At 47.8% G+C, this 57,671-nt stretch carries 48 protein-coding genes and 2 CRISPR repeat arrays (2 of these 50 cut by a window edge); of the genes, 46 read left to right on the top strand and 2 right to left on the bottom strand.

Going from position 1 to position 57,671, the window contains the following annotated elements:
* The 34 genes from mraZ to H8S80_RS20445 form a co-directional block, all read left to right on the top strand.
* On the top strand, positions 1-205 hold the 3' end of the coding sequence (mraZ, locus tag H8S80_RS20610) for a division/cell wall cluster transcriptional repressor MraZ (RefSeq protein ID WP_002603390.1). It extends 221 nt beyond the left edge of the window; only the last 205 of its 426 coding nucleotides appear in the window; its start codon lies off the left edge, out of view; the stop codon is at positions 203-205.
* On the top strand, positions 202-1,140 hold the full coding sequence (gene rsmH / locus H8S80_RS20605) for a 16S rRNA (cytosine(1402)-N(4))-methyltransferase RsmH (protein ID WP_002603391.1): 939 nt from the start codon (positions 202-204) through the stop codon (positions 1,138-1,140). The genes mraZ and rsmH overlap by 4 nt, the downstream gene beginning before the upstream one ends.
* Before the next feature lie 17 nt (positions 1,141-1,157).
* Complete coding sequence (locus tag H8S80_RS20600; RefSeq protein ID WP_002603392.1) at positions 1,158-1,643, top strand: FtsB/FtsL family cell division protein; 486 nt, start codon at positions 1,158-1,160, stop codon at positions 1,641-1,643.
* A complete protein-coding gene (locus H8S80_RS20595) occupies positions 1,621-3,879 on the top strand; it encodes a peptidoglycan D,D-transpeptidase FtsI family protein (protein ID WP_117630916.1) in 2,259 nt (752 codons plus the stop codon). The genes H8S80_RS20600 and H8S80_RS20595 overlap by 23 nt, the downstream gene beginning before the upstream one ends.
* Before the next feature lie 49 nt (positions 3,880-3,928).
* The gene (locus tag H8S80_RS20590; protein WP_002603394.1) at positions 3,929-5,686 is read left to right on the top strand and encodes a peptidoglycan D,D-transpeptidase FtsI family protein; all 1,758 of its coding nucleotides are present in this window, start codon (positions 3,929-3,931) and stop codon (positions 5,684-5,686) included.
* 112 nt (positions 5,687-5,798) lie between these two features.
* On the top strand, positions 5,799-6,767 hold the full coding sequence (mraY, locus tag H8S80_RS20585) for a phospho-N-acetylmuramoyl-pentapeptide-transferase (RefSeq protein ID WP_002603395.1): 969 nt from the start codon (positions 5,799-5,801) through the stop codon (positions 6,765-6,767).
* 16 nt (positions 6,768-6,783) lie between these two features.
* Positions 6,784-8,130: a UDP-N-acetylmuramoyl-L-alanine--D-glutamate ligase gene (gene murD, locus H8S80_RS20580; RefSeq protein ID WP_117630915.1), complete on the top strand. Its 1,347-nt coding sequence runs from the start codon at positions 6,784-6,786 to the stop codon at positions 8,128-8,130.
* A gap of 46 nt (positions 8,131-8,176) precedes the next feature.
* Positions 8,177-9,328, top strand: a complete 1,152-nt coding sequence (locus H8S80_RS20575) for an FtsW/RodA/SpoVE family cell cycle protein (RefSeq protein ID WP_117630914.1) — start codon at positions 8,177-8,179, stop codon at positions 9,326-9,328.
* Between the two features lie 59 nt (positions 9,329-9,387).
* Positions 9,388-10,638 (top strand): UDP-N-acetylglucosamine 1-carboxyvinyltransferase, encoded by a 1,251-nt coding sequence (murA, locus tag H8S80_RS20570; RefSeq protein ID WP_002603398.1) that lies wholly within the window; start codon positions 9,388-9,390, stop codon positions 10,636-10,638.
* On the top strand, positions 10,635-11,363 hold the full coding sequence (locus H8S80_RS20565; protein WP_002603399.1) for a cell division protein FtsQ/DivIB: 729 nt from the start codon (positions 10,635-10,637) through the stop codon (positions 11,361-11,363). The genes murA and H8S80_RS20565 overlap by 4 nt, the downstream gene beginning before the upstream one ends.
* Positions 11,364-11,482: 119 nt before the next feature.
* On the top strand, positions 11,483-12,772 hold the full coding sequence (gene ftsZ / locus H8S80_RS20560; protein ID WP_025531124.1) for a cell division protein FtsZ: 1,290 nt from the start codon (positions 11,483-11,485) through the stop codon (positions 12,770-12,772).
* A 120-nt stretch (positions 12,773-12,892) separates the two neighbouring features.
* Positions 12,893-13,231, top strand: coding sequence for a hypothetical protein (locus H8S80_RS20555; RefSeq protein ID WP_117630913.1), 339 nt, complete (start codon positions 12,893-12,895; stop codon positions 13,229-13,231).
* A gap of 47 nt (positions 13,232-13,278) precedes the next feature.
* Positions 13,279-14,511: a hypothetical protein gene (locus H8S80_RS20550; RefSeq protein WP_117630912.1), complete on the top strand. Its 1,233-nt coding sequence runs from the start codon at positions 13,279-13,281 to the stop codon at positions 14,509-14,511.
* Between the two features lie 349 nt (positions 14,512-14,860).
* Positions 14,861-15,982, top strand: coding sequence for an FtsH protease activity modulator HflK (gene hflK / locus H8S80_RS20545; protein WP_117630911.1), 1,122 nt, complete (start codon positions 14,861-14,863; stop codon positions 15,980-15,982).
* The gene (gene hflC, locus H8S80_RS20540; RefSeq protein ID WP_117630910.1) at positions 15,979-16,851 is read left to right on the top strand and encodes a protease modulator HflC; all 873 of its coding nucleotides are present in this window, start codon (positions 15,979-15,981) and stop codon (positions 16,849-16,851) included. The genes hflK and hflC overlap by 4 nt, the downstream gene beginning before the upstream one ends.
* Before the next feature lie 34 nt (positions 16,852-16,885).
* Complete coding sequence (gene metF / locus H8S80_RS20535; protein ID WP_025531121.1) at positions 16,886-17,743, top strand: methylenetetrahydrofolate reductase [NAD(P)H]; 858 nt, start codon at positions 16,886-16,888, stop codon at positions 17,741-17,743.
* A gap of 41 nt (positions 17,744-17,784) precedes the next feature.
* Positions 17,785-18,429, top strand: a complete 645-nt coding sequence (locus tag H8S80_RS20530; protein WP_117630989.1) for a vitamin B12 dependent-methionine synthase activation domain-containing protein — start codon at positions 17,785-17,787, stop codon at positions 18,427-18,429.
* Positions 18,430-18,434: 5 nt separating this feature from the next.
* Positions 18,435-20,864 carry a homocysteine S-methyltransferase family protein gene (locus H8S80_RS20525; protein WP_117630909.1) on the top strand — a complete coding sequence of 810 codons (2,430 nt, stop codon included), beginning with the start codon at positions 18,435-18,437 and terminating at the stop codon, positions 20,862-20,864.
* Between the two features lie 279 nt (positions 20,865-21,143).
* Positions 21,144-22,025 carry a DUF6602 domain-containing protein gene (locus H8S80_RS20520; RefSeq protein WP_034562084.1) on the top strand — a complete coding sequence of 294 codons (882 nt, stop codon included), beginning with the start codon at positions 21,144-21,146 and terminating at the stop codon, positions 22,023-22,025.
* Between the two features lie 11 nt (positions 22,026-22,036).
* The gene (locus tag H8S80_RS20515; protein WP_117621560.1) at positions 22,037-24,085 is read left to right on the top strand and encodes a Cas10/Cmr2 second palm domain-containing protein; all 2,049 of its coding nucleotides are present in this window, start codon (positions 22,037-22,039) and stop codon (positions 24,083-24,085) included.
* Complete coding sequence (locus H8S80_RS20510; protein WP_025531119.1) at positions 24,033-24,731, top strand: RAMP superfamily CRISPR-associated protein; 699 nt, start codon at positions 24,033-24,035, stop codon at positions 24,729-24,731. The genes H8S80_RS20515 and H8S80_RS20510 overlap by 53 nt, the downstream gene beginning before the upstream one ends.
* Before the next feature lie 14 nt (positions 24,732-24,745).
* The gene (locus H8S80_RS20505) at positions 24,746-25,735 is read left to right on the top strand and encodes a hypothetical protein (protein ID WP_117630908.1); all 990 of its coding nucleotides are present in this window, start codon (positions 24,746-24,748) and stop codon (positions 25,733-25,735) included.
* On the top strand, positions 25,716-26,525 hold the full coding sequence (locus H8S80_RS20500; RefSeq protein WP_025532490.1) for a hypothetical protein: 810 nt from the start codon (positions 25,716-25,718) through the stop codon (positions 26,523-26,525). Before H8S80_RS20505 ends, H8S80_RS20500 begins: the two co-directional genes overlap by 20 nt.
* Positions 26,518-27,408 (top strand): CRISPR system precrRNA processing endoribonuclease RAMP protein Cas6, encoded by an 891-nt coding sequence (gene cas6, locus H8S80_RS20495; protein ID WP_117630907.1) that lies wholly within the window; start codon positions 26,518-26,520, stop codon positions 27,406-27,408. The genes H8S80_RS20500 and cas6 overlap by 8 nt, the downstream gene beginning before the upstream one ends.
* A gap of 194 nt (positions 27,409-27,602) precedes the next feature.
* Positions 27,603-30,083: a CRISPR direct-repeat array (repeat unit 32 nt; unit sequence GTCACCACTGATGCAGTGGTGTGGATTGAAAT).
* Between the two features lie 138 nt (positions 30,084-30,221).
* On the top strand, positions 30,222-32,363 hold the full coding sequence (gene cas3 / locus H8S80_RS20490) for a CRISPR-associated helicase Cas3' (protein ID WP_117630906.1): 2,142 nt from the start codon (positions 30,222-30,224) through the stop codon (positions 32,361-32,363).
* Between the two features lie 37 nt (positions 32,364-32,400).
* On the top strand, positions 32,401-33,060 hold the full coding sequence (gene cas5c / locus H8S80_RS20485) for a type I-C CRISPR-associated protein Cas5c (protein ID WP_025532413.1): 660 nt from the start codon (positions 32,401-32,403) through the stop codon (positions 33,058-33,060).
* Entirely contained in the window at positions 33,057-34,814 is a 1,758-nt protein-coding gene (cas8c, locus tag H8S80_RS20480; protein WP_117630905.1) for a type I-C CRISPR-associated protein Cas8c/Csd1, read from the top strand. Before cas5c ends, cas8c begins: the two co-directional genes overlap by 4 nt.
* 1 nt (position 34,815) lies before the next feature.
* Positions 34,816-35,706: a type I-C CRISPR-associated protein Cas7/Csd2 gene (cas7c, locus tag H8S80_RS20475; protein ID WP_117630904.1), complete on the top strand. Its 891-nt coding sequence runs from the start codon at positions 34,816-34,818 to the stop codon at positions 35,704-35,706.
* Positions 35,706-36,374 (top strand): CRISPR-associated protein Cas4, encoded by a 669-nt coding sequence (gene cas4, locus H8S80_RS20470; protein WP_025532415.1) that lies wholly within the window; start codon positions 35,706-35,708, stop codon positions 36,372-36,374. Before cas7c ends, cas4 begins: the two co-directional genes overlap by 1 nt.
* Complete coding sequence (gene cas1c, locus H8S80_RS20465; protein ID WP_117630903.1) at positions 36,371-37,402, top strand: type I-C CRISPR-associated endonuclease Cas1c; 1,032 nt, start codon at positions 36,371-36,373, stop codon at positions 37,400-37,402. Before cas4 ends, cas1c begins: the two co-directional genes overlap by 4 nt.
* 13 nt (positions 37,403-37,415) lie before the next feature.
* Complete coding sequence (gene cas2 / locus H8S80_RS20460; protein ID WP_025532416.1) at positions 37,416-37,706, top strand: CRISPR-associated endonuclease Cas2; 291 nt, start codon at positions 37,416-37,418, stop codon at positions 37,704-37,706.
* Between the two features lie 174 nt (positions 37,707-37,880).
* Positions 37,881-42,402: direct repeats of the CRISPR family, unit length 33 nt; unit sequence GTCTCCGCTAGCGATGGCGGAGTGGATTGAAAT.
* A gap of 195 nt (positions 42,403-42,597) precedes the next feature.
* Positions 42,598-43,221: an alpha/beta fold hydrolase gene (locus H8S80_RS20455; RefSeq protein ID WP_002603408.1), complete on the top strand. Its 624-nt coding sequence runs from the start codon at positions 42,598-42,600 to the stop codon at positions 43,219-43,221.
* Positions 43,222-43,368: 147 nt separating this feature from the next.
* Positions 43,369-44,247, top strand: coding sequence for an AraC family transcriptional regulator (locus H8S80_RS20450; RefSeq protein ID WP_117630902.1), 879 nt, complete (start codon positions 43,369-43,371; stop codon positions 44,245-44,247).
* Between the two features lie 56 nt (positions 44,248-44,303).
* A complete protein-coding gene (locus H8S80_RS20445) occupies positions 44,304-44,900 on the top strand; it encodes a hypothetical protein (RefSeq protein ID WP_117630901.1) in 597 nt (198 codons plus the stop codon).
* Positions 44,901-45,074: 174 nt separating this feature from the next.
* Here the strand turns inward: H8S80_RS20445 and H8S80_RS35135 are convergent, their stop codons facing one another.
* Positions 45,075-45,161, bottom strand: a complete 87-nt coding sequence (locus H8S80_RS35135; RefSeq protein ID WP_417087835.1) for a DUF6783 domain-containing protein — start codon at positions 45,159-45,161, stop codon at positions 45,075-45,077.
* A gap of 63 nt (positions 45,162-45,224) precedes the next feature.
* Between H8S80_RS35135 and H8S80_RS20440 the strand changes: the two genes are divergently transcribed.
* The 9 genes from H8S80_RS20440 (at position 45,225) to H8S80_RS20400 (ending at position 55,432) form a co-directional block, all read left to right on the top strand.
* On the top strand, positions 45,225-46,619 hold the full coding sequence (locus H8S80_RS20440) for an ABC transporter substrate-binding protein (RefSeq protein ID WP_117630900.1): 1,395 nt from the start codon (positions 45,225-45,227) through the stop codon (positions 46,617-46,619).
* 62 nt (positions 46,620-46,681) lie between these two features.
* On the top strand, positions 46,682-47,563 hold the full coding sequence (locus H8S80_RS20435) for a carbohydrate ABC transporter permease (RefSeq protein ID WP_002603413.1): 882 nt from the start codon (positions 46,682-46,684) through the stop codon (positions 47,561-47,563).
* The gene (locus H8S80_RS20430) at positions 47,560-48,378 is read left to right on the top strand and encodes a carbohydrate ABC transporter permease (protein ID WP_002603414.1); all 819 of its coding nucleotides are present in this window, start codon (positions 47,560-47,562) and stop codon (positions 48,376-48,378) included. Before H8S80_RS20435 ends, H8S80_RS20430 begins: the two co-directional genes overlap by 4 nt.
* Positions 48,379-48,382: 4 nt before the next feature.
* Entirely contained in the window at positions 48,383-50,470 is a 2,088-nt protein-coding gene (locus tag H8S80_RS20425) for a DUF4838 domain-containing protein (protein ID WP_117630899.1), read from the top strand.
* Between the two features lie 19 nt (positions 50,471-50,489).
* Positions 50,490-52,286 carry a sensor histidine kinase gene (locus H8S80_RS20420; protein WP_002603416.1) on the top strand — a complete coding sequence of 599 codons (1,797 nt, stop codon included), beginning with the start codon at positions 50,490-50,492 and terminating at the stop codon, positions 52,284-52,286.
* Positions 52,261-53,004, top strand: coding sequence for a response regulator transcription factor (locus tag H8S80_RS20415; RefSeq protein ID WP_025530618.1), 744 nt, complete (start codon positions 52,261-52,263; stop codon positions 53,002-53,004). Before H8S80_RS20420 ends, H8S80_RS20415 begins: the two co-directional genes overlap by 26 nt.
* A gap of 111 nt (positions 53,005-53,115) precedes the next feature.
* Positions 53,116-54,210, top strand: coding sequence for a tryptophan--tRNA ligase (gene trpS / locus H8S80_RS20410; protein WP_002603418.1), 1,095 nt, complete (start codon positions 53,116-53,118; stop codon positions 54,208-54,210).
* 88 nt (positions 54,211-54,298) lie between these two features.
* Positions 54,299-54,550, top strand: coding sequence for an RDAC family protein (locus H8S80_RS20405; protein WP_002603419.1), 252 nt, complete (start codon positions 54,299-54,301; stop codon positions 54,548-54,550).
* 12 nt (positions 54,551-54,562) lie between these two features.
* Positions 54,563-55,432, top strand: a complete 870-nt coding sequence (locus H8S80_RS20400) for a DMT family transporter (RefSeq protein WP_025530617.1) — start codon at positions 54,563-54,565, stop codon at positions 55,430-55,432.
* Positions 55,433-55,517: 85 nt separating this feature from the next.
* On the opposite strand, the gene H8S80_RS20395 is transcribed toward H8S80_RS20400, so the two are convergent.
* A complete protein-coding gene (locus H8S80_RS20395) occupies positions 55,518-56,306 on the bottom strand; it encodes an aminoglycoside adenylyltransferase domain-containing protein (protein ID WP_243007850.1) in 789 nt (262 codons plus the stop codon).
* 156 nt (positions 56,307-56,462) lie between these two features.
* On the opposite strand from H8S80_RS20395, the gene H8S80_RS34340 reads away from it, so the two are divergent.
* From H8S80_RS34340 to H8S80_RS20380, 3 genes are all read left to right on the top strand, one after another.
* Positions 56,463-56,615 (top strand): TIGR04076 family protein, encoded by a 153-nt coding sequence (locus H8S80_RS34340; RefSeq protein ID WP_117630898.1) that lies wholly within the window; start codon positions 56,463-56,465, stop codon positions 56,613-56,615.
* Between the two features lie 216 nt (positions 56,616-56,831).
* Entirely contained in the window at positions 56,832-57,395 is a 564-nt protein-coding gene (gene ahpC, locus H8S80_RS20385) for an alkyl hydroperoxide reductase subunit C (RefSeq protein ID WP_002603421.1), read from the top strand.
* Position 57,396: 1 nt separating this feature from the next.
* Positions 57,397-57,671, top strand: the beginning of a protein-coding gene (locus tag H8S80_RS20380) for an FAD-dependent oxidoreductase (protein ID WP_117630897.1). The gene runs 1,369 nt beyond the window's last position; 275 of the gene's 1,644 nt are visible here — the first part of the coding sequence; it begins with the start codon at positions 57,397-57,399; its stop codon lies beyond the right edge, outside the window.

Raw genomic sequence — 57,671 nt, 5'->3', positions numbered from 1 at the left:
AGGTGCATCTTCCTGTGAAGTGGACAAACAGGGAAGAATTCTTCTTCCGGCTGTGCTCCGTGAATTCGCAGGCATCGAAAAAGATGCAGTGCTTGTGGGTGTAGGAAGCCGCATTGAAATCTGGAGCAAGGATGCGTGGACAGCAGCCAATACATACGATGATATGGAAGAAATCGCTGAGAATATGGAAGGACTTGGAATATGATGTTTGAACACAAGTCAGTGCTGCTTTACGAAACCATTGACAGCCTGAATGTAAAACCAGATGGAATTTATGTGGATGGAACGCTTGGGGGCGGCGGACATGCTCTGGAAGTATGCAGACGCCTCGGGGAATACGGAAGATTAATCGGAATTGACCAGGATGCAGACGCCATAGCGGCGGCATCGGAACGGCTTCGTGACTATGAAGACAGAGTTACGATCGTGAGAAGCAATTACGAAGAGATACAATCGGTACTAAAGGATTTAGGAATCGAAAAGGCAGACGGTATTTATCTGGACCTTGGAGTATCCTCCTATCAGCTGGACACACCGGAACGGGGATTTACCTACCGGGAGGACGACGCTCCGCTGGATATGAGGATGGATCAGAGAAACACACAGACGGCCGCCGATATTGTGAATACGTACAGCGAGTTTGATTTATACAGAATTATCCGTGACTACGGAGAGGACAAGTTCGCAAAGAATATCGCAAAGCATATCGTGAGGGCCAGAGAGACAAAACGGATTGAGACAACAGGAGAATTGACAGAGATTATTAAGGAAGCAGTTCCTGCGAAAGTTCGTGCAGTGGGCGGCCATCCTTCCAAGAAGACGTTCCAGGCGATTCGGATTGAGCTGAATCAGGAGCTGGAGGTCTTAAATAATTCTATTGATACGATGATCGACTTATTGAAACCGGGTGGAAGGCTGGCTGTCATCACCTTTCATTCGCTGGAAGACCGGATCGTAAAGATTCGCTTCCGCAATAATGAGAATCCCTGTACCTGTCCGCCGGATTTTCCAGTCTGTGTCTGTGGCAAAGTCAGTAAAGGCCGGGTAATCACCAGAAAACCTGTTGTACCGTCAGAAGAAGAGATTGAAGGGAACAAGAGATCGAAGAGTTCGAAACTTCGAGTATTTGAGCGGATTTAAAAAGGGAGGAAAAGAGCATGGCTGCTAGAAAGAATGTGCATTCTTACCGTAGTGCTGCCTACGTACAGGGGAATACTGTCCGTAAGCTGGAACCTGAGCGCGTACCGGTAAGACGTTCACCAGATGAAGTACGCCGTCCGGCAGTGAACCATAAAGTCAGACGGAATCGTGAAAAAGCCTTACAGATGGATTTGCCTTATGTTATTATGCTGACCATCGCAGCAGTCTGTACGCTCTATTTATGTGTAAATTATCTCCATCTTCAGTCTTCCATCACGACGAGAATTCATACGATCGAGAGCCTGGAGTCGGAGCTGGAAACGTTAAAGACTGAAAACGATGCCCTGCAGACGAATATTAATACTTCCGTTGATTTGGATCATGTGTACAAGGTTGCTACAGAGGAACTTGGCATGGTCTACGCTAATAAGAATCAGATTCTTCAGTATGATAAGACGGAAAGTGAGTATGTAAGGCAGAATGAAGACATCCCGAAACACTAACAGGCAGAAAAATAGAAAAACCAAGATATTTCCAAGATACATGCAGGAAAAGCTGGCGATTACCGTCCTGGTAGTTACGCTGGCTTTGTTTGCATTGGTTATGGTCCTGTACGATTTAATGACCAATAAAAAGGACGATTTTAATCAGATTGTGCTGTCGCAGCAGGAGTACGACAGCCGTACCATACCATTCCGGCGGGGCGATATTCTGGACCGCAACGGAACGTATCTGGCGACGAGTGAGAAAGTGTATAATCTGATCCTGGATCCCAAGCAGATTATGTCGGATTCCAACGCCTACTTAGAGGCCTCTGTGAACGCTCTGGTAGACTGTTTCGGTTATGACCGGACGGAGATGATGAATCTGATCAACGAGAAAAAGGACAAGTACTATATCCGTTACGCCAAGCAGCTGACTTACGACCAGAAAGAAAACTTCGAGAATTATAAGGAAGAAAAACGGGAAGAGTTTAAGAAGACTGGAGACGGAAAGGGCATCCGCGGCATCTGGTTCGAGGATGAGTATAAGAGAATTTACCCGTATAACTCCGTGGGCTGCAATGTGATCGGCTTTGCCAGAGACGACGGCATGGATGGAAGCGGCGGCATTGAGCAGTATTATAACTCCACGCTGATGGGAACCAACGGCAGGGAGTATGGCTATTTAAATGACGACTCCAACCTGGAGCGTGTGATCAAGCCGGCATCCAACGGCAATACGGTCGTATCCACCATCGATACAAACGTTCAGAAGATCGTTGAGAAATATATCACGGAGTGGGAGCAGGAGGTCGGAAGCAAGCGGGTGGGCGTCATCGTCATGGATCCCAATAATGGCGAGGTCCTGGCCATGGCCAATGATAAGACCTTTGATTTAAACAATCCGAGGCAGCTCCGCCCGGAGTACACCGATGATGTGGTGAAGCAACTGGGCATTCAGGAAGCCATAGACGACTACCACAGAAAGAATAAGGACGCGGAGCCTCTGACGGAGGCCAACGTATACGCCCACTATTCCAATGATGAGATCATGTCCTTCGGAAAACAGGTGGCGTGGAATCAGACATGGCGTAATTTCTGCATCAGCGACGGCTTCGAGCCTGGTTCTACCGCCAAGATATTCACCGTGGCGGCGGGCCTGGAGGAAGGCTCCATCACCGGTAATGAGACGTATACGTGTAACGGAAAGCTGGAGATCGGCGGATGGCCGATCAGCTGTGTAAACCGGTACGGTCACGGCGATCTGACGGTGGAGCAGGGCCTTATGAAATCGTGCAACGTCGTTATGATGCACATTGCCCAGAAAGTAGGAAAACAGAAATTCTATAAATACCAGCAGCAGTTTGGCTTCGGTTCCAAAACCGGAATCGATCTTCCTGGCGAGGCGGACAACAAGACGCTTATGTACAACGCGGAGACAGCCGATCCGGCTTCCCTCGCAACCAATGCCTTTGGTCAGAACTTTAACTGTTCCATGATCCAGATGGCGGCGGCGTACTGCTCCGTCATAAACGGCGGCTCCTACTACGAGCCCCATGTGGTGAAACAGATCTTAAACGAGCAGGGATCTATTGTGAAGAAGATGGATCCGGTTCTGGTCCGCGAGACTGTTTCGGAATCTACCACGAAGTTTATCAACGAAGCGCTCTATAAGACGGTAAACGCCCAGGGCGGTACCGGATCTGCCGCTAAGGTAGAGGGTTATAAAATCGCGGGTAAAACAGGAACGGCCGAGAAGGTCGGACGTGACAAGAAAAACTACGTCGTATCCTTCTGCGGCTATGCGCCCGCCGATAATCCACAGGTTCTCGTATATGTGGTAGTGGACGAGCCGCACGTAGAGGAACAGGCTCACAGTACGTATGCAAGCAAAATCTTCCAGAAGATTATGACTGAGATTCTTCCTTATTTAAATATATTCCCGGATACAGATATCACGCCGTCACTTCCGGAAGGCGGACAGGCAGAACTGCCTTCAGAGGAAGGGATCAGCAGCTCCACAGAGGGTTCCACGGAAGAAGGAACAGAAGAGAGCACGGAAGTGGGTACACTGGAAAATGGAGAGACAATTCCGCCGGAGGCTCTCGATCCTTCGGAAGAAGCGGTAATCGGTCCGAGCGAGGAGGAAGGCTACGGTCTGCCGGGCGCGCTGCCTGGACAGACGAATCCGGCACGGATCCCGACGACCGCCTCCTCGTCCACAGAAGCTTCCGAAACGGAGACAAAGGAAGAATAAAAGCGCAGGAATTTCATATACTGTAACAATGATGACGGTGGAGCAGCGTATGAATTCTAATAAAACACATCACAGAGAGAAGATAGCCATCCTGTTTTTCCTGTTATTTCTTGCCATGACAGGACTAATGGGGCGGCTGTTTTTTCTTATGATTTTCCGATCCGCCCATTACAGTGCCATGGCGGAGGACTTGCATGAAAGAGAGAGAACAATCAAAGCGGCCAGAGGCAATATCGTTGATGCCAATGGAACCGTCATCGCCACCAACAGGACCGTCTGCACCATTTCGGTCATCCACAATCAGATAGAGGAACCGGATCAGGTGGTGGCAGTTTTAAGCAAAGAACTGGGAATCGAGGAAGATTCTGTCAGAAAAAAGGTAGAAAAATACAGTTCCAGGGAGATTATTAAGACCAATGTGGACAAAGCCCTGGGGGACCAGATCAGGACGTACCATCTGGCCGGGGTGAAGGTGGATGAGGACTACAAGCGGTACTATCCCTACGACAGCCTGGCATCCAAGGTGCTGGGATTTACAGGAGGGGATAACCAGGGAATCATAGGTCTGGAGGTCAAGTACGAGGATTACTTAAAGGGGATGAACGGGAAGATTCTGACCATGTCTGACGCGGCAGGTATTGAGATTGAAAATGCGGCGGAGGACCGGATCGAGCCCATCGCCGGGCAGGATCTGCATGTGAGTCTGGACGTAAATATCCAGAAGTACTGTGAGCAGGCTGCGTACCAGGTGATGGAGAAGAAAGGCGCGAAGCGGGTCTCTATCATTGTCATGAACCCGCAGAACGGAGAGATCATGGCTATGGTAAGCGCTCCGGAATTCAACCTAAACGACCCGTTCACGCTTCCGGAGGACCCGGGAGATGTGAGCGCCAAGGAGAAGCAGGAGCTGTTGAACCAGATGTGGCGTAATCCCTGCATCAACGATACTTACGAGCCAGGCTCCACGTTTAAGATCGTGACGGCTGCCGCGGGGCTGGAAGCGGGAGTGGTGAATCTGGAAGACCATTTCTCCTGTCCAGGCTTCCGGATCGTGGAGGACAGAAAGATCCGGTGTCACAAGGTAGGGGGCCATGGTTCCGAGACATTTCTGCAGGGAATGATGAACTCCTGCAACCCGGTTCTGATCGATGTGGGCCAGCGCCTGGGAGTGGATAATTACTACAAGTATTTTGAACAGTTTGGCCTGAAGGGAAAGACGGGAATCGATCTGCCCGGCGAGGCCGCCACCATCATGCATAAGAAAGAGAATATGGGGCTGGTGGAGCTGGCCACGGTCTCCTTTGGCCAGTCCTTCCAGATTACCCCCATGCAGCTGATTACCACGGCTTCTGCCATCGTAAACGGCGGCAACCGGGTGACGCCCCACTTTGGCGTGGGAGCCGTCAGCGCCGATGGCGAGGTGATTCACAACTTTACCTACCCGGTGAAGGAAGGGATCGTCTCTGCGGAAACGAGCGAAACCATGCGCTATATTCTGGAAAAGGTCGTCTCCGAGGGCAGCGGAAAAAAGGCGTATCTGGAGGGGTACCGCATCGGCGGAAAAACGGCCACTTCGGAAAAACTTCCGAGAAGCTTAAAGAAGTACATTTCGTCTTTTATCGGCTTTGCACCGGCGGATAATCCGTCTGTAATCGCCCTGATTACCATCGATGAACCGCAGGGAATCTACTACGGCGGAACCATCGCGGCGCCTGTCATTGCCGACATTTTTAAGAATATTCTGCCTTATCTGGGAATTGAAGCAACAGAGGAAAAAACTGTTTCCTCGTTTCGATTCTATAGTTGATTATTCAGGAAAAAAGACGTATACTACTAACTGTGTTACTTTCCGCCGAACGAAGTGAGGGGGATTAACCGCTGCTCTGAAAGTACGAATACATAAAATATTGAGGTGTGACATGATTAACGAGACGATACTGGCGATTATCATAGCGTTTGCCATAAGCGCGATACTGTGCCCTATAGTAATACCATTTCTCCACAGATTAAAATTTGGTCAGCAGGTCCGGGAAGAGGGACCGGAAAGCCATTTGAAAAAGCAGGGCACTCCCACTATGGGCGGTCTGATCATATTGACCAGCATTATCATTACTTCTCTGTTCTACGTGAAGGATTATCCGAAGATCATACCGATTCTGTTCATGACCGTTGGTTTTGGTATCGTAGGTTTTCTGGATGATTATATTAAGATCGTCATGAAACGCTCCGAAGGGCTTAAGCCTTTACAGAAGATAATCGGACAGTTTATCATTACGGGCGTCTTTGCATACTACCTTCTCAACTCCAAGGCAGTGGGAACGAGCATGCTGATTCCATTTACCGGAGGCTTCGAAAATGGCCTCTATATCGACCTCGGGATCTTCTTCGTGCCGTTTCTGTTCTTTGTTGTGCTGGGAACCGACAACGGTGTGAACTTCACCGACGGTCTCGATGGACTCTGCACCAGCGTGACGATCCTGGTGGCCACCTTCTTAACCGTGGTGGCCCTGGGGGAGAGAGCGGGGATCAGCCCGATCACAGGCGCGGTCGTAGGCAGCCTCCTGGGCTTCCTGCTGTTTAACGTCTACCCGGCCAGAGTGTTTATGGGAGACACCGGTTCCCTGGCGCTCGGCGGTTTCGTGGCGTCCAGCGCCTACATGATGCAGATGCCCATATTTATCGCGATCATTGGATTTATTTATCTGGTGGAAGTTCTGTCAGATATTATACAAATTACGTATTTTAGAAAAACAGGCGGAAAGAGATTCTTTAAGATGGCGCCGATCCATCACCATTTTGAGATGTGCGGCTGGTCCGAGACCAGGGTTGTTGCCGTTTTCTCTATTGTGACGGCGATTCTCTGCCTGCTGGCATACCTTGGACTGTAAAGAAGGAGAGTAACCTATGAGTCAGAAAATATTAGTTGCAGGGAGCGGAAAGAGTGGAATTGCCGCTTCCAGAATGGCACTCGATACAGAACACAAAGTGATTCTCTACGACAGCAATGAGGCGCTTGACGCGGAGGCGGTCCGGGGACAGTTTAAAGAGGACGAGACAATTGAAGTGCTCCTTGGAGAGCTGACGAAGGAGGCGCTTAAGGACGTGGAGCTCTGCGTTATCAGTCCTGGTATCCCGCTTGATGCCCCGTTTGTCGAGGTGCTGAAGGCCTGCGAGGTCCCGATCTGGAGTGAGATCCAGCTTGCATACCATTATGCCAGGGGAAAGCTGGCAGCCATAACGGGGACAAACGGAAAGACGACGACGACCTCTCTGGTCGGGGAGATCATGAGCGCGTACTATAAAGAGGTGTTTGTAGTAGGAAATATCGGAACACCGTATACGTCCACCGCGCTCCGCACGACAGACCAGTCTTATACGGTCGCGGAGATCAGCAGCTTTCAGCTGGAGACCATCACGGATTTTAAACCCGACGTGAGCGCGATCCTGAATATTACGCCGGACCATTTAAATCGCCATAAGACGATGGACTGCTACATAGATGTTAAGAAAGGGATTGCAAAGAATCAGACGAAGGAGGATGCCTGCATCCTCAATTACGACGATCCGGTTCTGCGGCGATTCGGAGAGACTGTGACCCCGCGCGTCATCTATTTCAGCAGCAGAGAGCTTCTCTCTGAGGGAATCTGCCTGGATGGCGATATGATTGTAAGGAACCACGACGGCGTGCGCATGGAGATCATAAATATCCATGACATGAATCTGCTGGGCCGCCACAACCACGAAAACGTCATGGCGGCGGCTGCCATAACCATGGAGCTGGGAGTGCCGCTTGAGACGATACAGAGCGTGATCAGGGACTTTAAGGCGGTGGAACACCGGATCGAGTTCGTGGCAGAGAAGGCGGGGGTGAAGTACTATAACGATTCCAAGGGAACGAATCCCGACGCGGCGATCCAGGCGGTTAATGCCATGCCTGGCCCCACGATCTTAATCGCGGGAGGCTACGATAAGAATTCCGAGTATGACGAATGGATCAGATCCTTCGGCAAAAAGGTGAGATACATGGTCCTTTTAGGCCAGACGAGAGAGAAAATCGCCGAGTGTGCCGCAAGACACGGCTTTACCAATGTCATGTATGCGGAAGACATGCAGGAGGCGGTCAGAGTTTGCGCATCCTATGCGAATGCCGGAGAATACGTGTTGTTGTCACCCGCCTGCGCCAGCTGGGGGATGTTTAACAATTACGAGGAACGGGGTGATGTTTTCAAGGAGTGCGTGCACAGTCTGTAACAGGATGCGGCTATCGCTCACTAAAGTTTTGGCGAGGAGGAATGAGATGGCGGAAAACAGGCCTAACAAGAAGAAAAACAAACCGCGCCGTTTTTATGATTACAGCCTGCTGTTTACGGTGATATTTTTGACCGTATTCGGTCTGGTTATGATATACAGTTCCAGCTCCTACGCTGCCCAGATAAAGTATGATGATGCGGCCTATTTTATGATGAGACAGGCGAAGATTGCACTGGCCGGATTTGTCATCATGCTGATTATCTCCAAGATGGATTACCACTGGTACGCAAGATTTGCCGTTCTGGCCTACGTCCTTTCCTATGTGCTGATGATTGCCACAGCACTGTTTGGTATCGAAAGAAACGGTAAGAAGCGCTGGCTCGGAGTGGGCGGTGCCTCAATTCAGCCAACAGAGTTTGTAAAGATCGCCCTGATCGTCATGCTGGCATCCATGATCGTGCAGATGGGCAAGAATATCAACGAAAAGAGAGGCGTGCTGCTGGTGATTGTCACCACGCTGCCTATCGCCGGAATAGTAGCAGCCAACAACTTAAGTTCCGGTATTATCATTGCAGGAATCGCGTTTGTCATGCTGTTTGTGGCATGTAAGAAAAAATGGCCGTTTTTTGCCTGCGGATTCGCGGGCGTGGGGGTGCTGGCGTTTGCCGGTCCCATTGCGACCGCCCTGGAGAAGATCGGTCTGTTAAAGGAGTATCAGTTAAGCCGTATCTTCGTTTGGCTGGAGCCGGAGAAATACCCGTCCACCGGCGGCTATCAGGTGCTTCAGGGGTTATACGCCATCGGTTCCGGAGGACTGGTGGGAAGAGGCTTAGGGGAGAGTATCCAGAAGATGGGATTCGTACCCGAGGCGCAGAATGATATGATTTTCTCCATCATCTGTGAGGAATTGGGGCTCTTTGGAGCCGTGTCGGTGATCCTGATTTTTTTGTTCATGATCTACCGTTTTATGCTGATTGCAGACAACGCGCCGGATTTATTCGGTGCCCTGCTGGTCGTAGGTGTCATGGGGCACATTGCGATCCAGGTTATCTTAAATATCGCCGTAGTGACCAACACCATTCCCAACACCGGAATCACGCTTCCCTTTATCAGCTATGGAGGTACGTCGGTTTTGTTCCTGATGATGGAAATGGGCATGGTTTTGAGCGTTTCCAATCAGATATGTCTGGAAAAATGATAACCTTTTTCCCGCTTTTTACATAGGATAGTATATAAGAAGCCACGGGAGGTATCGGATTGTCGGTCATAGAAGTCCAGGGGCTTACGCCCTTAGAAGGTGAGATAAAGATCCAGGGTTCCAAGAATGCCGTTCTGCCCATGATGGCGGCGGCAATTCTTCATAAAGGCACGACAGTGATAGAAAATGTCCCCAGGATACAGGATGTGTTCTGTATGCTGGGGATACTTGACAGTATCGGCTGTAAATGCCGTTTGGAAGGAAACCGGCTGAAGATTGATGCATCCGTAGTTACAGAGACGGAAATACCGAAAGAGTTTGTGAAGAGTATGCGCTCCTCGATCATTGTTTCAGGGCCGCTGTTAGGACGGATGAAGAGAGCCGTTACCAGTTTTCCCGGCGGCTGCTCTATCGGGGAAAGGCCCATTGACCTGCATTTGACGGCGCTTGACGCGCTGGGGGCCCGGGTGGAAGAGGACGGAGAGGAGCTTTTAGTCACTGCGAATGAGCTGACGGGAGCCGACATCTACTTCCCGTTTCCCAGCGTGGGAGCGACCGAGAACGCCCTCATGGCCGCCGTGCTGGCGGATGGCGTGACCGTGATTCACGGCGCCGCCAGAGAGCCTGAGATCGAAGAGCTGTGCCTGTTTTTAATCGGCATGGGAGCCAGGATCCACGGGGTGGGAAGTTCAAAACTGGTCATTGAAGGGGTACTTAGCCTGCATGATTCCATATTTACCGTAACCGGCGACAGGATTGTGGCCGGCACTTATCTTTGTGCGGTCATGGCCGCGGAGGGCTGTGTGACCCTGACGGGAATCCGGCCATCCCATATGGAGGCGGTGCTGCGCTGTGCGGAGGAGATGGGAGCCGCCATACGGAGGTATGACGACCGCATTTCCGTGACCATGACAGGGCGCCCGGCGGATTATTCGGTTGTGACGGGTCCTTATCCGCAGTTTCCGACGGATTTACAGTCGCCGATGATGGCAGTGATGGCCGCCGCTGAGGGAACCGGCCGTATGGAAGAAACTGTATTTGAGGGAAGATTTGGCACTGTAAAAGAATTGCAGAAACTTGGCGCAGATATTATAATAGAGGATAACAGGGCAGAGATCCGCGGGCTGTACCCTTTAACGGGCGCAGTCGTGAGGGCCAGGGATTTACGCGGCGGCGCCGCACTGGTGGTCGCGGGTCTGGCCTCCCGTGGTGTGACACAGATAACAGACTGCAGCCACATCGAGCGGGGTTATGAAGATATCTGCCGGGACTTAAAGAGCCTTGGCGCTGTGATTAGAGGAATGGAATGATAAGACCAGAAAAAAGCAAACGAAGAATCGTAATCGGAATTGTGGCGGCGGTTATCGTCTTACTGGCGGTAATCTTAATGTCCATCCGGATTACAGAGATTACAGTAACGGGGAATAAACAGTATACCGCCGATGAACTGCGCGGTCTGCTGTTTAAGGATAAGTGGGACCGGAATACGATTTACTGCTTTTACAAGGATCATTTTAAGGAACATGAACAGATTCCGTTTGTAGAAGACTATAAAATCGTATTCCAGAGCCCGACGAGGGTGGAAATCATCGTTTACGAGAAGAGCGTGGTCGGATACGTCTCCTATATGGGAAGTTATATGTATTTCGACAAGGACGGTATCATCGTGGAGAGCTCCAGCAATAAGCTGGAGGGAATTCCATGGGTAACAGGACTGAAGTTCGGCCATATCGCCCTGCATCAGCCCCTTCCCGTGGAAAACACCAGGATCTTCGATGAGATCCTGAATCTGACGCAGCTGCTGTCGACGCATGAGATTACGGTGGACAGGATCCAGTACGATACTCACGGCAACGCCAGTTTAATCCTGGGGGACATCACCGTCTATCTCGGAAGCAACGACCAGATGAGCGGCAAGATTTCCGAGCTGAAGGATCAGCTTCCCGTGCTGACAGGCCTTTCTGGGACGCTGTATCTCGATACATATGACGAGGCTGAGACGGCCACATCGTACCGGTTTGTAAAAAATAAATAAAATTTCCATTCAGAACTTATAATTTTGTTGAAAAAGTGGTTGATATTTTCGGTAAAATCAAATATTATATTAGATAGGTCTATAGAGTAAGCTGTTTATGGTTAAAGGAGGATATAATCTTGTTAGAGATTAAGATAAATGAGGCGGATAATGCTGCAAGAATTCTGGTAATCGGTGTGGGCGGTGCCGGAAACAACGCAGTAAACCGTATGATTGATGAGAGCATCGCCGGTGTAGAATTCATCGGAATTAATACAGACAAGCAGGCACTTCAGTTTTGCAAGGCCCCTACGGCTATGCAGATCGGAGAGAAACTGACAAAGGGACTCGGAGCAGGCGCAAAGCCTGAGATCGGTGAGAAGGCTGCCGAGGAGAGCTCTGAGGAACTGGCTCAGGCCATGAAGGGCGCGGACATGGTGTTCGTTACCTGTGGTATGGGCGGCGGAACAGGAACCGGTGCGGCTCCCGTTGTTGCCAAGATTGCAAAAGATATGGGGATTCTGACAGTCGGTGTTGTCACAAAGCCGTTCCGCTTTGAGGCAAAGACACGTATGTCGAATGCGATCGCAGGTATCGAGCGCTTAAAAGAGAGCGTTGATACCTTAATTGTGATTCCTAACGACCGTCTGCTTGAGATTGTGGACAGGCGTACCACCATGCCGGATGCATTAAAGAAGGCGGATGAAGTCCTTCAGCAGGCAGTACAGGGCATTACAGACTTAATCAACGTTCCAGGCCTGATTAACCTGGATTTCGCCGATGTTCAGACCGTCATGACGGACAAGGGCATCGCACATATTGGTATCGGCAAGGCGAAGGGCGACGAGAAGGCTCTCGATGCCGTGAAGCAGGCCGTATCCAGCCCGCTGCTGGAGACCACCATCGAGGGTGCCTCCCACGTTATCATCAATATTTCCGGCGATATCAGCCTGATCGAGGCCAACGAAGCGGCCAGCTACGTTCAGGAGATGGCAGGAGACGAAGCCAACATCATCTTTGGCGCCATGTATGACGAGACGGCTCAGGATGAAGCCAGCATTACCGTTATTGCTACCGGCCTCGATATGGGGAATGAGACTCCTGTCGGCAAGGTCATGACAAGCTTCGGCGGCAGCGCAACCGGCTATACGAGACCGCAGAAACCGGCGGCACAGCCGGCGCAGAACCAGAATCCTAACCCGAATCAGGAAGCTGCGGCAACCGCACCTGCTTACAATCCGAATTATAACCCGAACTACGGCAATCCAAACTATGGAAACCAGGGATACAATCCAAACTACAACAAGCCAAATTATGGCGGACAGGCCGGTGCACCAGGTGCTTCCCAGGGTGCCGGACAGCCTTACAGACCAACCGTAAACAGAGAAGTTCAGATCAATATTCCGGATTTCTTAAAGAACAAGAGATAAGATGCTGTGCTGCGCCGCGTCGCAACACAGGATTGAATAATGGGGGGGTGCTGCAGATGGCCTTAGCAAAGCGCTAGGACTACCTGCAGCACCCCTTGTTTTAAACGGAGGAGATACTTTATGTCGGAAGAAAAGAAAAACCAGGGTGAAGACTGGGAGATGTCGGAAGAGTATTATAAGAGCGGGGAAGAGGAGAAAGAGCTGTCCCTGGAAGATTTTATTACCGAAGAGGATTTGCAGACAGATGGGCTGAACCTTCAGTCCAATCACGACGAGCTCTTAAAGAAGACGGCGGAGGATGTGCACCGTGTGATGGAGCTGACTTTGCAGGGAAACAATATCGAGAAGATTTCAGAAATGACAGGGCTGGATAGTCAGTATGTATACAATATCCTGGTCTGCGCGCAGGGCTTCCGCGAGGACGATGAGATCGCGGTGGCTCATCTCGTGCTTGGATAAGGTGCTGTGAGCTTTATAATACGACGGAGAAAGAGGGGGAAAGTGCGATGATGAAGAAGATGTGCCCGGTCTGTGACCTACCTGTAAACGCGGGGAATTACTGTCCGCGCTGCAGAAGGGTGATCAGGAATCCCTATACGCAGAACGTGGATTACTATCTCAATGAGAGACATCCGGAGCATGAGACGGAGTGCGGCTTCCATAATCCATATCTGGAGGCGGATCACCACGGTGAAAGCGGTAATCCTGCCAGTTCGGCTGGCCGTCCGGTTCAAGGCCGTCCGGTTCAAGGCCACCCGGTCCAAGGACGTCCGGCACAGGGGAGCCCGGTTCAAGGTGGTCCGGTTCAAGGCAGTACAGCTACAAATAAGCCTGTTCAGAGACCTTTTTCGGGCGCAGCTGCTTCCGGTGGAGGACGGACGCCAGGGACAGGCAGTATAAACGGATCATACAGGAATCCTGCAGAAGGTTCCGGGGCGTACCGTACAGCCACAGGCGGTTATGGAGCGGGAAGCCGTCCGACAGGAACCGGAAGTATGAAGCCGGAGGGGAAGAAAAGCAACGCAGGAAAAACCGTTCTGATTATGGCTGCTGTCGGCCTTGTCACCATTGCCATGGTTGCCTTTACAAACTTGGAAGGCTACTTAAGCGATTACCTCAAAGGAGCAGCGGAGACGACGGAGGCATATAATTATGATTATGAATCCGACTTTACGAGGCTGAATGATGAGGACGTGATAGAAGCGGGCGAACCGTGTATGGCTTACTACCATTTTCCGGCGGATGGCGTTTATGTGAGTGAGCAGCTGCTGGCTGCTGTCGAGAGTTCTGACTTTGGCTATAAGCTTGATTCCGACGAACTCTATACAGATAATTACTTATACGACGATACGTCTTATTTTGAAAGCATCAGAAGCCTCTATCTGGAGGATAACCTGAGTGAGACGCGGGACGACGAGTACACAGACCAGTATATCGATGTGAACTATGACACTGCGACCAATGAACTTCATGAATATGCGACCAGATTTTACAGCAGCGAAGCCTCACTAACCTTTCTGGAGCGTTTTCTGACTGCGACAGAGGAGAGCAGTGGAATTGCGGCGGAAGACCGGAAGGCCGATGAGATTATGGAGGAAGCCAGAGATATTGTGAAGCAGGAGCAGAGCAGCTATATCTATGAAGGGCTGTTTGTCATTGAAATTTACAGATATGAGGGGGATGAAGCCCTTTATGTCTATGCATCGTATAATGATCCTGAGTTGGGCTCAGAGTTGTAGGTCAGCGGGCTCGGAGTTGGGAAGATATGGTGTCAGGAATCATATGATATTTTCTTGACAATGTAACCGGATTGTGATATAGTATCATCAATCGTAAGAGGGAGTAGCTTCCAGCCCCGGGGTTGGATAAGATTGCGTCAGAACGATAAAGGAACCTTTATCCGCATACTTATGAAATGTGCAAGACTTTTATTGATAACCAGATGGCTGTCAGTAAAGGTCTTTTTTTATTACATAGGAAAGCTTGCTTTATGGGACTTCATAGTCTGCATAAAGGAAACGCGGCCGCGTTTTCCGTGCCCTTTACGAGAGAAACCAGAAAAACGACAGAAAGAAAGGCGGAGAAAATATGGAAACATTTGATCCCAGCAAGAAACCAAAGTTGAATAAGATAACAGGTCTGCTCAAGAAATCAGGAGTGATAGCGGTGTTGGTGATAGCGATTCCTGTCATAGGGATTGGCTCTGTTTATAACATTCAGGAACAGGAGCAGGCGGTGCTGACAACCCTCGGATCGGCTAAGACGGTTGCGGAGCCCGGGCTGCATTTTAAGATTCCGTTTATTCAGCGGGTACAGAAGGTGAATACCACCATACAGGGTGTGGCGATCGGTTACGATCCTTCGGATAACCAGTCGGAGGAAGCGGACTCTCTGATGATTACCAGTGATTACAATTTTGTAAATGTGGACTTCTTCGTGGAGTATAAGGTGGTGGATCCGGTGAAGGCCGTGTATGCGTCTCAGGACCCCTTCACCATTTTGCAGAATATCAGCAGAAGCTGTATCCGTACCGTCATCGGAAGCTACGATGTGGATTCGGTGCTGACGACCGGGAAAAATGAGATACAGTCCAGGGTGAAAGAGATGGTTATGAATAAGCTGGAACAGCATGACGTGGGACTTTCCGTGGTGAACGTCACGATCCAGGATTCCGAACCGCCGACAGCGGAGGTGATGGAGGCGTTTAAGGCCGTGGAGACCGCCAAACAGGGCAAGGAAACGGCGATCAACAATGCAAACAAGTACCGTAATGAAAAGCTTCCGGAGGCTACGGCACAGACGGATAAGATTCTGCAGGAGGCAGAGTCTTCAAAGGTGCAGCGAGTCAACGAGGCTAACGCGGAGGTGGCGAAGTTCAATGCCATGTACGAGGAATACAGCAAAAATCCGGAAGTGACAAGAAAGCGTATGTTCTATGAGGCTATGGAGGACGTGCTGCCGGGAATGAAGGTGATCATCGACGGTACCGGCAAGACGGATACGATCCTGCCCTTAGACAGCTTTACAGGCGCAGCGGGAGCTGCAGCGTCCCAGGATGCAGGAAATAACGCGACGGGACAGAATTCGCTGGGAAACAGTTCAGGAGAGCGTACAGGAAATGATGGAAAAAGCGGCATGAAGCAGAGCGGATCGGGAACTCAGAGCACAGGAAGTCTGACGGATCATGGGGCAGAGGAGGCAGCAGAATGAAAAAAACATTGAAAAAAGTGACTGGAACTATTGCAGGACTGGCCGTCATTATAGTATTATTAGGTTCAGTTGTAGTAACAAATGAAAATGAGTATAAGCTGATCCGGCAGTTCGGCCGGGTGGAGCGGATCATCGATACCGCGGGAGTTACACTGAAGCTTCCATTTATTCAGACAGCGGACACGCTGCCGAAGCAGATCCTCTTGTACGATCTGGCGGCGTCTGACGTGATTACCATGGATAAGAAGACCATGTTAAGCGACAGCTATGTGCTGTGGCGCATTACGGATCCCCTCAAGTTTGCGCAGACGCTGAATTCTTCCGTAGCGAACGCGGAGGGGAGAATCGATACCGTGGTTTATAACTCCGTTAAAAATGTGATCAGCAGCATGAGCCAGAATGAGGTAATCAGCGGCCGGGCTGGAGAACTGTCCCAGGCCATTATGACAAACGTCGGCGACAGCATGGCTGAATACGGAATCCAGCTTCTGGCCGTAGAGACAAAGCGGCTGGACCTGCCTGCCGATAATAAGGCGGCGGTTTATGAGCGTATGATTTCAGAGCGCGACAAGATCGCGGCGACCTATACCGCAGAAGGCCAGGCTGAGGCTCAGAAGATCAGAAATACAACAGACCGCGAAATCGCCATCAGCATTTCCGATGCGAAAGCACAGGCGGCGGCCATTACGGCGGATGGTGAGGCCGAGTACATGAGAATTATGGCGGAGGCGTACCGCGATCCGCAGAAGGCTGATTTTTATTCCTACACCAGGTCGCTGGAAGCGGCGCGGGCTTCTCTAAAGGGAGACAGCAATACGCTGATTCTGCCCGCAGATTCGCCGATCGCCCGGATTTTTATGGGGCAGTAAGGGCGGATATTACGAAAGACAGGAGATTTACGATATGAAGATCAAAGACATACTGGGGCAGGGAAAGCCCACGTTATCCTTCGAGGTGTTTCCTCCGAAGACGGAAGATAAGTACGAGTCCGTAGAAAAGGCGGCGGCTGAGATTGCAAAGCTGAATCCGGCCTTTATGAGTGTGACGTACGGAGCAGGAGGCGGTACGAGCCAGTATACGGTGGACATCGCCTCCACCCTGCATCATGAGTACCAGGTGACGGCGCTGGCCCACCTTACGTGTGTCTCCTCCACAAGAGAAAAGGTGCACGAGGTGCTGGAAGAGTTAAAGGCCGCGGGAATTGAGAATGTCCTTGCTCTGCGCGGTGATATCCCGAAGGAAGGGCCAGTGGCATCGGATTACCGTTTTGCCTCGGAGCTGATCCGGGAGATCAAGGCCTGCGGCGATTTCTGCATTGGAGCGGCCTGTTATCCGGAGGGCCATGTGGAATCGGTCAGCAAAACCATCGATATGGACTATCTGAAGCAGAAGGTGGAAGCCGGATGTGACTTTGTGACTACCCAGATGTTCTTTGACAATAATATTTTATATAATTATCTGTACCGGATCCGGGAGAAAGGGATTACGGTGCCTGTCGTGGCGGGAATTATGCCAGTGACGAATGTAAAGCAGATCATCCGCAGCTGCCAGCTCTCAGGAACGTATTTGCCGTCACGGTTTAAAGCGATTGTGGACCGGTTCGGAGATAATCCGGCGGCCATGAAACAGGCGGGGATCGCCTATGCCACGGAGCAGATTATCGATCTCATTGCCAATGGAGTGGACGCGATTCACGTGTATTCCATGAATAAGCCGGATGTGGCGGCAAAAATAAAGGAGAACCTGTCGGAAATTCTGTAATGGATTTAAAGCGGGTCCTGGTGAGAAGTGGAGTGATATGCATGGAAATTAACCGGAGAGAGATTCGAAGGTATCTGGGATATGGCAGACAGGAAGCGGATGAAAAGGTTTCGAAGCTGATTGAAGAATGTGTGGAGGAGCTGGAGGCCGCAGCGTCGCCGAAAAGCATATACAGAGTATACCCTTTCGTGCCTTTGCCGGAGGAAGAGCTGGATTTTACGGTGTTTCGGACGAAGAGCCGGAGTCTCAGCCGTAATCTGAAGGACTGCGAACAGGTCATTTTATTTGCCGCTACCCTTGGAACAGAGGCAGATTCCCTGATCCGTAAGTATACAAAGCTCCAGATGAGCAAGGCAGTGACCATGCAGGCCGCAGCCACCGCCATGATTGAATCGTACTGTGACGAGGTGAATACGGCACTGAAAGAGTCCTTTGAGAAAAAAGGGCTCTATCTGCGGCCCAGGTTCAGCCCCGGATACGGAGATTTTCCCCTGGAATGCCAGAGGGATATCACCTCCGTTTTAGAGTCGGCCAAGAGGATCGGAATTATGCTTACAGACAGCCTTTTGATGACTCCTTCCAAATCCGTGACCGCGGTGATGGGAGTGAGCCCGAAGCCTCACCGCTGTGAGGTGAGGGGCTGTGAATTATGTTCGAAAACAGACTGCGCGTACAGGAGAGGATAAGGGATATGACAGAGTTAATGGAAGAAATCAGGAAGAGAATCGTATTTTTCGACGGCGGCACGGGAAGCCTTCTGCAGGCAAATGGACTGAAGCCCGGAGAACTGCCGGAGACGTGGAATATCCTTCATCCGGAGATTGTGACAAAGCTGCATTACGATTATCTGGAGGCGGGAGCCGACATCATCAAGACGAATACCTTTGGAGCCAACGGGCTGAAATTTAACGATTCCAGTGAATATGGGCTGGACGGGATTGTGACAGCAGCCATGGAAAATGCGAAGAATGCTGTCGGGAAAGCCGGAAAAAAGGGCTTTATCGCTCTTGATATCGGACCTACGGGAAAGCTTTTGAAGCCGCTTGGTGATTTGGGGTTCGAGGAGGCGTACGGGCTGTTCTCTGACGTCGTTAAAATCGGTGCGCGCGAGGGCGCTGATCTTGTTTTGATAGAAACTATGAGCGACAGCTATGAGGTAAAGGCGGCAGTTCTGGCTGCTAAGGAAAACTGTGATCTTCCTGTCTTCGCTACGATGATTTTTGACAGCAGGGGCAAGCTTCTAACGGGAGGAACCGTGGAATCCACAGTGGCGCTGCTGGAGGGCCTGGGCGTGGACGCTCTGGGAATCAACTGTGGTCTGGGTCCGGTTCAGATGAAGGGAATCCTGGCGGATATCATGAAGGCGGCCTCAGTTCCGGTCATTGTAAATCCAAACGCCGGACTTCCGAGGAGCGAAGGCGGAAAGACGGTCTATGATATCGATGCGGATGAGTTTGCCAGGACCATGAGAGAGATCGTGGAGATGGGAGCCTGTGTCGTGGGCGGCTGCTGCGGAACAACTCCGGAGCATATAAAAAAGACCATTGAACTCTGTAAGGACCATCCGGCCCGCATGCCGGAGAAAAAGGACTATACCGTAATTTCTTCCTATGCGCAGGCGGTCGTTATCGATCAGAATCCCGTGCTTATCGGCGAACGCATCAATCCGACGGGAAAATCGAAGTTTAAACAGGCGCTCCGGGACCACAATCTGGAGTATATTCTGCGCGAGGGTGTCACTCAGCAGGATAACGGAGCACACGTGCTGGATGTGAATGTGGGCCTGCCAGAGATCGATGAGGCGGCGATGATGGAGGAAGTGGTGAGGGAGCTGCAGAGCATCATCGATCTTCCTCTCCAGATCGATACCTCCAATATCCAGGCCATGGAGCGGGCGCTGCGTGCCTACAACGGCAAGCCGTTACTTAACTCCGTCAATGGAAAGCAGGAAGTGATGGAGGAGGTATTTCCTCTGGTGAAGCGGTATGGCGGCGTTGTGGTTGCGCTGGCGCTTGACGAAGACGGAATTCCAGAGACTGCCGACGGGCGTCTGAGAGTGGCGGAAAAGATCTATGCGAAGGCGGCAGAATATGGGATTGAGAAAAAAGATATCATCATCGATGCACTCTGCATGACGGTCAGCTCAGACAGCAAAGGGGCGATTACTACACTGGAAACAGTCAGAAGGGTGCGGGATGAACTGGGAGGAAAGACGATCCTGGGTGTCTCCAATATTTCCTTCGGCCTTCCCCAGCGTGAGATTGTCAATGCGGCATTTTTCACCATGGCGCTGCAGAATGGGCTGAATGCAGCGATTATCAACCCGAATTCCGAGGCCATGATGCGTTCCTATTACAGCTTCCGGGTGCTTGCTGATTTAGACCCCCAGTGCAGCGAATATATCAGCGTCTACAGCGGTCAGGTGGCCACACTGGGCCAGACCGTGCGTCAGGGCGGCGGTTCCGGTAAATCGGATGGAAGTGGAACGGCGATGTCTGCCTCTCTTGCAGAGAGCATTGAGAGAGGATTGAAGGAGAGTGCACATCAGGCAGTTACGGAGCTCTTAAAGACGTTAGAGCCTCTTGTTATCATAAATGAGGAGATGATTCCGGCTTTAGACCGTGTCGGAAAAGGTTTTGAGAAGGGCACGGTTTTCCTCCCCCAGCTTTTGATGAGTGCGGAAGCGGCTAAAGCAGCTTTTGAAGTCATTAAGGAGCAGCTGGCGAAGTCAGGCAAGGAAGAGGAAAAGAAGGGGAAGATCATTCTGGCGACAGTCAAGGGCGATATTCATGACATTGGAAAGAACATTGTCAAGGTGCTTCTGGAGAACTATGGCTATGATGTCATTGATTTAGGTAAGGACGTGCCTCCGGAGCTGGTGGTGGAGACCGCCGTAGAGCAGGAAGTGAAGCTGGTAGGACTCAGCGCACTGATGACGACTACGGTTCCGAGCATGGAAGAGACCATAAGGCAGCTGCAGAAAGCGGCGCCCGAAACAAAGGTGATGGTGGGAGGCGCCGTACTGACGGAGGATTATGCAAAGACGATCGGGGCAGACCGGTATTGCAGGGATGCGATGGCTTCGGTGAATTATGCGGAGAGTTTGTTTTCGGTTGAATGAATGGTTGACGGTAGTGGAGTGTGTTTTTAACAGCAAAAAAGAACAATTGTTTTTTTATAACAGTTGTTCTTTTTTGTTACTGCTAATATTATAATTTCAATCCTCGATTCTCTATTTTAATAGAAAAATCGCCATATATTAGTTTATCATAAAAGTCGGAAGAAAACAAAGTTTCTATAAAATAAGTAGTAAATATATAAAAATATATACTTGTAAAATATTACTATTAGTATTATAATTAAATTATGAAAAATATACAAATGATGAAGGGAGAATATCATGGATGAAAAAGAAAGTGACAATAGAAAGTTAAAAGTTGTAGAAAATATTAGAGAAAATTATCAGTCACTTGAAGGGATGATTTCAAAACAACTTTTTATGGGAAATGAATTGCACGGCCCTACGACAGGATCTTTTCGAGAAGAAATTTGGGCAGGGTTATTTGGACAGATTTTGCCTAAGAAGTTTGTAATTGAGCAATCCGCTTTTATTATTGATTCTGAAGAGGGAATATCCAAAGAAATAGATTTGGTAATTATGGATGAAATGTATACACCGTACATATTTCGATACGGAAAATTGAAGTTTATACCTATTGAAGCGGTTGCGGCAGTAGTTGAATGTAAAAGCCAAAGCATAGATGAACGTTCAGTCAAAGAGTGGGGAGCTGAAATAAAAAAATTGCGCACTGCAAAAGAATCCGTTGCCCGTTTAGCTAATATGATTACAAAGGGTCCTACAGGTACCCAGTTGTCAACGAGACCCATTAGAATATTGTGTGCTTTGGATCAGAATATTTCGGCTGAGATAAAAGAAATTTTTGATTTTGTTTTGCTGGCTGCAAATAAAAATTTAGAAAAAACATACATAAAGGTGCTTTCCAATACAGCGTTTAGCAATTTGTATGAATGGTTTAAAGCATTGAATTTTTATGAAGTTAATGAAGCGGATATGGAGGAACATATAGATAAAAGCAGAAGTAGAATTGACAAAGCTGAGCTGGAAAAAATAAAGATGGATGAGTATCAGGTACTGGATAAAGAAAGCAGGCCAATATCACTTATGACTTTCAATTTTCAGTTGAATCAGCTTTTAATGTTGATTAATAACCCTATGCTTTTTCCCCATCGCGCATATGTAAAATTATTTAGTAAAGATTAGGGAGGAAAACAATGGCAGTTCGAATTGTTACACTATCCATAGACAAGGTTCAAACATTTTTGTTTGATACAATTAGCGAACATACGCAAAAGAGTCAAATGAACAGCGGCACGTTGCAAAATATTATATCTTCTTCGAGAATCATATCTGAAGATTTATTTCGGATGATTGGAGTAGAAGGAAATGATGGATTCTTTTCAGGTATGGTGAAGGAGATACTATTAAAGTGTTCCGGTGTCTGTATTTTTTCGACGGATCTAGAGGAAAGACAAATAAAAGAATCTTTGAGAAAAATCTTTGAGTTCTATTATAGGGAATATGACGGTAAACTTTTTATAAAATATTTGTGCTTTGAAACTGAAGTGGCATCTGATACTGATAAATTGCAGGTGATTAGAAAGTGTAAGAAACGGTTAAAAAGTAAGAGTTGTCTGAATGAAGTAATAAGAGAAAATCGGCAAATAATCTTTGAACCTCAATACAGTGCAGATAAGAGAGTATGGACTGATGAAAAAAAATATCCGATGTTTGAAGAAACTATCAACAAACTTTATTCCAAAGTACTGACAGATAATGAACGTTATTTTCGTATTGCTGTTATCAAAGCGGACCTGGACGGAATGGGGCAATTATTTGAAGGAATAAACAGTTTTGAGCAGTATAAAAGAATCAGCGAAATCCTTTCCAAGTATATATGTTTGGATTCTTTAGCAGCGACAACAGAAGCATTTAAGAAAACAGATGATGATTTTAAATTATATCCGCTTTATATTGCTGGAGATGATATTTTATTTGCGGTGCCAGCCTCTTATATCGTTACCGGTGTTAATTTGTGTAAAGTCATCTTGAGAGAAATAAATGATGAATTAGAAATAGAGGCAGATTATGAGGAAAAATTTACAATATCAATGAGCATTGGAATTGAGTTCACTATCAATAGAGAACCGATTCGATATTATTATGAACGTGTACAGAGGCAGTTGGAGTGTGCGAAAATAACAGATTCTGAAGGCTTGAAAAGCATGCAGCCGCATATTCGGATCTGTATGAATCAATACGTGTTTTTTGATTGTATTGACAAAGATGCTAAACCACAGTCGTGGTCTCACTTTATTCATGATCTTAAAATTCTAAAAAGTGCGGAGTCAGAAGGATTTAAAGTTCATCACTTTATGTATGGATTATTAAGTAAAATCACAGATCCAGCTGTAAGAGAACATAAACTGAAATACAGCAATGCAGTTTTTTATCATTTGATACCGTCTTACTTTGAAAGTAAGTCAAAATTGGGGGAGGGTGAGTTATTACTCATTGATCTGTTGCTTAAGCAGGTGGTAGAAAAAAAAGGGAGAAGTTCGGTTATAAAATTTTATGATAAAGATGGCAGAGTAAAAGAAAAATTCGAACAGTATATAAGATTACTGCTACTTTTTTCTGACGAACGTTTTCATCTGACGGATCATATCCCTGATTACGATGTGAGCAACTTTGACATTCAAAAAAAGAATATTAGAACAAATGTATTTAACAGAGTATTACGATATCTGTATCAGGAGAGTCTTTTCAATTCTGTAACAAGTGGGGCGGTTGATTCTGATCAAATCAAAAAAATGCGGGATTTATTTGTGATTGATACGAAATATAAGAATCAATCAGGAAAAGATGTACAAGTATATCAGACATTGCGTTTATCGAAATCATTGCTTCATCAGATGAAAAGTTTAGGAGCAGATCCAGATTTGGATGCAAAATTGATTCAGTTAAATGTTTTAAAAACTAAGGAAAAATATGAGGTGTCAGTGGAGACACGTAAGGCTGGCTGCAAGCCGCCTCCATCGTTATATTTTGATGAAAAGCGTTTTTTAGATATAGCAAAATCAACAAATTTGTGGAAAGAAGATTATATTGATACGCTGTTGATTTTTAATGCTCTTAATGATCAATTAATAAAGTACAAGATTCTATATCCTACAACAAAAAATAAAAAGGACGGAGGAGTAACAAAGCATGGAAAGAATAGATATAAGAATAACGACAAAAACAAACCTGTTTATCGGTGATACACCATCGACGTTTGAGATTGGAGGTATCGATGCGGCAACAAAGATAAATTATCAGGGGTTACCGGTAATTCCAGCATCTTCTTTTAAAGGAGTTTTAAAAAGAATTATACGTGATATGGCAGCGGCTGATAATCAGCAGGCTAAAAAAATAGAAGATGCATATAGAGCGTATTTGAATAAGCTATGGCAGGAAAATGATAAGCGTATTAAAAAAATGAGTGAGAATGTGGAAGAAGAACGATTGAACAGAATGGCTGAACGTTTTAGGGTGGTGATAGAAAAGGCTTCTGTCGAATATATTTTTGGTATTATGGGATTTAATGATACACCAAAATTAATTTTCGGTGATTTTCTTCCAGCAGAAAGGGAGGCACAGGAAAACTATTTTTCTATAGATTCTAAAAATGCTATTATGGATTCTGCAGTAGATAATGGCTTAAGATCTCTTCCGCGTGTTTATAAAACCGTCAGACCAGAGATTGCTTTCTGCGGAAATATTTTGCTGTATCGCATGGAACTCCTGGAAATGGATGGCATTGAAGAATTTATTAAAAGTGCGGTATTAGAATTTAACGATGGGATATATCGGTTGGGCAATTCAGGAAGTCGTGGTTATGGAAGGATAGAGACGGAGATCGTTTAGGGGGAATATAAAGTATGGCAGATATAGAAGTATATAGAGTGAAGATGGATTTATCAGGGGAACTTACTCAGATTCCAGATTCGCAGAAGCTTTTTGGTGCTTTGATTTATATGTATGCGGAATATACAAATGATGATACAGCTTCTGGCTTCGTTTCAAAAATAAAGGAAAAAAAGATTTATTTTGCGCTGTCTGATTTGCTTCCAGACAATTATTTGCCAATTCCTCAGACATTTTTGTTGGATGAACTGGCGATAAGCAGGGGAAGATTAGATAAAAAAGTATACAAAGCAATGAAAAAACGGCGTTATATCGAAAAAGAACATTTTATGAATCTGGTCCAGAAAAGAGAAGAGGTAGAAAATGCATATCCATATATAGCGATCCAGGATTCCCAGCAGATACATGCGTCTATAGACAGTCTGAGCTATGGATTAGCAGGTTTAGACCCCAATGTATATTCGGTTCCGCAGATCAGAGCTGTGAAGATTGAGAAAGCTGGGGAGGAATCAGGGAGTCTGGTAAAGAATTATGAATTTTATCTGGCTATAGAAAAATGTAAAGAGGCATCAGATTTTCTTCGGATTTTACAATTAGCACGACAAAATAAGAGACCTTTTTTTCTGGGGCCACGCGCGTCACAGGGGATGAATATATTTTATATGGGAGAAGTGTTTTTTCAGTCCCGATTCTACCAGCATAATGTTAAACGTTATTTGAATTTAGGGATGTTATTGCCGGACAAAATTGATTATGGAGAATCCAGTTTACATCTGTTTACATCGGAACGGCGTCCTTATAACGAAAAAGAAGGCTGGGATAATTCTTATAAAAGAAAATTCATCAGCTTCATTCAGGCTGGCAGTGTTATTTGTGTAAGAGAAACCATTCGTGAGGTGGGACGGTCCATTTGTAATTCTGAAGACGATAAAACAATAATTTTTGGAAATTCATTTTTGTATCCGATGGAAGGAGATGCAAGTGATGCATACGAAAAATATTGAGAAATACTGCTGTCGAATAACAACATATTCAACAGTTGCCCTTTCCCCAAGAGGTCAGGCTGGGTATTACGAAGGGATCCATTTTAATCAGGCTGATATTAATAAAGAGGGGGAAGAAAGAAAAATCAGTATCATCTATCCGTTCTACCAGTATGGATGCTATAAGGAGTATAGCCCCGAGCATACACAGTATTATATACCAGGCTCTTCCATAAAAGGTGCTATTGGCTCAAGTGATCTGGGAATAGATGATATGCCAGTGAAGTATAAGGATATCAAATTGAGAAAGCTTTATAAAGTGCAATATGCTTCGGAGACGGGAGAAGCTGCAGAAAATAAGAAGAAGGTTAAATTCGATGAGTTTTTTAAGCAACTGGAAATCGAAATGTTGAATCGTGATGTATCTTTATCTGGTGACGCTTTTTGCAAGGGGGATCCTGAGCTTGTTTTATCGAAGGCTAAGTCGAATACAGAACAAAAATTATTACAGCTTGATAAGAGGCTGAAAGAAATTATTGAAAATGACATTATAGGTACGGAGGGCGACGATACAACTAATACAAAAGGTGTATTATTAGAGGTAAGGGGAAAGATAAAAGAAATGATGTACCAATCTCAAAACTTAGGAAAAAACTCTGCTTTTATATTTTTGGGTGGTTATAAAGGGCTTTTATTATCAAAGGTTTACGGGGATGCGGATCCATTAAATGGAGGTATCTATATTGATCGAGAAAATAATTTACCGCATGGTCTTGTAAAAATTTCATTAGAACGGAGAAGCGATGACTGATCGTCATAAGACTCATTTTTCGCTTATCTATCTGCCTCTTTTGATCCAGCTAAAATGCCATGAAACAGCTTCGCTGCCAGATTATATGGGGTCAACACTTCATGGAATTATGGGGTGGGCGTTACTGCCTCATAAGGATGTATATCAGTATTTATTTGAGAATCGTAGTTTTGGAGGAGCGAAGCAGGATATTATAAATCCTTATATTATTGAACCGCCGGGCTTCCATGGAGTATATAAGGCTGGAGAAGAACTGCGTTTCCAATTTATATTGTTGGGAGATGCCGTGCAGTATTGTGAACCGGTGATAAAAATTCTGGCAGAAACCCGATGGTTTAAGATGGGGGCAGAGAGAAAACTTTTTGAATTGACAGAGATACGACAGGGACAGACCCTTCAACTGATCTGGAAGAACGGTGGGGTGGAATGGAAAAATGCAGTAAGCCAATTAGTGCCAGATACAGCTCAGAAAAATAGTACGTATGGTTCAATCCATTTCCTGACACCATTGAGAATACGACGTAAAGGCAGCTTATTATTAACCGTTGATTTTCCAACAATTATTAGAAACATAACGAGAAGGATGAGCGATTTAACAGAGCGATATGGGGGGTATGTGGATTTTGCGGAAATCGAAACATTGCAGTACCTCTCCGAAATGGTGCAGGAAGTATCGTCTGGAGTATATTTAAATAATATAGACAGATATTCAACCAGAAGAAATATGAAAATGGATTTAAGCGGATTAATGGGAGCTATGACGTTCCAAGGAGAGTTATCAGTATTCACTCCATGGCTGAATGCGGCCTCTGTCTTACATATAGGCAGAAATGTTACATTTGGATGCGGAAAAATTGATGTGGTGTTTGGAAATATAGAATAATCTAAAAAAACTAATAAATTATCGGGTGCGAACGTCAAGTGATCGTGAAAATGCCTGGAGGTTCGCACCTGAAAATGAAGAAATCGGAGATGAAATTTAATTGTTTTATTAGAAATAAAGTGTTAAAATAGAAATATAGACAATTTTTGGTTAGTTTGTGATAGATTGTGTTGCTGAAATTGTGCAGATTTGCTGTCACCACTGATGCAGTGGTGTGGATTGAAATTCCCCGGTTCTCAAGTTAATTGACAACGCGGAGAGTCACCACTGATGCAGTGGTGTGGATTGAAATATCGAATTTGCCAGCATTTTTATCGAGGAAACCTCGTCACCACTGATGCAGTGGTGTGGATTGAAATTCGTCCTGTTCATCGTTATGATCCCACAATCTTTTGTCACCACTGATGCAGTGGTGTGGATTGAAATAATTCGGCGGTGCCGGTCCCGCGTTGTAGGTCTTGTCACCACTGATGCAGTGGTGTGGATTGAAATTAATGAGTTTTTTGCCTCTTCGAGCCCGTCGCTGTCACCACTGATGCAGTGGTGTGGATTGAAATGCTAAAACAAAGTTTTCCTCGGTGATTTCTGCCGGTCACCACTGATGCAGTGGTGTGGATTGAAATCAGAGTAAGCGGTACGAAAAAAGGAGTAGTTGGGTCACCACTGATGCAGTGGTGTGGATTGAAATTTCTGGCACCCGGATTATGACGAGGAGGATTCTTGTCACCACTGATGCAGTGGTGTGGATTGAAATCTTCTGGTTCCGGCGCTGAATCGCTCGGTCCCTCGTCACCACTGATGCAGTGGTGTGGATTGAAATTTCTTGAGCATATGGTAATTGGTGAGCAGCAACGTCACCACTGATGCAGTGGTGTGGATTGAAATTTGTTCCCCCGAGAGTATGGCCGCCCCTCTTTGGTCACCACTGATGCAGTGGTGTGGATTGAAATATTTACGAGAAAGTCATAATAAGGTTTTATTAAGTCACCACTGATGCAGTGGTGTGGATTGAAATAAGCCAGATGCCATGGCCTTGCGGGGCCGAAGCCAGGTCACCACTGATGCAGTGGTGTGGATTGAAATTTATTTACTTTTTTTGGAAGGGACTCCTTTTTGACCGTCACCACTGATGCAGTGGTGTGGATTGAAATCGGACTGGCAGTAAAACTGTCTGAAGACGCATCAGTGTCACCACTGATGCAGTGGTGTGGATTGAAATATAAAGTATCTTCCTTCATCATGAAAAAAGTATCAGTCACCACTGATGCAGTGGTGTGGATTGAAATCTCATGATCCTGCTCCTTTCAGTCGTGTGGCTCCGTCACCACTGATGCAGTGGTGTGGATTGAAATCTCCAACCGCCCAGCTTTTAGCTGTCGTAGCGCTTGTCACCACTGATGCAGTGGTGTGGATTGAAATGTTTGTGATCCTGCTGGCGGAGTAGGAACATAGGTCACCACTGATGCAGTGGTGTGGATTGAAATCGGAATATAATCGTCTTTTCCACACTTGCGTGGAAGTCACCACTGATGCAGTGGTGTGGATTGAAATTGGTCTGAACACTTTCTCGAATGGAAGAAAATCAGTCACCACTGATGCAGTGGTGTGGATTGAAATCGTCAAAGTAAAAACAACGGATCAGATGCCCCGTGGTCACCACTGATGCAGTGGTGTGGATTGAAATAGGAGATGGAGCAGAACGGAGATCCGGGCGATAAGTCACCACTGATGCAGTGGTGTGGATTGAAATCGGAACACTGTCACCGGCCTCGTCCGTCAGCCAGTCACCACTGATGCAGTGGTGTGGATTGAAATCTCCGGCAGCACCGGAAACATTAATATGCATGGTGTCACCACTGATGCAGTGGTGTGGATTGAAATTGAATATTGAGTACTTTGGTCTTTTCCCATGTATGGTCACCACTGATGCAGTGGTGTGGATTGAAATGTATTACAAAGTATCTGGCAGCGCGCTGTATATGTCACCACTGATGCAGTGGTGTGGATTGAAATACTTTAAGCAAAACTTTAAGCATTTTTTAATAATGGTCACCACTGATGCAGTGGTGTGGATTGAAATGCTTGTATATCTCTAAAGTTAGATACTTTCTTCTGTCACCACTGATGCAGTGGTGTGGATTGAAATAGCCTGGACAACTTCATAAGGGAAAAAGGTGGAAGTCACCACTGATGCAGTGGTGTGGATTGAAATTTCCAGTTTATCCGCTTCGCTGTCCACATCAGTGTCACCACTGATGCAGTGGTGTGGATTGAAATCTTCACCGTCTAAATCATTCACTGTCTCAATCCTGTCACCACTGATGCAGTGGTGTGGATTGAAATCCACAACGCCCAGCACCGCCCCAATAACACCGCAGTCACCACTGATGCAGTGGTGTGGATTGAAATTTTGCAGTCAGATCCTGATCCTCGATAATGTCCTCGTCACCACTGATGCAGTGGTGTGGATTGAAATAGGAGGTAGAGGCCGCGATTATTCAGCGGGGCGTCGTCACCACTGATGCAGTGGTGTGGATTGAAATTACGAATGCCGGGCGCATACCCGGCAGGATTACAAGTCACCACTGATGCAGTGGTGTGGATTGAAATCCGGATACCGCGCCATCTGAATGGGGAGATATCGTCACCACTGATGCAGTGGTGTGGATTGAAATTCTCATTGTTGACAATTTGAATCACCTTCCCTCGAGGCCACCACTGATTCAGTAGCACAAATATATATACTCTTAAATAAGACAGTAGATATAGTCATATATTCTGGCTGTCGTATCAGTGTAAAAAGGAGGTATTTCATGTTCCTTGCCCACATAAGCCAAGATCAAACTCGAGAGCAAACGATCGCTGCCCACTGTCATGGTACAGCACATCTTGCCGGTGATTTTGCATCTTCTTTCAAGTGTAAGGAATGGGGGTACGGTTGTGGCCTGATCCATGATATCGGAAAATATTCGGAAAAGTTTCAAGAACGTCTTCATGGAGGAAGCATCACGGACCATGCGACGGCAGGCGCCCAGGAATTATATAAAAGAAAAAATATCTATGCAGCCTACTGCATTTCCGGCCATCATTCGGGATTGCTGAATGGCGGGACTTGTGCCGATTGTGCAGGAGAAGCCACTTTTATGGGAAGGATGAAAAAGGGGCTGGAAGATTATCATGCTTACGAAGAAGAAATAGAAATTCCTGATTTTCCGGTCCCGCCCCTGCAGCCTTTGGGGGAATTCGGTTTTACTGCCTCGTTTTTCATTCGTATGCTGTTTTCATGTCTGGTAGATGCTGATTATCTAGATACGGAAGGTTTTATGTCTGAAAATCCGGTGCCTCGCGGAACGTATGATACAATGAGCAGTCTGTTCCAGCGTGTACAGGACTACATAATGCCCTGGCTTACGAATACCGACAGGAATACGGTTAACGGGAGACGAACGGAAATTTTAAAAGCGTGTTTGGAAAAGGGAAAGGAGCCGTCCGGACTCTTTCAATTGACGGTGCCTACTGGCGGAGGCAAGACCGTTTCTTCTCTGGCATTCGCGCTCCATCATGCCATCCGGCATGACAAGCAGCATGTCATTTATGTAATTCCTTATACGAGTATTATTGAGCAGAATGCGGCTATATTTAAGAATATTCTGGGGTACGAAAATGTTTTGGAGGATCATTGTAATGTGGTATTCGAGAGCGAGGAGGAATTGGGGCGGTCCCAACTGGCTGCGGAAAATTGGGACAAACCAGTGATCGTAACGACCAATGTTCAATTTTTTGAATCCCTGTTTTCAAATAAAACATCAAAATGCAGAAAACTCCATAATATTGCCAACAGCGTTATTATTTTTGATGAGGCGCAGATGCTTCCGGTGAGATACTTGCAGCCATGTATACGGGCAATTACCGAGCTGATTGTCAATTATCGCTGCAGCGCTGTGCTGTGCACCGCAACTCAGCCTTCTTTGCAAGCGTTTTTCCCGGGTACAATGAAATGCGAAGAAATATGCCCGGATGTAAAGGGGCAGTATGAGTTTTTTAGAAGAACCGACATTCAGGAAATAGGGAAAATATCGGAAGAACAGTTAGTCGCTTTATTAAAGCAGGAAACCCAGGTGCTGTGTATTTTAAACAGTAGACGGCAGGTACAGAAAGTTTACGAGGCGGTAAAGGAAGAGGGGACGTATCATTTGTCTACTCTGATGTATCCGGAGCATCGAAAGAGGCTGCTTCGGGAGATAAGGGATCGTCTGAAAGAGGGAAAAACGTGCAGGCTGATTGCTACCAGCCTTGTTGAAGCAGGAGTTGATTTTGATTTTCAAATGGTGTACAGGGAGCTGGCAGGAATTGATTCTGTTATACAAGCAGCCGGAAGATGTAATCGTGAAGGAAAAAGGAGGAAGGATGACTGCCATACTTTAGTATTTACCCTGGAGAAATCAGCGGATATCCATCTTCCGCCGGAATTAAAACAGCCCATTGTGGCTGCTGAACAGACTGCAGAAAAATATGAGGACATTGCGTCACTGGAGGCAATTCAAGGATATTTCAAACGTCTCTATTATTATAAAGGGGAAAAGGGGTTAGACGTAAAAGGGATTGTGGAGCAGCTGGAAAAGGGCGGCCGTTCCCTTTTATTTCCATTTGCAGATATTGCAGATGAGTTTTCATTAATTGAAGAGGGCAACACAAAGACGATTCTGATCGATCAGGAACTTAAGGCCCAGGAGATTGTACAGCGAATACGCTGGGGTGAACACTCCCGTCAGCTTGTCCGGGAAGCGGGACATTATAGCATTCATATATTTGAAAAAGATTTTGAAAATTTAAATGGCGCAGGTAAACTGGAGGCACTGGATTTAAAATTCTATCGTTTGAGAAACCCGGAGCAGTATACCAATGAAATGGGATTGATTTTGAATGCAGAAAGAGGGGAGGCGGTCTTTTTATAATTATTATAGAAAGATGATGATTGGAAGGAGGAAAAACATGAGCCGTGGTGTACGGGTGCGGGTATGGGGGGATTTGGCCCTCTTTTCCCGGCCGGAGATGAAAGTAGAACGATGCAGTTACGATGTGATCACGCCCTCGGCGGCGAGGGGAATGCTGGAGGCGGTCTACTGGCATCCCGGTATGAAATGGGTGATTGACAAAATTTATGTGAGAAAGCCGATCCAGTTTACCAGCATACGCCGAAATGAGGTGAAAAGCAAGGTCTTAGCCAGCAGTGTTTTAAATGTTATGAATGGAGGAAATAAACCGCTGTTGATCAGCTGTCGTCAGGAAATTGTACAGAGGGCGGCAATTCTTCTTAAGGATGTGGATTATGTAATCGAAGCACATTTTGACATGACAGATCATGCGAGCGACTGCGATAACCCGGGGAAGTTTAAAGACATTATTATGCGAAGGCTGAGACGGGGAGAGTGTTACCATACGCCATACTTCGGCTGCCGGGAATTTCCTGCCAAATTTGAACTCTACGAGGGCGACGATGTAACGACGGAATATAAAGGTATGGAAAGGGAACTGGGCTATATGTTCTACGATTTTGATTATTCCAATCCGGAAGATATACAGCCTTTATTTTTCCGCGCTGTCTTAAAGGATGGAGTTTTAGATGTCCGGGATCAGGAGGTGGTACGATGATCCTGCAGTCTTTGGTAACATACTATGAGAGTTTGGAACGAAAGGGGAAAATAACCAGTCCAGGCTGGTGTTCGGCAAAGGTCTCTTTCGCTTTGGAACTTTCAGAAGCAGGGGAACTGCTCCGTATCATTCCTTTGAAAGAGTCAGTCTTAAGGGGGAAGAAGACCGCTTTAGTGCCAACGATCAGGAAGGTTCCGCAGATGGTGGCCCGTTCCTCCGGCGTATCGGCCAATTTTCTTTGTGATAATTCCAGTTATCTGCTCGGAATCGATAATAAAGGAAAGCCGGAGCGCTCTGTGGAGTGTTTTGAGACGGCTAAGGAGAAGCATCTGGAAATCCTGAAAGAAACGGGCGGCAAAGCAGCCAGAGCGGTGGTTCTGTATTTTAAAACCTGGAAGCCTGAAAAAGCCATGGAACATACTGCCCTGTCGGAGGGGTTGGAAGAGATTACGGCAGGCGGAAATTTAATTTTCTTTATCGGGGACGAGTTCGCCCAGGAAGACCCCGCTGTTAAAGCAGCCTGGGAAACTTACAGTCAAAAGCCAGGAGACGGCGTGGAAGGGACATGCCTCGTGACCGGGAAACGGGCAGAAATTGCGAGAATTCATGGAACGATTAAAGGCGTACCGGGTGCTCAGTCCAGCGGGGCCGCATTGGTATCATTTAATGCGCCGGCCTTTGAATCGTATGGAAAAGAGCAGAGCTATAATGCGCCGGTCAGCACTTATGCCGCCTATGCGTACACGACTGCACTAAACTATCTTTTGGCGGACAGAGACCATATGACCATGATTGGTGATACGGCGATTGTTTATTGGTCGGAAGATGGGGAAGAGGTGTATAACCGGACATTTTCCTTTATGATGGAGCCAACGGCAGATAATCAGGAGATAGTGGACGGTGTTTTTAAAAATTTGGCGGCAGGTAAGAAAGTAGATGAAAACGGTACTCAGGAAAGTCTTTCATTGGATCAGAAATTCTATATTTTGGGCCTGTCTCCCAATGCAGCAAGACTGTCTGTGCGGTTTTTCTATCAGGATAGCTTTGGAAATATTCTGCGCCATGTGAAAGAACATTACGATCGTCTGCGCATTGTGAGACCATCAGGTGATCATATGGAGTATCTGGGGGTATGGAGATTATTGTCTGAGACGGTGAACAAGAAGTCTAAGGATAAGAAACCGGCTCCCAATATGGCGGGAAGTCTGTATCGGGCGATTATTTCGGGGAGCAATTACCCGGAAAGCATGCACCAGGCGGTCCTTGGAAGAATACGGTCAGAGCAGGATGACAGTGACAGCCGCATTTACAAAATTACGCGAGGCAGAGCTGCCATAATTAAGGCGTATCTGTTAAAAAACAGAGGCTGCAGCGAGGAGGAAATTACTATGGAAATGAATGAAAACAGCAATGATGTTGCGTACATACTGGGGCAGGAATTTGCTGTGCTGGAAGCCATACAGGAGGATGCAAATCCGGGGATTAATGCGACCATAAAAGACCGCTATTTCAATTCAGCATGTGCAACACCCTCATCAATCTTTCCAATTCTGTTTAAACTGAAAAACAGCCACTTGCGGAAGATGAACAATAAAGGCAGGGAAATTTATTATGAAAAAATGCTTGGGGCCCTTCAAAGCAAGATAACGGAAGTGCCAAAACGGCTGAATTTAGATGCTCAGGACAGATTTATTCTGGGGTATTATCATCAGACTCAGAAGAGATATGAGAAAAAATCAAAGGAGGAAGCGTAAGATGGCAGATGTTATCAAAAACAGGTATGAGTTTGTAATCTTGTTTGATGTGGAAAATGGAAACCCCAATGGTGACCCTGATGCAGGAAATCTTCCCAGAATTGATCCGGAAAGTGGTTATGGAATCGTGACGGATGTCTGTATAAAACGTAAGATACGCAATTACGTGGAAACGGTGAAGGAGGACAGCGAGGGGTATAAAATATACATCAAAGAAGAGGTTCCGTTAAACAGAAGCGATAGCACCGCTTATGATTACCTGGGGACTGATGATAAGGGTATAAAAGATTTAAAGAAAAAAGATCCGGAGGTAGACCGTAAGATTCGTGATTTCATGTGTCGTAATTTTTTCGATATTCGTACGTTTGGTGCAGTGATGACGACCTTTGTAAAGGCTGCATTAAACTGTGGACAGGTTCGGGGACCAGTCCAGCTTGGATTTTCCAGAAGTATTGATCCGATTGTGAGTCAGGAAGTGACAATTACCAGAGTTGCAATCACTACGGAAAAAGATGCGGAAAGTAAGAGCACGGAAATGGGACGAAAGAATATTGTACCATACGCATTGTACCGGACGGAGGGATACATATCGGCGAATCTGGCGAGGAAGGTTACCGGTTTTTCGGAAGAAGATCTGGAACTTTTGTGGGAAGCAATCATCAATATGTTTGAGATCGATCATTCTGCCGCCAGAGGTAAGATGGCAGTGCGGGAGTTGATCGTATTTAAACACAGCAAAGAACTGGGCGACTGTCCGGCATATAAGCTGTTTGATGCTGTAGAAGTGAGGAAGCACGACGATGTGGATTATCCCAGAAAATACGGCGATTATACGATTTCCATTCATGAGGAACAGATTCCGGAAACTGTAGAAGTTATAAGGAAAATATGATGGATTACAAGGAAGAGGATTATCTGATGCTTTCAGGAATCCAGCATTTCGCATTTTGTAGGAGACAATGGGCACTCATTCACATTGAGCAGCAGTGGCAGGAGAATGAGAGAACTGCAGAGGGGGAACTGCTTCATGAGCGCGCTCATGATATTTGGGCCACCGAGAAGAGATCTGATGTGATTATCAGCCGGGGATTAGTGGTGCAGTCCAGAACGATGGGGATTTCCGGGGCCTGTGATATTGTGGAGTTTCGAAGAAAGGAAGATGGCGTTCCTCTCTATGGTCACAGAGGGCTGTTTGAAGTCTATCCGATTGAGTATAAGAGAGGAAAGCCGAAAGATATTCCCGTAGATGTCTTACAACTTACCGCACAGGCCATGTGTTTGGAGGAAATGCTTTCTGCGGAAATTACAGAAGGCGCCATTTATTATGGCGAGATCCGGCATAGAGAAAAGGTCCTGTTTACCGAAGAACTCAGGTCTAAAGTAAGGCAGTACTTTCAGGAAATGCATCAGCTTTTTGATAAGCAGTATACTCCAAAGGTAAGGTGGTCAAAGAGCTGCAACGCCTGTTCTTTGAAAGATATCTGTATGCCGAAGCTGGGAAAAACGCCCTCAGTTAAGGAATATGTGCATGACAAAATTACGGAGGAGGAAGCGCTTTGAAAAAATTATTAAATACATTATATGTGACTTCCCCGGACAGTTATCTCTCTTTGGATGGCGAAAATGTGGTGATTCTGGAAAAAGAGGAGGAACTGGGGCGTATTCCCCTGCATAATCTCGAGGCAATTGTTTGTTTTGGATACAGAGGGATCAGTCCTGCACTGATGGGCGGCTGCGCGATGCGCGATATTTCATTGTGTTTTATGACGCCTCAGGGAAAATTTCTGGCAAGAGTGACTGGCGGTGTCAGAGGAAATGTCATTTTAAGAAAGAAGCAGTATGAAGCGTCCGAAAATGCGGAGTTCAGCCTGGGCGTAGCAAAGAATTGTATCCTGGGAAAGATATATAATGGAAAATGGGTTCTGGAGCGTGCGACCAGGGATCATGGTTTACAGGTGGATGTTGATGCGTTGAAGCGTGCGTCTGCATTTATGCAGCAATCATTAAATTATGTTTGGGAATGTACGGACATGGCTCAGCTTAGGGGGTATGAAGGCGAAGCCGCCAGTGTTTACTTTCGTGTATTTAATCAGTTGATTTTACAGCAGAAAAAAGATTTTAAGTTCTCGGGGAGAAATAAACGGCCGCCGTTAGATAATGTAAATGCGATGCTGTCGTTTGTATATACTCTCTTAACTAATATGGTGGCTTCTGCGCTGGAAACGGTGGGGCTTGACCCTTATGTGGGATTTATGCATACGGACCGGCCAGGAAGGGTGTCACTCGCACTTGATCTGATAGAGGAACTCCGACCGGTGCTCGCAGATCGTTTCGTACTGGGTCTGATCAACCGTAAAATGGTTAGTGGAAAAGATTTCTCAAAGAAGGAAGACGGCGCTGTATTAATGACAGACCGGGCCAGGAAGCTGTTGTTGACAGAGTGGCAAAACAGAAAAAAGGAAGTCATAACGCATCCTTATTTAGGGGAAAAGGTGGAGTGGGGGATGATTCCTTTTGTACAGGCAATGTTGTTGGCACGATATTTAAGAGGAGATTTGGACGAGTATCCGCCATTTTTCTGGAAGTAGGAGGCGTTTCTCTATGCTGGTGCTGATCACCTATGATGTAAATACCGAGACCGCTGCGGGAAAGACGAGATTGCGTAAGGTCGCAAAGCAATGCGTAAACTATGGTACCAGGGTACAAAATTCGGTATTCGAATGTATTGTGGATAACGCCCAGTGTGTGATGTTAAAAGCGGCGTTGAAGGACCTGATTGATGTTCGTGTTGACAGCTTGAGGTTTTATTATCTGGGCAACAAACATGACACGAAGGTGGAACATTTTGGTGTCGAAAAAGGTGTAAATGTAGAAAAACCTCTCATTTTCTAGCCTGTGAATTACGGTGCGAACCAGAAGTGATCATAAAATCCCTGGGAGGTTCGCACCGAGAATTTTGCGGTTATGGAGGGGAAATGGGAGAATTGGATGAGTTGATTCGATGAAATGTGTGCAAATTGCATATGATTATTGCTGATTGTATGGTGTAATATGTGCGAGTTTGCTGTCTCCGCTAGCGATGGCGGAGTGGATTGAAATCCTCGTGGTAATTGGTGCGGACGGTTATGCGAAGTCTCCGCTAGCGATGGCGGAGTGGATTGAAATTTCGCATCCGATCACGTTGTCGGAGACGGGAAGAGTCTCCGCTAGCGATGGCGGAGTGGATTGAAATGCGTCGGTGAAGCTCAGGCCGAGGGCCTCACCTCCGTCTCCGCTAGCGATGGCGGAGTGGATTGAAATTACAAGATCGCGGAGGAATACCGGGGGCTTGCCTTGTCTCCGCTAGCGATGGCGGAGTGGATTGAAATACGGGAAAGGGCGGGTTTAATACAGCGCTCTTCGTCTCCGCTAGCGATGGCGGAGTGGATTGAAATGACGTTATTATCGGCGAATACACAGCGGAAAAGGGTCTCCGCTAGCGATGGCGGAGTGGATTGAAATTGAACAAATTCGCGAAGGACATCGCAGTCTATAGTCTCCGCTAGCGATGGCGGAGTGGATTGAAATAACGCTCCGCTGAGGCTGGGGAGTATCTCCCGATGTCTCCGCTAGCGATGGCGGAGTGGATTGAAATCGAAGATCGCGGTTTCCTATGCGAATCCGGGAAGTCTCCGCTAGCGATGGCGGAGTGGATTGAAATCCCTTGATATCCGTAATCACCGGCGAAGCAGCATGTCTCCGCTAGCGATGGCGGAGTGGATTGAAATTTTATCCGAGATGGTATTTTGCAAAGACGAAATAGTCTCCGCTAGCGATGGCGGAGTGGATTGAAATTGCCGAAAAGGGTGAAAAGCTTCGGAAGATTAAAGTCTCCGCTAGCGATGGCGGAGTGGATTGAAATTTTTGTGCTTATATTTCCTTCACTGTCCAGGTAGTCTCCGCTAGCGATGGCGGAGTGGATTGAAATCCATGTATTACTCCTTTTCTAACCGATAATCAAAGTCTCCGCTAGCGATGGCGGAGTGGATTGAAATATTCGGAAAACCTCAACAAATTCAAGCGAAATGGGTCTCCGCTAGCGATGGCGGAGTGGATTGAAATGGTTCACTGTTTTCGGCCCATGGCCTGGAGGTAGTCTCCGCTAGCGATGGCGGAGTGGATTGAAATACAATGCCAGTAGCGTGCCGCCCTGATCTGACGAGTCTCCGCTAGCGATGGCGGAGTGGATTGAAATACGGAAGGTGAAGAGCGTGCTGCCAGGGACGAGGGTCTCCGCTAGCGATGGCGGAGTGGATTGAAATTCAACGCACTAAAAGAAGCCGGGTATACCACTACGTCTCCGCTAGCGATGGCGGAGTGGATTGAAATCTCTACATCAATCTCAATCTTGATCTGTTTTTCCGTCTCCGCTAGCGATGGCGGAGTGGATTGAAATACTGAAAGAAACATGCTTTGTACGTTCCAATTCCGTCTCCGCTAGCGATGGCGGAGTGGATTGAAATCGTGTGCATATGAGAACGATGGAAGAACCGCTCGTCTCCGCTAGCGATGGCGGAGTGGATTGAAATCAGAGTAAGCGGTACGAAAAAAGGAGTAGTTGGGTCTCCGCTAGCGATGGCGGAGTGGATTGAAATTATGTGTATGAACCGAAGCTCAGGAAAGTAATTGGTCTCCGCTAGCGATGGCGGAGTGGATTGAAATATGGTATCCGCTCTGCTCACATGTATCCGCATAGTCTCCGCTAGCGATGGCGGAGTGGATTGAAATTGCTGTAATTAGGCATTGAATTGGTTTCCCACTTCGTCTCCGCTAGCGATGGCGGAGTGGATTGAAATGTTTTGTCACATGATTTTGAAGAAAGGAGGAGCAGTCTCCGCTAGCGATGGCGGAGTGGATTGAAATATTGTTAGCGGTTCCATTATTTGCGCACCAATGGTCTCCGCTAGCGATGGCGGAGTGGATTGAAATAAATTATCACTGTCAATAATAACGCGGTTTCCCGTCTCCGCTAGCGATGGCGGAGTGGATTGAAATTGCCAATAGATACAACGCCCCATTTATCTTCCAAGTCTCCGCTAGCGATGGCGGAGTGGATTGAAATCTCAAAATTAAAACTATACATTGACACATAATCGTCTCCGCTAGCGATGGCGGAGTGGATTGAAATCGGTTACATCACTCCATGCCGGTTTATGCCCTTCGTCTCCGCTAGCGATGGCGGAGTGGATTGAAATCCATCATATTACCGATATTGACCATATCCTGGGAAGTCTCCGCTAGCGATGGCGGAGTGGATTGAAATCCGCTATGCTTTTATACGGGGTAGCTTCCCATGCGTCTCCGCTAGCGATGGCGGAGTGGATTGAAATATATTCTGCTTTTGACTGCTCATACTTTGTCTTGTGTCTCCGCTAGCGATGGCGGAGTGGATTGAAATACGCCAGTGCAGTAGGGCGTGACCGAGTTCATGGTCTCCGCTAGCGATGGCGGAGTGGATTGAAATCGTGATACTTAATACCTCTGCAATGTCCCGCAATGTCTCCGCTAGCGATGGCGGAGTGGATTGAAATTCCAAAAAAATACTCTCTATTAGTTACCGCTGCCGGTCTCCGCTAGCGATGGCGGAGTGGATTGAAATTCCACCTTGATCTTTTTAGACTCCACAGCCTCAAGTCTCCGCTAGCGATGGCGGAGTGGATTGAAATTGACCAACTATGGAGGCGAGGATTTAAATACCTTGTCTCCGCTAGCGATGGCGGAGTGGATTGAAATTGTTTGACGATACCGAAGAAGATAGTTCGCAATTTGTCTCCGCTAGCGATGGCGGAGTGGATTGAAATTTAATCAGTTTTACCGCAACATGGTAACTCTTGGTCTCCGCTAGCGATGGCGGAGTGGATTGAAATCCAATCACTATGATACGCTTCCGGTACAATTCCGTCTCCGCTAGCGATGGCGGAGTGGATTGAAATCTTTGCTGATTTTGTCCCATTTGGTCTTATCATTGTCTCCGCTAGCGATGGCGGAGTGGATTGAAATAATAATAGTTCCATTTTTTAAGATCATAGTGTCCGTCTCCGCTAGCGATGGCGGAGTGGATTGAAATTTTCTCATCGAACGCCACTACAAAGTCCCACTGCGTCTCCGCTAGCGATGGCGGAGTGGATTGAAATCTCAAAGACACAAAGCCAACTGGCAACGAGGAGCGTCTCCGCTAGCGATGGCGGAGTGGATTGAAATGCCGGATATGTCCCGTCTGGCCTGCGATACCACCGTCTCCGCTAGCGATGGCGGAGTGTATTGAAATCAGCGCAAGAGCTCAACCATAACCATATCCATCGTGTCTCCGCTAGCGATGGCGGAGTGGATTGAAATATTGAACCATAGACGGCATATACGCAGGTCAAAGAGTCTCCGCTAGCGATGGCGGAGTGGATTGAAATGTATACTGTCCGCAGTAGCCTTTCTCCCGATTCTCGTCTCCGCTAGCGATGGCGGAGTGGATTGAAATTCTACACCCAGGTTAAAAATTTTATTATCTGCGATGTCTCCGCTAGCGATGGCGGAGTGGATTGAAATAATCCAAACCGTAAGCTACGGCGCTCTTCCGCCAGTCTCCGCTAGCGATGGCGGAGTGGATTGAAATAAAAAGCTTAGCTAGTATAATTCTACCTTTAGGGTCTCCGCTAGCGATGGCGGAGTGGATTGAAATCGCTACGCTCTGAAAGAACGGCACGACTGTACCGTCTCCGCTAGCGATGGCGGAGTGGATTGAAATCATACAGGAAATAGCAAGTGTAAATGCTCAGATGGTCTCCGCTAGCGATGGCGGAGTGGATTGAAATATTATCATTACGCAGAGGATAAAGGCAAATAAAGTCTCCGCTAGCGATGGCGGAGTGGATTGAAATCCTTCTGCTATAATCATGTTATCAGCCCCGCCAGGCGTCTCCGCTAGCGATGGCGGAGTGGATTGAAATATCTTTAAAGCAGTACTTTTCCGCAATTTGATATGGTCTCCGCTAGCGATGGCGGAGTGGATTGAAATAGTATAGCCGCCTTGCCTTTAAGCTGTATAATCTGTCTCCGCTAGCGATGGCGGAGTGGATTGAAATCCTGATAGCAACGTGCCTTTAAATCGTAGAACCGGTCTCCGCTAGCGATGGCGGAGTGGATTGAAATATTGATGCCCATCCCCGTTTTCCTCCCTCCTTTAAGTCTCCGCTAGCGATGGCGGAGTGGATTGAAATATCAGCCGCCAGGTATCCGGGGCTGACGGGAGATGTCTCCGCTAGCGATGGCGGAGTGGATTGAAATCGTCTTATACTGTACTTACAGGTCCATGCCCGGACGTCTCCGCTAGCGATGGCGGAGTGGATTGAAATTTCCAGATGTCATGATACACTTTGATAAGTGGGTTGTCTCCGCTAGCGATGGCGGAGTGGATTGAAATGTTAAGCCATACGGCAAAGTCAAAGGATTTTTCGGTCTCCGCTAGCGATGGCGGAGTGGATTGAAATTCGCTGGTACTTAATCATGGCATCGTAGTATTCAGGTCCTCGCCAGCGATATCAGAGTGGATTGAAATACACCCGCAGCCATGAACATCTCAGTTTTGTAGATGTTTCCGCCAGCGCTGGCAGTGTGCATTTAAAATCGTAAGATTATTGCAAATATGAACCGTTGAGGGGACTACATCAGTAATGGCAGAGTGTATTAGATTTACGCAAAAAATCAGTTCTCAGACGATAAAAGTAAATAAATAGATTGAGGAGAGCAAAGAGTGAAGTATATTTTTATACATGGACTTGGACAGGGGCCAGATAGTTGGAATAAAACAGTTTCCTGCATGAGAGAGCAGGAAGAGATTCAATGTCTGAACGTATTTGCATTTAAAGAGGGATCAGAGATTTCATACAGAAAAGTATATAAGGCTTTTTCGGCGTACTGTGAGTCTATAAAAACGGAGTTTGGGCTTTGTGGTCTTTCTTTGGGCGCTGTGATTGCGTTAAATTATGTGGTGGAGCATCCGGGAAGAGTAAAGTCACTGGTCTTGATAGGGGGACAGTGCGTGATGCCGAAGGGGCTTTTAAGATTGCAGAATATGATATTTCAGTTGATGCCGAATGGGATTTTTAAGAAAATGGGGATAGGTAAGAGAGAACTGATTCAGTTGACAAAATCTATGATGGCATTGGATTTCAAAGAAGATTTGGATAAAGTGGATTGCAGGACGCTGATCGTTTGCGGGGAGAAGGACCGGGCAAACAGAGGGGCGTCTGAAATGATGGCAGAGAAGATTCATGGGGCGAGAATAAAGATATTGGAAGGCTGCGGGCACGAAGTGAATGTAGAGGCGCCGGAAAAGCTGGCTGAAATTCTTGAGGCGTTTTACGAAGAAAAGTAGGATGGGAACCTGACAGGAACCGTGGTGTATGAACAACAACGAGCAGGTGGTGTATGACCGTGGTATACTGACATCCGGGAGCATAAAAAGTCAGGATGAATCTGCGATGACAGGATAGAATAGGGCTATACGGAAGGAGATGAGAGGATGAACTGGATCAGCGGCTTGCAGAAGGCCTTCGACTATATTGAGAGTCATCTGACAGAAGACCTGGAGGCGGCGGATATTGCGGCACAGGCAAATTATTCACCGTACCATTTTCAGCGGGTATTTGGGATTTTGTGCGGATACTCTCTGGGGGAATATATCAGGATGAGGCGGCTCACACTTGCCGGCAGTGAACTTGCGTCTACTGATATAAAGGTGATTGATGCGGCTCTTAAGTATGGCTATGATTCGCCGGAGAGTTTTGGAAGAGCATTTTCGCGTTTTCATGGGATAACACCAGTACAGGCGAAGTCGGGCAGAGCAAAGTTAAAATCCTTTTCACGCCTTTCCGTAAAACTTATTTTAGACGGAGGCAGTACCATGAAGTACAGAATTGAAAAGATGGGTGAGTTAGAGGTTATTGTAAAAAAGAAAAATTTCTCCTGTGATTTGGAGACCAGCAACAGGCAGCTGCCAGAGTTTTGGGGAGAGTGCTGGACAGATAAGACTATGCTTGAGCTGTTTGAACGGAATCCGAAGGAAGGGATCTTTGGAGATGCACTGCTTGGGCTTTGCCTGAGTGAAATTCCGCAAGCGAACGAATTTGTCTATGCGATCGGCATGATGTATGATGGAGGACCGGTTGCGGAAGAATTAAGCGTGGAGAAGATTCCGGCTCACACCTGGGCGGTCTTTGAATGTGTCGGTCCTATTCCCGAGGCTTTTCAGAAAATGCAGCATACGGTCTATTCCGAATTCTTCCCTAGCAGCGAATACCAGCCCTGCAGCGGACTTGATATTCAGGTTTATCCGACGGGAGATATGCAGTCGGATAAGTATGTGTGCCAGCTATGGATTCCAATTGAGAAGAATTTATAGAACGGCTGTAATGTTGGTAAACAGTGGAAGCAAACGGAAATCAGGAGAAAAATAGGATGATTCATCTCAGCAAAGAGGAATTGACAGAGACGCTTTTTGTGATTGCCTCGATTGTGGGGAGGTGCGAGAATGCACAGACTAAATTCAGAGAAGGCACCTCTCAGCATACGCTTTTGAAAAACAGAATTAGGGCGCTTTATCTCTCAAAGGAACTGGTTGAAACAGAACTTTTGCGAATGGGGGAGCGACTGTCCGCGGTGAGTTGTGAAGAGACGAGGAAATGCGAAGAGACGGGGAAATACGAAGAGACTAGGAAATACGAAGAGACGAGGAAATGCGAAGAGACGAGGAAATGCGAAGTGACGGGGAAATACGAAGCACTGGACAATTGCGAAATACTGGGAGAAGGCTTTTTAATGGAGGAACTGAAATCAACGGTTCCTCCAATTGTTTCTATAATCAGTAAATGTGAGAAGGCGCAGTCGAAATACGAGAAGGGGACGGCACAGTTTAGGCGGTACGAAAAGATAATCCATGCCATGAAGGTCTCAAAGACTTTATTGGAGGACCGGCTGGAGACTTCAGCCGTGCCGGAGACTTCAGCGATGCCGGAGACTTCAGCCATGCCGGAGACTTCAGCCGAGCGAAAGTAAAAAATTTACAGGTTTTATAAAATTATCTCCGTTGAAGATTGTCCCTCCTCTTACTTATAATAGACTTATCAGGCAGTAAGAAGTTTTGACATAAGGAAGCTATGAAAGCTGGAGCGTGTTTGAAAATTCATATCCGCCATCTGCGCGCCACTGCGCGGCATATTTGGCCCCATCTTAGACAGCGTAGCCTGCTACGTTTCCTTCATGGGGAACAAATCTCCCACAAAGTGTGACGCACAGCTGACGATAAGAAATTTTCAAACACGCTCCAGGGTAAGGGGACAAGCAACAGATCAAGAGGACAAACGAGAGGGAGGTTTTACAATGAAGAAGAGATGGATTACTCTGACGCTGACGGCGGCCGTTATGGCGGGACTCTGCGGCTGTGCGGGGAACAGCGGCACTTCCGGAGCAGGAGACACGGCCGGAGCGAAAACAGAGGCGGAGACGACTACCGCAAAAGCAGAGACCGTGGCACAGACAGCCAAAGAGGAGCAGAAGGACGAGATAACGCTGCAGTTCTGGGAGATGAACTATGGTAGCGATGACGCCTACTTAGAGACCTGCGAAAAATTGATTGCACAGTATGAGAGCGAGAATCCGGGCGTGAATATCGAGGTTACGGTACAGCCGTGGGATAATTATTACCAGCTGTTTTTAACCGCGGTCAGCTCTAATGCGGCGCCGGACGTGGCCAGTGTGGCTCTGGATCTTCCGGATATGTACGCCAGAATGGGCGAGGCTCTGGAACTTAATGACGTAGTGGCGGAGTGGAAACAGGATGGAACCATTGATGACTATGGGGAAGCCACAATGAAATCATTTACTTACGACGGCGATCAAATCGCAGTTCCTTATATGGTGGGATACAGAGGAATCTTTTACCGCAGCGATTATTTAAAGGAGTGCGGAATCGAAAAGGTTCCGGAGACCTGGGAAGAGCTGCTGGCGGCGTGTGAGAAGATCAAAGAGGTTCGCCCGGATCTGACTCCTCTGGATTTCGCGGGAGCCGACATGGGACTGTGGCACTATTTCATGTGTTTCGCCATGAGCAATGACGCTGGAATCGTGAAGGAGGACGGTACGCCGGGAAGTACGGATGACAGATATAAGGCGGCCATCGATCTGTTTAAAACATTCAAGGAAAAAGGCTATGTGGCTGATGGTGTCCTGGGGCATAAATCGGCGGATGCGGAGAAACTGTATTACAGCGGCAAGTCCGTGTTCTGGTTTACCAGCTTCCCGGCTTCCATCTTTGATTATCCGGAGATTCTGGAAAATACCGAGGTTTACAGCGCATTTAAGGGACCGGACGGAACCGCGGTCAGAACCTCCAGCTTTAGTGACGCTCTGATGGCATTCTCACAGACAAAGCACCCGGAGGAAGCGAAGAAGTTTGTAAAATGGTGGGCAGAGAACAGCAGCGCTTTATATACCGAAGGCGGATGCTGGGCGTATCCGGCGAAGAAATCCTTCTTCAGCGGTGAGACCTTTAACAACAAGGTTGCCCAGGGCGTGTTAAATAAGATCGTGCCGACCGCAGTACCGTGTACCTGGCCGATCGAGAACATTTTCCCGGGATTCTCTCAGGTAAATGGAGAGCAGACAATGAATTACAGCGCACAGGAGGCGCTTAACGGTAAGGTGGATACCGACGAGATCGCCAGAATTCAGGCAGAAAAGATCCAGGAAGCAATCGACATCGCAACAGAAGAGTAGTGACCAGAGAGGTCCGGCTTTTATAAAAGGCCGGACCTTCATTAAAAAAGGAGGGACTGCTGATGGAGAAAAACCGGAGAAGGTTTGGTCTTAAAATGCTGGTCATGCCGACGATCATTCTGTTGCTGGTCAGCTTTTATCCGCTGTTTAACAGCATTTATTTAAGTGTTACCAATACGAATATTTTAAAGAAAGGACAGACGGTCCGGTTTACGGGCGCTGCCAATTTTATCAAGCTGTTTTCGGACAGGACCATGGGGCCGTCCCTGGTGTATTCCCTGGAGTATGCGTTTATCTGTGTGGCCGCCAGCTACGTGCTGGGACTCTTTCTGGCCGTTCTGCTGAATCAGAAGATTAAGGGAAGAGCGCTGTTTCGCGGTCTGATTCTGATTCCATGGGCGATACCGACCGTAGTGGCTACGGCGAACTGGCTGTGGATCTTAAATGACCAGTCGGGAATCGTGAACGTGATTCTGCAGAGACTGCATCTGACGGATGGGCCGATTCTGTTCTTTGCGGATCAGAGGATGGCGCGGATCACATGCATCGTGGTGGGAACGTGGAAATCGTATCCGTTTATGTGCATGTCGCTGCTGGCCGGGCTCCAGGGCGTTCCAGAGGATGTCTACGAATCGGCCAGGATGGACGGGGCCACGGGAATCAAGACATTTTTCTATATTACACTGCCGATGATCCGGAACGTGAGCATGGTGGTCGTGACTCTGATGTTCATCTGGGGCTTTAACAATTTTGATATTATCTATCTTCTGACGCAGGGCGGGCCGCTGGAGGCGACCTTTACGCTTCCGATCTATACATATAATACCGCGTTCTACCGGGGACAGATGGGGTATGCATCCGCCATTTCCATGATGACTCTTGTGATTCTTCTGTTCTTCTGCGCAGTTTACATGAAAATGCAGAAGGGAAAGGATGACGTATGAAAAATAAAAAGGGGATCATCTATGCGCTTCTGATCTTTTTCTGCGCGGCCGCCAATTTACCGGTTCTGTCCATGATTGGAACCGCGCTAAAACCGAGGTCCGAGACGCTGTCAACCGTCTCGCTGTTCACGCTGCATCCCACGCTGGATAATTTTATCCATGTGCTTACCAGGACCTCTTTTGCACAGTCTCTCGTCAACACGATCTTCGTGGCGCTGATCGTGACGGCGCTGTGTGTGGCATTTTCTACGATGGCCGGTTTCGGACTGTCACGGTGCCGCGGCGTGCTTTTTGACGGATATACAATGTTTCTCATTATCCTTCAGATGCTGCCGGCCATGCTGATTATGATTCCGCTTTATGTGACTCTCAGCCGGTTTCATCTGGTGGATACCCATTTCAGCCTTATCCTCATCTATACGGCCATCAATCTGCCGTTCGGTATCTGGACCCTGAAAGGGTTTTTCGATGATATTCCGACGGAGCTGGATGAGGCCGCCATGATCGACGGCTGCAGCCGCTTTCAGGCGTATTGGAGGATCATCCTCCCATTTTCTCTGCCTGGAGTGGCATCGGTGGGAGTGTTTACTCTGATGAATGTGTGGAATGAGTATACGATCGCCAGTATTTTTATCCAGGATAAGAATCTGCGGACACTGTCAGTGGGAATCCGGCAGTTTATGATGCAGAATACGACAGACTGGGCTTCCATGAGCGCGGCGGCAACCATCGCGGTTCTTCCGGCGTTCGTCATGATTATATTTGCACAGAAGTATTTGGTGGGCGGATTGACTTCCGGTTCCGTGAAAGGATGAGCAGATGAGAGAAAGTGTACTGATTTTGTGCCGCAATGAACGGGAAACGATCCTCTACGCGGCGGAGGAACTAAAACGTTACTTAAGCCTGGCCGGCGTGTCCGCCTGGACCTCGGTGCGGGAGACGCACAGCCCGTATATAAAGATACTGGAGCTGGCGGTGACACCGGAAGAGTTTTGGGGAAAGGAAGGGCAGTGTCTGGAGCGTTCTCCTCATTCCAGCCAGCGGGATACAGCGGAAAGTCCCTCACACTCCGTTCGGCAGAATGCAGCGGAGACTCCCCCTCGCTCCGTTCGGCGGGATGTAGTGGAGACTCCCCCTCGCTCCGTTCGGCGGAATGTAGTGGAGACTCCCCCTCACTCCGTTCGGCGGAATGTAGACGCCTACGCCATCTCAGTAACGGATCTCGGGGGATCCATAAAGGGGTCCAATAACCGCAGCGTGCTGCTGGGGGCCTACCGGTATTTAAAAGAGCTGGGCTTTGCATTTCTGAGGCCGGACCGGGAGGGGGAACGGATTCCGGCATCGGTGGGGCCCCACACGGTAAATATCAGGGAGGAGGCTTCCAGCCGGTACCGCGGAATCTGTATAGAAGGCGCCGTGTCATTTGAAAATATTATGCGCTTTGTGACCTGGCTTCCGAAGGCGGGCTTTAACACGTATTTCACACAGTTTAAGATTCCCTATGAGTTTTTCAAGACGTGGTACCTCCATACCAATAATCCATATTACGAGAAGGAACCGGTTCCCTCGGAAGAAGAGGTGGACGCATTTGTGAAAGAAATTCTCGTGCCCCATATAAAGAAGCTGGGGCTGATCTGGCAGGCGGGAGGCCACGGCTTTACGACGGGAGCGGCGGAGCTGCCCGGTACGGGATGGGATCCTATGGCGGAGGAGAAGGTGCCGGAGGAGCGCAGGGAGTATCTGGCGATGATAGACGGGAAGAGGGGGCTGTTTCATGGCGTTCCCCTGAACACCAGCCTGTGCTGCTCCAACCCGCTGGTGAGAGAATTGCTGGTTCGGGAGATCCTTCATTACATTCACGGGAACCCTCGGCTGGACATGGTCCATGTGTGGCTTGCCGATGACGGAAACAATAGCTGTGAATGCGGGGCGTGCGCCGCGAAACGGCCTTCCGACTGGTATATTGAGATTTTAAATCAGGTGGATGAGGTGCTTTCAAAGGAAGGCAGTCCCGTAAAGGTAGTATTTCTGGCATATTATGATCTGTTGTGGCCGCCTGTCAGCGCGAAGCTTCTAAATCCGGAGCGATTTGTGTTCATGTTTGCGCCGATTACCCGGTCCTACCGGACGCCGCTTCCGGTGGAAGAGACGCCGCTGATTCCGCCTTATAAACGGAATCAGTGCAGATTTCCGGTAAATGCGGGGGAAAATATGCATTACTGCAGCGCCTGGAAGCAGTTTTTTCGGGGGGACAGCTTTCTGTATGATTATCATTATATGTGGAATCAGTTCCGGGACTGGGGGGATTACGGATCGGCGGAAATTCTGTGGAAGGACCTGGTGAACCTGGAAGAGGCGGGCTTTGACGGGTATGTGAGCTGCCAGCAGACCAGGGTATTTGCACCTACGGGCTTTGGAATGTATGTGATGGCTGAAACGCTCTGGAACAGGAGCTGTACCTTTGAAATGCTGGCGCGGAAGTATTTCCGCATGGTCTACGGTGATCAGGCGGAGGTGGTACTTTCCTACTGTAAAGAGCTCTCTGCACTGTCGTATATGGAGCAGCCGGAGAACGATGATCCGGGAGTATGCGCGGAGGCTGTGGAAAAGCTGAAAGCGGCGGCCGATTTAATCAGAACTTACCGGCCTCTTTTTGAGAAGAATTTTGGGGATGAGAAGATACAGGACCGGATGGCATGGAAATATCTGTTATATTCCGGCAGGGCTGCCGAAATGTACATAAGTATGCTAAAATACAGGAGACTGGGAGCAGAGGATCGGGTTTCGGAGGAATACCGGAAGCTGAAAGAGTACCTGTGCAGGACGGAGGAAGAATGGCAGGAAGGCTTTGACGTCTACTGGTTTGTGAAGGACAGAGACAAAAAGTTCCTGGCCTCTGATACGTAAGAAAAGGGAGGGATCGTGCTTGGGGGATAGGAGAAAGCGAATTCCCGCGCTTCTCAGAAGAATTGGCTTAAAGAGAAGGCTGTTTATCGGTTTTGTGATCGTTTCACTTTTGCCGATGGCGGTGCTGGGGGTCATCATGGGCGTCAGGCTTTACCATACGATTATGGACAATTACGAGGAACAGTCCATACAGGCGCTGGGGACGATCCAGTACCGGATCGGAATCGTGACCGGAGCCAAGGAGGAGAGAATCAATGCGTTTGCCTCTGACGCTGATGTGGTCAAGAGCGTGCGCAAGCTGAATATGGATATCAGCCTTCTCGACCGGACTGCTCTGACGAGAGATCTGCAGGGCAAGCTGCTGGCCGAATTAAGCCAGATTAAGGGCGGTGTGCGCGCGGAAATCCTGGACAGGAACGGGGAGTTCGTTACAGGGATTTTCGACGACCGCTACACGGCGCTCTCCGGCGAGGCGAGAGCCCGGGCGAAGGAGAGTCCGGACCGGCTGCATCTGTGGCACGGAACGGAGCAGGAGGGGGAAGAGATTATCGTTTTCTCCAGGCAGATTATTAATTATTTCAATGGAAGGACCACAGGATGGGTGCTTCTCTATGTGGGGACGGATGAGCTGAAGGAAGAGATGAAGACGGTGCAGACCGATGCGGTTATCGCCGTTTACGATGAGGAGGGCGGTCTGATCTGTTCCGGAGCGGGAAATGGGAGTATTGCCGATATTGCGGATGGAGATTTAAATGAGGCTGGATTCCGGGTATCGGGCTACCGGGATTCCGAGGATATGTGGAAGGCAGACTGGAAGCTGGAATCGGGCAGGTATCAGGTGCTTTTCCAGAATATGGCCGGTACCGGATGGGAGATTGCCATTTTTAAGGATTACCATGAACTGGTCCGGTCATTTGCCGGAATCGGGATTCTGGCTGCCGTTATCTGTCTGGTGAGCATTGGCATCATTATCTGCCTGTCGCTTTTGATCACCAGGACCGTGGCGGAACCGGTACAGAACATCGCGGAGAGCATGAAGATCTTCAGCCAGGGAAACCTAAGCGTCAGGGTGACGGATGACGCGGCGGATGAGATCGGGATGCTGGGAAATGAATTTAATTCCATGAGCAATAACATCGAGCGTCTGACTCACGAGGTATATGAGGCCCGCATCAAGGAGAAGGAGGCGGGCCTAAGAGCCCTCGAGGCGCAGATCAATCCTCATTTCCTGTACAATACCCTCGATATGATTAACTGGATGTCATACCGCTCATCCAATCAGGATATCTGTAAGATTGTGAAGTCACTTTCCGACTTTTTTAAGCTGAGCTTAAACCATGGGAAGGAGCTTTACACAGTGGGTGACGAGGTTCGCCACATACAGAGCTATGTCACCATTGAACAGTATAAGAAGGCGGAAATTGATTTTGAGATTCATGTGGACGAGGAATTGAAGCCGTGCATCTGCCCGAAGCTGATCGTACAGCCGCTGGTGGAAAACGCCATCCTTCACGGGATCGAGCCGAAACGGGGGCCGGGAACGATCATCATTTCCTTTGTCCGCCGGGAAAATGACATCGTGATCACGGTGGAAGACGACGGCGTGGGGCTGTGCGGGAAGCAGAGAGAAGGCGCCCGATATCACCACGGCGGATATGGGCTGCAGAATATCAATGAACGGCTCACCATGCTTTACGGAAAGAAGTATCATGTGACTGTGGAAGAGAGAATGGGAGGCGGCGTGATTTCCAGTGTCGTCATTCCCCTGATCGGATTGGAAGGTTTGGACGATGTATCTGATGATTGTAGAGGATGAAAAATTTATTCGTGACGGTATTCTGTATCTCTTGTCCGAGGTACCGGGCATTACGGAAATCGACACGGCCTGTGACGGGGAGGATGCCTGGAGTATGATAACGGATGCAAGGCGGTTTCCCGATATCGTTCTGACTGATATCCGTATGCCTGGTATGGATGGGCTGGAGCTGAGCGATAAGATCCGGGAGCATTCCGCCGCCTCCAAGATCATATTTATCAGCGGATATGAGGATTTTGCCTATGCGAAAAAGGCCATTTCCCTTGGAGCCAGCGGGTATGTGACGAAGCCGGTCGCCCAGGATGAGCTGCTGGAGCTGATTAACCGCGTAATGATACAGATCAGAAAGGAAGAGCAGTTCGACAGGCAGCAGGAGATATCGTGTTTTCATGAGAAGCAGTCGGATGCGCTGCTGGGAGATATCTTAAGCCAGATAAGGGATAACCCGGGCGGCGTGTCCTTGAAGGCGCTGTCGGAGAGCTGGGGCGTGTCCCTATCCTATATCAGCATTCTATTCAAGGATAAGACCGGCCATAATTTTAAGGATTATCTGCTGGACTGCAGAATGAAGCGGGCGAAGGAGCTTTTGGCGGCGGGAAGCCAGGCGGCTGAGATCTGCGAGAACTTAGGATACAGCGATTACGATTATTTCAGCAAAAGCTATAAGAAGTATTATGGCGAGTCGCCGGCGGAATACCGGAGAAGGATTCATTTATAGGTTACGTTTTTCGTGCCTCTGCGAAGATAACCGCAGGGGCATTTAAACTTGCAACAGACAGACATGTTGTGCTATAATGGGGAAAGCTAAATACATTGGAGGTATTACAACATGAAAAAGATTATTTTGACGGGGGACCGGCCAACGGGTAAACTTCATATCGGCCATTATGTGGGCTCCTTAAAACGCAGGGTGGAGCTGCAGAATTCCGGTGAGTTTGATGAGATATTTATCATGATCGCCGACGCGCAGGCTTTGACTGATAATGCGGACAACCCGGAGAAGGTGCGTCAGAATATTATTGAGGTGGCTCTGGATTATCTGTCCTGCGGCCTTGACCCTGCAAAATCGACTCTGTTTATCCAGTCACAGATTCCGGAACTGACGGAGCTGTCCTTTTATTATATGAATCTGGTTACCGTTGCCAGGCTTCAGAGAAACCCGACTGTGAAGTCGGAGATCGCCATGAGGAATTTTGAAGCCAGCATCCCGGTAGGCTTTTTTACGTATCCCATCAGCCAGGCGGCGGATATCACGGCATTTAAAGCGACTACCGTGCCGGTAGGCGAGGACCAGGAGCCGATGATCGAACAGACGAGAGAGATCGTCAGAAAGTTTAACTCTGTCTATGGGGACGCTCTGGTGGAGCCGGAGATTCTGCTTCCTGACAACCAGGCCTGCTTAAGACTTCCGGGAACCGACGGAAAGGCGAAGATGAGCAAGTCTCTGGGCAACTGCATCTATTTATCCGATACCGAGGCCGATGTGAAGAAGAAGGTCATGAGCATGTACACCGATCCGAACCACATTCAGGTTTCCGATCCGGGACAGATCGAGGGCAATACGGTCTTTACGTATCTGGATGCTTTCTGTAAGGCAGATGCGTTTGAGAAGTATCTTCCGGATTACAAGAATCTGGATGAACTGAAGGATCACTACAAACGCGGCGGACTGGGCGACGTAAAGGTGAAGAAGTTCTTAAACAGCGTTCTTCAGGAGGAGCTGGCCCCGATCCGTGCCAGAAGAAAAGAGTACGAGGCCAACATTCCTTATGTCTATCAGATCTTAAAGGAAGGCAGCGAGAAGGCGGAGCGTGTGGCGGCGGATACGCTGGCCGGCGTGAAAAGAGCCATGAAGATCAACTATTTTGATGATATGGAACTGATTGCCGCACAGGCGGAGAAGTATAAGAATCAGGAGTCATAATGTGGGAAGAAGTTCAACCGTTTTATAAAATGCGGCAGCGTTTTTATAAGGCGGTTGAATTATTTTAGGAGAGAAAGGAAGTAAAACAATGAAAAATGTGATATCGCTTCGTGAGGTAGTGGACTGTGATGCGTTTTTGAAGGAAAAGTGCTTAAATTTCAGGATTCATCTGCGGGATGCGTGCGGAAAACAGTCCTGTTGGATTGAGCCTTTGAGTGAGTGCGGATGTGACGGCCAGTACGAGGAGCTGTATGCTGCTTTGGAGGAATTCTTTGGAAAACTGCGTTACAAGCTGGAGTACAGCGACGATAAGCTTAATTTCTGGCTTTCCAATGAATAGGAGCAGCAGGCCATGAAATCGCGTTATAAAGGAATTGTGTTTATCGTATGCTCGGCGTTCTGCTTCGCGCTGATGAATCTGTTTGTCAGGCTGTCGGGAGATCTGCCGTCCATTCAGAAAAGCTTTTTCCGGAATCTGGTGGCATTTTTCTTTGCACTCATTCTGATGAAACGGGATCACGTGGGCTTTTCCGGTAAGAAGGAGAATCTGTGGCAGCTGATTCTGCGTTCCACGTTCGGTACCATCGGAATTCTCTGTAATTTTTATGCGGTGGATCATCTGGTGCTGGCAGACGCCTCCATGCTTAATAAGATGTCGCCGTTTTTTGCGATTCTGTTCAGCTTTCTGATTTTAAAGGAAAAGGTAAAGCCGGCTCAGGCAGTCATCGTGGCGGGCGCATTTGCCGGAAGCCTCTTTATCATCAAGCCGTCTCCTCTCAACATGGAGCTTGTACCGGCTCTGATCGGACTGCTGGGAGGCATGAGTGCGGGAGCCGCCTATACCTTTGTGCGGTCGCTGGGGATCCGTGGGGAGAAGGGGCCGTTTATCGTCTGTTTCTTCTCCGGATTCTCCTGTCTGGTGACGCTTCCCTACCTTCTGGTGCGGTTCCATGGGATGACGTGGGCACAGCTGGGATTTCTGCTGCTGGCAGGCCTTGCGGCGGCGGGTGGCCAGTTTGCGATCACCGCGGCGTACTGTCATGCCCCGGCCAGGGAGATCTCGGTCTACGATTATTCCCAGATCATCTTTTCCGCCGTACTGGGCTTTGTTATATTCGGCCAGGTACCGGACCGGTTCAGCGTGCTGGGGTATGTGATGATCTGCGCGATGGCGGTGGTGATGTTTCTTTATAACAACAGACGGACGCAGGCACACACCTGACGCAGATATCAAGCACTATTACTCAGTTAATTTATGCAACGCTGTACTAGAGGAGAGTTCTGCGGTACAGTAACTGGATCTGTGGTCACTGACCGAATATCTCAGTGACCATGGATCTGGCGAAATCCTCGAGCAGTTCGATTCCTCCATCGGCTGAAAATGGCTCTGCACTGCCATAGCTTTCTTCCGCATTGCTATAGCTATCTTCGGCACTGCGAATGAGGGAAGCGTACCTGGACGGAAGATTTTTCAGTCCCCAGTGCGCCCCCTGCTGTTTGGAGAGGATGGCCCCCTCTTTGCTATAGGCGCATACACGGCAAAGATTCAGGATGAGGTAAACCGGATTTTCCCCAATCTCTTCCACCGCGTTTTTAACGTCACTTTTCAGGCTGTCCAGGTAATCTGCTTTAGGGACATCTCCAAAGAGCGTATCCGCCGCTTCTCCGTAAAGGGTGATGCCGGCCTTCCTGATTATGGTGAAATGCGCGGCCAGATCCTGATCGGTACCGTTCATGCGGGCGCAGTATCCGCTTACATCATCACAGCACGATTGCTTGTGCGCGTTAGAAAAGTGAAGCTCAAACTGGGTTGGGTAAGTGAAATTACGGCAGTATTTTTCAAGTACGATACTCATTTCCAGGCCCTTTGGAGGGCTGATCCGGTCGATTTTTAACAAGTCTTTGATCAGTTTTTCTTTTTCCATCTGTGTCGGCGCCGTCCGCGTCACGACGATAAAGTCAATATCGCTCTTATCCCAGTTGAAACAGCCTAACGCCAGCGAACCATGAAGATAGATCCCGGTTAAATTCGCGGATAAGATATTGGTGCAGGCTGCTTTGAGCTGCTCCAGTATTTTTTCTACACGCATTTCCATAATGAATAATTCCTTTTTCTTTCATAATTGATGTGTTTTGGGTGACTTTTTCTTATACTGTAAGGCGGAAAGCGGAGGCTGTCAAGTTGTTCTCCGCAATTGATTCGGCGGGAGAAAGCCTGCCCGTTTTGAGCAAAAGGATAGAATTGCCCGCCGATATGCCATGAGCTTTGGAATATCCTTTATCCCTATGTGTTCGCACTGCAGAATGGGACGGAATTGGATTATGGTGCTGTTCAGGCAAGGCAATTCGATGCGAAGTGTCCGGATGGCGGAAGAGTGTGCGTTCATAGAGAGGTAGTGGAGTAAGGCTGTGTAGGTAGCTCATCATTGATTTTTTACAATAGAAAATATATCCAAATTTCAGTATGATAAAATGATAATAATAATCAATACTGATTATTGACTTTCCCAATCCCTGGATGCTATAATGTTCCTATAAGTTAGATACAACTAACTTATAATTTCCCTATAAATGAACCATATTACTTATGGATAAATTGGCAGAAAGGAGACATAAAAATTATGTCATTAATTGGAAAAGAAATCGGAGAGTTTAAAGTACAGAGTTTTGTAAATAATGAATTTAAAGAGGTAACGAAGGAGGATGTGCTGGGAAAATGGGCTGTATTTTTCTTCTATCCTGCGGACTTTACCTTTGTGTGCCCGACGGAGCTTGAGGACCTGGCGGACAAGTATGAGGACTTCAAGAAGATCGGATGCGAGATTTACAGCGTCTCCTGCGATACTCATTTCGTGCATAAGGCATGGCATGACGTATCGAAGACCATTAAGAAGATTCAGTATCCGATGCTGGCGGATCCGACCGGCACACTGGCCCGCGACTTTGATGTGATGATCGAAGCGGATGGTCTGGCGGAGCGCGGTTCCTTTATTGTCAATCCGGAAGGCAGGATCGTGGCCTATGAAGTGATCGCCGGAAATGTGGGCAGAAATGCCGATGAGCTCTTCCGCAGAGTACAGGCTTCCCAGTTCGTGGCGGAGCATGGCGACGAGGTTTGCCCGGCTAAATGGAAACCGGGTGCTGAGACGTTAAAGCCAAGCCTGAACCTGGTTGGGCTTCTGTAATATGACTGGGCAGTATGACGTCATCGTCGTGGGAGCGGGGCCGGCCGGATTATCGGCCGCCCTCTACGCGGCGAGGGCAAAATACCGGGTCCTCGTCCTGGAAAAGGAGAAAATGGGAGGACAGATTACCATTACATCGGAGATCGTCAATTATCCCGGCGTGGAGAAGACGAACGGCACCGAGCTGACGGAACAGATGAGAAGACAGGCGGAAGCCTTTGGCGCAGAATTTGCCATGGCGGAGGTTAAGGGGATCGATCTGGCCGGGGAGATCAA

It is taken from the genome of Hungatella sp. L36 (assembly GCF_014288035.1).
This window is presented reverse-complemented; position numbering and strand designations above follow the sequence as displayed.

Bases quoted from the DNA above. Each gene is read 5' to 3' on its own strand.
- rsmH (WP_002603391.1), top strand. From the start codon at position 202: ATGATGTTTGAACACAAGTCAGTGCTGCTTTACGAAACCATTGACAGC.
- H8S80_RS20600 (WP_002603392.1), top strand. From the start codon at position 1,158: ATGGCTGCTAGAAAGAATGTGCATTCTTACCGTAGTGCTGCCTACGTA.
- H8S80_RS20595 (WP_117630916.1), top strand. From the start codon at position 1,621: ATGAAGACATCCCGAAACACTAACAGGCAGAAAAATAGAAAAACCAAG.
- H8S80_RS20590 (WP_002603394.1), top strand. From the start codon at position 3,929: ATGAATTCTAATAAAACACATCACAGAGAGAAGATAGCCATCCTGTTT.
- mraY (WP_002603395.1), top strand. From the start codon at position 5,799: ATGATTAACGAGACGATACTGGCGATTATCATAGCGTTTGCCATAAGC.
- murD (WP_117630915.1), top strand. From the start codon at position 6,784: ATGAGTCAGAAAATATTAGTTGCAGGGAGCGGAAAGAGTGGAATTGCC.
- H8S80_RS20575 (WP_117630914.1), top strand. From the start codon at position 8,177: ATGGCGGAAAACAGGCCTAACAAGAAGAAAAACAAACCGCGCCGTTTT.
- H8S80_RS20565 (WP_002603399.1), top strand. From the start codon at position 10,635: ATGATAAGACCAGAAAAAAGCAAACGAAGAATCGTAATCGGAATTGTG.
- H8S80_RS20555 (WP_117630913.1), top strand. From the start codon at position 12,893: ATGTCGGAAGAAAAGAAAAACCAGGGTGAAGACTGGGAGATGTCGGAA.
- H8S80_RS20550 (WP_117630912.1), top strand. From the start codon at position 13,279: ATGATGAAGAAGATGTGCCCGGTCTGTGACCTACCTGTAAACGCGGGG.
- hflK (WP_117630911.1), top strand. From the start codon at position 14,861: ATGGAAACATTTGATCCCAGCAAGAAACCAAAGTTGAATAAGATAACA.
- hflC (WP_117630910.1), top strand. From the start codon at position 15,979: ATGAAAAAAACATTGAAAAAAGTGACTGGAACTATTGCAGGACTGGCC.
- metF (WP_025531121.1), top strand. From the start codon at position 16,886: ATGAAGATCAAAGACATACTGGGGCAGGGAAAGCCCACGTTATCCTTC.
- H8S80_RS20530 (WP_117630989.1), top strand. From the start codon at position 17,785: ATGGAAATTAACCGGAGAGAGATTCGAAGGTATCTGGGATATGGCAGA.
- H8S80_RS20525 (WP_117630909.1), top strand. From the start codon at position 18,435: ATGACAGAGTTAATGGAAGAAATCAGGAAGAGAATCGTATTTTTCGAC.
- H8S80_RS20520 (WP_034562084.1), top strand. From the start codon at position 21,144: ATGGATGAAAAAGAAAGTGACAATAGAAAGTTAAAAGTTGTAGAAAAT.
- H8S80_RS20515 (WP_117621560.1), top strand. From the start codon at position 22,037: ATGGCAGTTCGAATTGTTACACTATCCATAGACAAGGTTCAAACATTT.
- H8S80_RS20510 (WP_025531119.1), top strand. From the start codon at position 24,033: ATGGAAAGAATAGATATAAGAATAACGACAAAAACAAACCTGTTTATC.
- H8S80_RS20505 (WP_117630908.1), top strand. From the start codon at position 24,746: ATGGCAGATATAGAAGTATATAGAGTGAAGATGGATTTATCAGGGGAA.
- H8S80_RS20500 (WP_025532490.1), top strand. From the start codon at position 25,716: ATGCATACGAAAAATATTGAGAAATACTGCTGTCGAATAACAACATAT.
- cas6 (WP_117630907.1), top strand. From the start codon at position 26,518: ATGACTGATCGTCATAAGACTCATTTTTCGCTTATCTATCTGCCTCTT.
- cas3 (WP_117630906.1), top strand. From the start codon at position 30,222: ATGTTCCTTGCCCACATAAGCCAAGATCAAACTCGAGAGCAAACGATC.
- cas5c (WP_025532413.1), top strand. From the start codon at position 32,401: ATGAGCCGTGGTGTACGGGTGCGGGTATGGGGGGATTTGGCCCTCTTT.
- cas8c (WP_117630905.1), top strand. From the start codon at position 33,057: ATGATCCTGCAGTCTTTGGTAACATACTATGAGAGTTTGGAACGAAAG.
- cas7c (WP_117630904.1), top strand. From the start codon at position 34,816: ATGGCAGATGTTATCAAAAACAGGTATGAGTTTGTAATCTTGTTTGAT.
- cas4 (WP_025532415.1), top strand. From the start codon at position 35,706: ATGGATTACAAGGAAGAGGATTATCTGATGCTTTCAGGAATCCAGCAT.
- cas2 (WP_025532416.1), top strand. From the start codon at position 37,416: ATGCTGGTGCTGATCACCTATGATGTAAATACCGAGACCGCTGCGGGA.
- H8S80_RS20450 (WP_117630902.1), top strand. From the start codon at position 43,369: ATGAACTGGATCAGCGGCTTGCAGAAGGCCTTCGACTATATTGAGAGT.
- H8S80_RS20445 (WP_117630901.1), top strand. From the start codon at position 44,304: ATGATTCATCTCAGCAAAGAGGAATTGACAGAGACGCTTTTTGTGATT.
- H8S80_RS20440 (WP_117630900.1), top strand. From the start codon at position 45,225: ATGAAGAAGAGATGGATTACTCTGACGCTGACGGCGGCCGTTATGGCG.
- H8S80_RS20435 (WP_002603413.1), top strand. From the start codon at position 46,682: ATGGAGAAAAACCGGAGAAGGTTTGGTCTTAAAATGCTGGTCATGCCG.
- H8S80_RS20430 (WP_002603414.1), top strand. From the start codon at position 47,560: ATGAAAAATAAAAAGGGGATCATCTATGCGCTTCTGATCTTTTTCTGC.
- H8S80_RS20425 (WP_117630899.1), top strand. From the start codon at position 48,383: ATGAGAGAAAGTGTACTGATTTTGTGCCGCAATGAACGGGAAACGATC.
- H8S80_RS20415 (WP_025530618.1), top strand. From the start codon at position 52,261: ATGTATCTGATGATTGTAGAGGATGAAAAATTTATTCGTGACGGTATT.
- trpS (WP_002603418.1), top strand. From the start codon at position 53,116: ATGAAAAAGATTATTTTGACGGGGGACCGGCCAACGGGTAAACTTCAT.
- H8S80_RS20405 (WP_002603419.1), top strand. From the start codon at position 54,299: ATGAAAAATGTGATATCGCTTCGTGAGGTAGTGGACTGTGATGCGTTT.
- H8S80_RS20400 (WP_025530617.1), top strand. From the start codon at position 54,563: ATGAAATCGCGTTATAAAGGAATTGTGTTTATCGTATGCTCGGCGTTC.
- H8S80_RS20395 (WP_243007850.1), bottom strand. From the start codon at position 56,306: ATGGAAATGCGTGTAGAAAAAATACTGGAGCAGCTCAAAGCAGCCTGC.
- ahpC (WP_002603421.1), top strand. From the start codon at position 56,832: ATGTCATTAATTGGAAAAGAAATCGGAGAGTTTAAAGTACAGAGTTTT.